Source organism: Mycobacterium gastri (assembly GCF_002102175.1).
GTDB classification, from domain to species: Bacteria; Actinomycetota; Actinomycetes; order Mycobacteriales; family Mycobacteriaceae; genus Mycobacterium; species Mycobacterium gastri.
Genome location: NZ_LQOX01000148.1, coordinates 1 through 57,671, shown reverse-complemented (window position 1 = coordinate 57,671; position 57,671 = coordinate 1). Strand labels below are relative to the sequence as shown.

The following is a 57,671-nucleotide window of genomic DNA, read 5'->3' as shown; positions in this document are numbered from 1 at the left end:
GTGGTGGTTCCGGTGTATGTGGCCGAATCCGCCCCGGCGGCGGTGCGCGGGTCATTGCTGACCGCTTATCAGGTGGCGATTCTCAGCGGCATCATCCTGGGCTACCTGGTGGGTTACCTGCTGGCCGGCTCGCACGGCTGGCGGTGGATCTTAGGGCTCGCGGCGGTGCCCGCCACGCTGCTGCTGCCATTACTGATGCGGCTGCCCGACACCGCTCGCTGGTATCTGCTCAAGGGCCGAGTCGACGAGGCACGAAGGGCGCTGCTGCGCATCGAATCCGAGGCCACCGTCGATACCCAGCTGGCCGACATGGCCGGTGCTCTCGGCGAAGGCAGCGGACGGGTTTCCGAGATGCTGCGACAGCCGTATCGGCGCGCCACTTTGTTCGTGGTCACCCTGGGCTTCCTGGTCCAGATCACCGGGATCAACGCGATCATCTACTACAGCCCGCGGATCTTTGCCGCCATGGGTTTCACCGGCGATTTCGCGTTGTTGGGGCTGCCGGCACTGGTGCAGCTGGCCGGATTGTCGGCGGTCTTCGTCTCGCTGTTTTCCGTCGACCGGTGGGGCCGGCGCCCCATCCTGCTGTCGGGCATCGCGATGATGATCGCCGCAGACGCCATCCTGGTCGTGACATTCGCCTACAGCGCCGGCAGCGGGCTGATCGGCGGATTCGGCGGGGTGCTGCTGTTCATCGTCGGCTTCAACTTCGGGTTCGGCTCGCTGGTCTGGGTGTACGCCGGGGAAAGCTTCCCCTCCCGGCTGCGGTCGATAGGGTCGAGCGCGATGCTCACCTCGACGCTGACGGCCAACGCGATCGTTGCCGGCTTCTTTCTCACCATGCTGCATTGGCTCGGCGGCGCAGGCATTTTCGCGCTCTTCGGGGCGCTCACCGTGATTGCCTTCGTGGTGGTGCTCGGGTATGCGCCGGAGACCAAGGGCCGCGAGCTCGAAGAGATCCAGCGTTACTGGGAGAACGGCGGCCGCTGGCCTACCGAACCTTCCCAGGCCCCGGAGACCCGATGAGCCTGATTTGTGCCGGCACCGCCGTCATCGACGGCCGAGTATGCCGGCCGGGCTGGGTGCGAACAGCGGGCCGGACTATTTCGGCCTGCGCAGCCGGCCGGCCACCGCAGCCGGCCGACGTCGATTTCCCCGATGCCGTGGTGGTGCCCGGTTTCGTCGACATGCACGTGCACGGCGGCGGCGGCGCGTCCTGCACCGACGGGCATATTGCCCGCGCGGCCGGCTTTCATCTGCGGCACGGCACGACGACCATGCTGGCCAGCCTGGTCACCGCCGGCCCCGCGGAGCTGATCGACGCCGTGGCTCGGGCCGCCGACGCTACCCGGTCGGGCGCTGTCGCCGGCATCCATCTGGAAGGGCCGTGGTTGAGTCCGGTGCGCTGCGGCGCGCATGACCCCACGCGGATGCGCGCCCCGGACCCGGCCGAGATCGACGCGGTGCTGGCCGCCGCCGACGGCACCATTCGGATGGTGACGCTGGCCCCCGAGCTGCCCGGCGCAGACCAGGCGATCCGCCGCTTTCTTGACGCGACTGTTGTTGTAGCAGTTGGGCATTCGGACGCGACGTACGAACAGGCCCGGCATGCCGTCGGGCTCGGGGCGACGGTGGGCACCCATCTGTTCAACGCGATGCCGCCGCTGGACCATCGCGCGCCCGGGCTGGTGCTGGCATTGCTGGAGGACCCACGGGTGACGGTCGAACTGATCGCCGACGGCGTCCACGTCCACCCCGCGGTAGTGCGGACGGTGATCGCGGCCATCGGACCCAACCGGGTGGCCCTGATCACCGACGCGATGGCCGCCGCCGGATGCGGCGACGGGGCATATCGACTGGGCTCGGTACCGATCGACGTCGAGGCCGGCGTGGCGCGGGTGCGCGGGACGTCGACGATCGCCGGCAGCACGGCCACCATGGATCAGTTGTTTCGCAGCGCGGCCGGAGCGGATCCCGACGACGACGCGCTGGCCGCCGCGGTGCAGCTGACCTCGGCCACTCCGGCCCGCGCGCTGGGGCTGGCGGGCATCGGCAGCCTGCGGGCCGGCTGTGACGCCGATCTTGTTGTCCTGGACCGCGGTCTGCGGGTGGTCGCGGTGATGCGCAGCGGCGTGTGGCTGACTTCCGACGACGAGCCGCGACGTTGCGCCGTTGCGTTCGGTGCCGAAGAGGCCACGCAACGGAGGGAACCTCGGGGGCCCTAGCCATGCCCTAGCCATGCCCTAGCCATGCCCTAGCCACGACCTAAGCAGACCTAAGCAACCGTAGCGATTTTCAATAATTGACAAGAGTTGTATCGGGTGAGTTTGATATTCCCGAACTCGTGAGCCAGGCCCCGGTGCAGTGGTCGACCACAGCCTTGCCGTGCAGGTAGGCAGAATGCAAGTAGAACGCCAGCAAAAGGAGTGCCGGTAGTGATGCTGCGCGTAGTACCTCACCGTTCCGGGGTCGGTGATGCCCCGGCCGAGACCGATGTGATCTCGGGCGCATCAGGCGGATCGGTATGACGGCGCCCTGGATCGCCTCCCCGCCGGAGGTGCATTCGGCATTGCTGAGTTGGGGCCCGGGGCCCGCTCCGCTACTGGCGGCCGCTGCGGCGTGGACCTCGCTGAGCGCCGAATACGCCTCTGTCGCAGAAGAACTCACTGCAGCGCTGGCCGCGGTGCAGGCCGCGGCGTGGCAAGGCCCGAGTGCCGAGAGCTATGTGGCCGCGCATGTGCCTTATGTGGCCTGGTTGACGCAGGCCAGTGCGGACAGCGCGGCGTTGGCCACCCAACACGAGGTTGCGGCGACGGCCTATGCCGGCGCGCTGGCGGCGATGCCGACGCTGGCGGAATTGGCCGCCAACCACCTCACCCACGGGGTGTTGGTGGCGACGAATTTCTTTGGGATCAATACCATCCCGATCGCGCTCAACGAGGCCGACTACGTGCGGATGTGGATCCAGGCGGCCACCACGATGGGCGTCTACGAGGCCGTTGCGGGTGCGGCGGTGGCGGCGGCGCCCCGGACCGCACCGGCGCCGGTACTGCTCAGCGCCGGAGTCGGCGCGGCCAGCGCCCTCCCCGCAGCCGCGGCGGTGGGAGAACTCCCGATCATCATCGTGATCTTGATACAGATCATTCTGATATTGCTCGAGATCCTGTTTGCCGTGGTCGCGTACACGATCGTGATCGCACTGATCACGCCGCTGCTGATCCTCACCTACGCGATCGTCTTCGCGATCTTGGGGCTCATCTTTGGCCCGCCGTTGCTGGTGATCGCAACGCCTTTCGTGCTGGCCGGCGCGTTGATCGCGGTGCCGACGTCGTTGTCGACCGCGTTGCCGATCGGCATTGGCGTGGGCAGCCAGCTGGCAGTGGACACCGAGCCGGTCGATGACGACCTCAAGACGGCGGACCCGGTGCTGGTTGCCGCGGTGGGGGGTGGGTCTGCTCCGGTGAGGCTGCCGGCAGGTGGTGCGCCGGCGCCGGCGGTCCGGCCCGTCGCGGGGGTGGCGCCGACGCCTGCGGCCACACCGGCGTCGGTGCTGGCTTCCGACCGGGGTGCCGGGACGTGGGGATTTGCCGGGACCGCCGGCAAGGAGACCGTCGCGCAGCCATCGGGGTTGGCAGTGCTGCATGGTGAGGGACTCGCCGCCGGTCCGCGGGTGCCGATGCTGCCGAGCAGCTGGTGCGCCGATGTGCTCGCCGCGATGAGCTAACGCGGCTACTACCGTTACCGTCGCCGGCGCACCAGTCGCGAAAACGTCAGCGCTCCAAGGGCTCCGGTGGCCACCGCGGCCAGGGTCTGCCGTGCCGACAGGCCCTCGTCGACCTGTATGCGCGGCCGGATGATCGCGGGGCCCGGCGGATCGACATGTCTGGCACGCGGGTCGTCCTCGGTTTCGGTGGCCGCCCACGCGGTGGCGAACAGCACCAGGTAGGCAGTGACATTGGCGAACACCATCAACCCCAGCACCGGCCCGAACGTGGCGCCCGCCGGGCTGCGCAGGACCATCCGCAGGTAGATCGACCCCACCTGCTTGAACAGCTCGAACCCGACGGCCGCCATCAAACCGGCTCGCATCGAGGTGACGAAGCGCCCCGACTGCCGCGGCAGCCGCGCGATCATCCAGGTGAACAGCAGCCACGACACCAGCACCGACAGCACTACCGAAATCGCCCTGAAGATCCAATCCAGCACCGAAAGCTCAGGTATTCCAAGCCATTTCAAAGCCGTCGCCATCGGCCGCAGGTAACTCAACGCGGTGAGCGCAATGGTCGCCATGGTCACCAGGAACGTCCCGACCATCGCCGCCAGGTCGGAAAGCTTGTTGCGCACGTAGTTCCCGGATTCGACGGGATGCGCCCACATCTCGCTCAGCGCCACCCGCAGATGTGACATCCACCCCAGCCCGGCCCACGCCGCGGTGGCCAGGCCGATGACGCCGACCGACGCCCGCGCATCGATCGCCGAGTTCATCAAGTCGATCAGCTGCTGACCGAAGGCGCCCGGAACCAGGGCCCGGATCCGGTCATAGGCCATGTTGAGCAGGTTCTGGTTGCGCTTCAACGTGAACCCGACCACGGCGAAACCGACCATCAGCAGCGGGAACAACGCGAAGATCGTGTAATACGTCAGGCCTGCCGCGTAGAAGCCGCCCCGGCGCTCGCTGAATCGCGTGTAGGCGCGCATCGCGTGGTCGAACCACCGGTTCCGGGACCGCAGCCGATCAAGGATTCCTGGTTCGGCCGGCTCAGTCGTGGTCAAGCGCTACCCCCGTTGCGGTAGAAAGCCCAGCCGATCGTAGACCCGTTGCACGGTTTTGCTGGCGACCTCGTGGGCGCGCTCGGCCCCGGCCTGCAGCACGGACTCGAGTTCGGCCACGTCGGCGATCAGCTCGTTGACCCGGGCCTTGATGGGGCTGACGTAGGCGACGACGGCCTCGGCGGTGTCCTTCTTCAGGTCGCCGTAGCCGCGTCCGGCATAGCCGTCGACGAGAGTCTCGATGCCGACCCCGGTGACCGCCGACTGGATGCTGAGCAGATTCGACACACCCGGTTTGGCGTCCGGGTCGTAGCGAATCTCACGTTCGCTGTCGGTCACCGCCGAACGAATCTTCTTGGCGGACAACGCCGGCTCGTCGAGCAGGCTGATCAGCCCGGCGTCGGTGCTGGCCGACTTGCTCATCTTCGACGTCGGATCCTGCAGGTCGTAGATCTTGGCGGTGACCTTGGGAATGAGCACATCGGGAACCACGAAGGTATCCGGGAAGCGGCTGTTGAACCGCTGCGCGACGTCGCGGGCCAGCTCCAGGTGCTGGCGCTGGTCCTCCCCCACCGGCACCAGGTCGCTGTCGTAGGCCAGCACGTCGGCGGCCTGCAAGACCGGGTAGGTGAACAGGCCGACGGTGGTGGACTCGGCGCCCTGGCGACTCGACTTGTCTTTGAACTGTGTCATCCGCGAGGCCTGACCGAAACCGGTGAAACACCCCAGCACCCAGGCCAACTGGCTGTGGGCGGGGACGTGACTCTGCACGAAGATGGTGGCGCGCGCGGCATCGATGCCCAGCGCCAGGTACTGCGCTGCGGTGATCAGGGTCCGGCGGCGCAGCGCTTCCGGATCCTGCGGCAGCGTGATCGCGTGCAGGTCGACCACGCAGAAGAACGCGTCGTGATCGTCCTGTAACGCAACCCACTGGGTGACGGCGCCCAGAGCGTTGCCCAGGTGAAGCGAATCGGAGGTTGGCTGCACGCCGGAGAAAATCCGGCGGGATCCGGTGGGGGTGCTCATGATGTCCCCGATCTTGTCACGCGGGCAGCCGGGTGATTCGAGGACGCTTGCGATACCGGCGGTACCACCTTGTAATGTCGGAAATATGACGACCCGTACACCGATCCACCTGGGTTCCGGCGAGCCGGTGCTGCTGCTGCACCCGTTTCTGCTGTCCCAGGCGGTATGGGAGAAGGTGGCCCGGCGGCTGGCCGACACCGGCCGTTACGAGGTTTTCGCCCCGACCATGGCCAGCCACAACGGCGGGCCCCGTGCCGGTACCTGGTTTCTGTCTTCGGCGGTGCTGGCCGATCACGTCGAGCACCAGATGGACGAACTGGGCTGGGATACCGCGCACATCGTCGGCAACTCGCTGGGCGGCTGGGTCGCCTTCGAGTTGGAGCGGCGCGGGCGGGCACGCAGCGTCACCGGCATCGCCCCCGCGGGCGGCTGGCACCGCTGGAGCCCAGCCAAGTTCGAGGTGATCGCCAAGTTCATCCTGGGTATCCCGCTGCTGGTGTCCGCCTGGATGTTCCGGCAGCGGGTGCTGCGGCTGCCGTTCAGCCGCCGGCTGGCCACCTACGCGATCAGCGCCTCACCGGATGGGGTCAGCGACGCCGAACTGCACGGCATCATCGACGACGTGGCTCACTGCCCGGCCTACTTCCAGCTACTGATCAAGGCGCTGCTCATGCACGGCTTGCGGGAATTGGCCGAGAACGCCGTCCCGGCGCATCTGGTGATCTGCGGTAAGGACCGGATCATCCCCTCACCCCGCTACACCCGGCACTTCACCACCCACCTGCCCGACGACCACCGCGTCACCGTGATCAAGAACGTGGGCCACGTTCCGATGTACGAGGCGCCAGACCGCATCACCGAGGTGATCAGCAGCTTCATCGAAGAGTGCTGCCCGCACATCCGGGCCATCGATCCGCCGGCGAGCTAACCAGCCAGGTTCCCGTCGAGTGTGCGGCTTCCACGGTGAGCGCACTAACCAACCAGCCTTTTCTCCAGGTTCTCGGCGATCGCGTCGAGAAACTCCTCGCTGTTGAGCCAGCCCTGCTCCGGGCCGATCAGAATGGCCAGATCCTTGGTCATCTTGCCGCTCTCTACCGTCTTGATGACCACGTCGTCCAGCGTCTGGGCGAATTCGACGACCGCGGGGGTGTTGTCCAGCTTGCCGCGATGCGCCAGCCCGCGGGTCCAAGCGAAGATCGAGGCGATCGGATTGGTCGAGGTGGGCTGTCCGGCCTGGTACTGGCGGTAATGGCGGGTGACCGTGCCGTGGGCGGCCTCGGCCTCGACCGTCTTGCCGTCAGCCGTCATGAGCACCGACGTCATCAGTCCCAGCGAGCCGTAACCCTGCGCGACGGTATCGGACTGGACGTCGCCGTCGTAGTTCTTGCACGCCCAGACGTAGCCGCCCTCCCACTTCAGGCACGCGGCAACCATGTCGTCGATCAGGCGGTGCTCGTAGGTCAGGCCTTCGGCTTCGAACTTGTCTTTGAATTCGGTTTCGTAGATCCGCTGGAACTCGTCTTTGAACATGCCGTCGTAGGCCTTGAGGATGGTGTTCTTGGTCGACAGATAGACCGGCCATTTGGCGTTCAGTCCATAGGAGAACGACGCGCGCGCGAAATCCTGGATGGATTTGCGGAAGTTGTACATTCCCATCACGACGCCGCCGTCTTCGGGAATGGACACGAGTTCATGGACGATCGGCTCACTGCCGTCGGCAGGAGTGAATGTCAGGGTGACGGTGCCGGGCTTTTCCACCTTGAAATTCGTTGCGCGGTATTGATCGCCAAAAGCGTGCCGGCCGATGACGATTGGTTTGGTCCAGCCCGGAACCAGCCGCGGCACATTCGAGATCACGATTGGCTCGCGGAAGATGGTGCCGCCCAGGATGTTTCGTATCGTGCCATTGGGTGACAGCCACATCTTCTTCAGGTTGAATTCCTGGACGCGCGCTTCGTCGGGGGTGATGGTTGCGCATTTGACGCCGACACCGTGGCGCTTGATGGCGTAGGCCGCATCGATGGTTACCTGGTCGTTCGTTTGGTCACGATGCTCGATGCCCAGGTCGTAATACTCCAAGTTGATGTCGAGGTGCGGCAGTATCAGCGTGTCCTTGATGAGCTTCCAGATGACGCGGGTCATCTCGTCACCGTCGAGCTCTACCAACGGGCCTTTGACCTTGATCTTGGGTTCACTGGACATGCGGGCCCGAATCCTCCAGCCTGGTGAGCTTTGGGCAAGCGGCTGCTCCTGCGGCCAGGTTACTAGCAGGGCTCACCCGCCCGATCGCGCCGGAGTTGGGTCACAGTTGGCATGAAGCTGCCGCCGTACGGTAGGCTTCGAATCGGTCATGAGCGCCAGCGTCAAGCCCCGGCTTGCTGGCCGGCAACCCTCCAACCGCGGTGGGGTGCCCCGGGTGATGACCCGGTTGAGTAGCCACAATCGGCTACACGGCAAGCGCGGGTCCGCCATGACGGGCCCCCTGAGCTGACAGGGAGTTATGTCTATGAGCGCCGAAAGCACCAGCACCGACGGCGATCCAGCCGCACACTGGTCGTTCGAAACCAAGCAGATTCACGCCGGCCAGCAGCCCGACTCCGCGACCAATGCGCGGGCCCTGCCGATCTACCAGACCACCTCGTACACCTTCGAAAACACCGCACATGCTGCGGCTTTATTCGGGCTCGAGGTGCCCGGCAACATCTACACGCGGATCGGCAACCCGACCACCGATGTGGTCGAGCAGCGCATCGCGGCCCTCGAGGGCGGGGTGGCCGCGTTGTTTTTGTCCTCCGGTCAGGCCGCAGAGACTTTCGCCATCCTGAACCTGGCCGGAGCGGGTGATCACATCGTGTCCAGCCCGCGGCTGTACGGGGGCACCTATAACCTGTTCCACTATTCGCTGGCGAAGCTGGGCATCGAGGTCAGCTTCGTCGAGGATCCCGACGATCTGGACTCCTGGCAGGCCGCGGTCCGGCCGAACACCAAGGCCTTTTTCGCCGAGACCATCTCCAACCCGCAGATCGACATCCTGGATACCCCGGGGGTCGCCGAGGTCGCCCACCGCAACGGCGTGCCGCTGATCGTCGACAACACCATCGCTACTCCGTACCTGATCCAGCCGTTCACCCAGGGCGCCGACATCGTGGTGCACTCGGCCACCAAGTATTTGGGCGGGCATGGGGCCGCGATCGCGGGTGTGATCGTCGACGGCGGAAGGTTCGACTGGACGCAGGGCCGCTTCCCCGGGTTCACCACCCCCGATCCCAGTTACCACGGCGTGGTGTTCGCCGAATTGGGTCCGCCGGCGTTCGCCCTCAAGGCCCGGGTGCAGCTGCTGCGGGATCTGGGTTCGGCGGCCTCGCCGTTCAACGCGTTTTTGGTGGCGCAGGGTCTGGAGACGCTGAGTCTGCGGATCGAGCGGCACGTCGCGAATGCCCAGCGCGTATCCGAGTTCCTGGACGCCCGCGGCGACGTGCTGTCGGTCAACTACGCCGGCCTGCCCGGTTCGCCGTGGCATGAGCGGGCAAAGAAGCTGGCGCCCAAGGGGACCGGCGCAGTCCTGTCCTTCGAGTTGGCCGGTGGCATCGAGGCCGGCAAGGCGTTCGTCAACGCGCTCAAACTGCACAGCCACGTCGCCAACATCGGCGACGTGCGCTCGCTGGTGATCCACCCGGCATCCACCACACACGCCCAACTGAGCCCGGCCGAGCAGCTGGCCACCGGCGTCAGCCCGGGATTGGTGCGGTTGGCCGTCGGGATCGAGGGTATCGACGACATCCTGGCCGACCTCGAGCTCGGCTTTGCCGCGGCCCGAAAATTCAGCGAGTTCAGCGGCGAGTCGCAGGCCGTGGCAGCCTTCTGAGGAGCTCTGACGTGACGATCTCCGAGGTGCCCACTCAGACGCTGCCCGCCGAAGGTGAAATCGGCTTGGTCGACATCGGCTCGCTGCGCCTGGAAAGCGGGGCGGTGCTCGACGATGTCTGCATCGCCGTGCAGCGTTGGGGCAAGCTGTCACCCACCCGCGACAACGTCGTGGTGGTGCTGCACGCGCTCACCGGTGATTCGCACATCACCGGGCCCGCCGGACCGGGGCACCCCACCCCCGGCTGGTGGGATGGGGTCGCCGGGCCGGGTGCGCCGATCGACACCGACCGCTGGTGCGCGGTGGCCACCAATGTGCTGGGCGGTTGCCGCGGCTCCACCGGGCCCAGTTCCCTCGCGCGCGACGGAACGCCTTGGGGCTCAAGGTTTCCGACGATCACCGTACGCGACCAGGTGCAGGCCGATATGGCCGCACTGGCCGCGATGGGCATCACTCAGGTAGCCGCCGTGGTCGGCGGGTCCATGGGCGGGGCCCGCGCGCTGGAATGGATTGTCGGCCACCCTAACCGGGTACGCTCGGCGCTGCTGCTGGCTGTCGGCGCGCGCGCCACCGCGGATCAGATCGGCACGCAGACAACCCAGATCGAGGCCATCAAGGCCGACCCGAATTGGCAGGGCGGGAACTACCACGACACGGACCGCAAGCCCGAGGCGGGGCTGAAGATCGCCCGCCGCTTTGCGCATCTGACCTACCGCGGCGAGATCGAACTCGACAATCGGTTCGCCAACCTCGGTCAGGACGGCGAGGATCCCGCTCACGGCGGGCGCTACGCGGTGCAGAGCTACCTGGAACACCAGGGGAGCAAGCTGTTGTCCCGATTCGACGCCGGCAGCTATGTGGTGTTGACCGAGTCCCTCAACAGCCACGATGTCGGCCGCGGGCGCGGCGGGGTCGCCGCGGCGCTGCGCGGCTGTCCGGTGCCCGTCGTGGTCGGTGGTATCACCTCCGACCGGCTCTATCCGTTGCGTTTGCAGCAGGAGCTGGCCGAGTTGCTGCCCGGCTGCGCCGGCCTACGAGTTGTCGACTCGGTCTGCGGGCACGACGGATTCCTGATCGAAATGGAAGCCGTTGGCGAATTGATCGGTCAGACACTGCGATTGGCCGACCATCAAGGTGTGCATCCATGGTGACCCCGTCCAGCCAGGATCCGTCGCTGTCATTCGGTTCAGCGGCAGCTGCCTACGAGCGGGGACGCCCCTCCTATCCACCCGAAGCAATCGACTGGCTGCTGCCGGCCGGTGCCCGCGATGTTCTTGACCTGGGTGCCGGTACCGGCAAGCTGACCACCCGGCTGGTCGAGCGCGGCCTCGACGTGGTGGCCGTCGACCCGATCCCCGAAATGCTTGAAGTGCTGCGCGCCTCCCTACCGGAAACGCTGGCGCTGTTGGGCACAGCCGAAGAGATTCCGTTGGCGGACAACAGCGTCGACGCGGTGCTGGTGGCTCAGGCCTGGCATTGGATTGATCCCGCGCGCGCCATCCCCGAGGTCGCGCGGGTGCTACGGCCCGGCGGGCGGCTGGGTTTGGTGTGGAACACCCGCGACGAGCGGCTCGGCTGGGTCCGCGAGCTGGGCCAGATCATCGGGCGCGACGGCGATCCCACGCGTGACAAGGCGACGCTGCCCGAACCCTTCATCGACGTGGAACGTTTCCAGGTCGAGTGGACGAATTACCTTACGCCGCAGGCGTTGATCGACCTGGTGGCGTCTCGCACCTACTGCATTACCTCACCGGCGAAGGTGCGCACCAAGACACTGGGCCAGGTCCGTCAGTTGTTGGCCACACATCCGGCGCTGGCGAATTCGGCCGGTTTGGCGCTGCCGTACGTCACGGTGTGCGTACGGGCGACGCTGTCCTGAGGATCGGGTAGCGTCGCGGCGCTTGTGAATAGCAAGGTCGGGTGGCCGAGTTAGCCGACGCCCGCTGGGAAAGCGCTGTTCTAGCCTCGAGCTGTAGGACACGACTGCGACTTTCCCATCAGCCACATCAGTCTCGACGGGTTTGGGATTTGGTTGTGCCCGACTGTCAGCGACAAGGCCAGCAGGTTTCTGGCGCGACGGATCAGGCAGCGCTGCCGCAACGCCGCGCCCGTGGTGCGCTCGACCGCGCCGATCAACCCGGGTGCACCGTCGCTGATCACCAGCAGCGGACACGCCAGGCCGCGCTGAAGGCGGGCTAATTGCACATCGTGTCGGCCGGAGACCGATGTGAAACTCGACTTGGCTCACGATCCGCGAGTTCGAGCTGTGGCACAAACTGCGCGTCTGCGCCGCGGCCAGTCGAAAGCGCGCACTAAGCGAAGGCCGAAAGCGCCACCGTCGACCGTCACGCACGCGCTGATCGCCGTCACCGGGATTTCGCCGAACGTGTTCTGAGAGTGAAAAATTGGCCGATTTTTCGCAGCCATGACACGCTCGGCGCACCAGGTTGCGCCCGGCGCAACAACCGACACTGCGCGCTGAGCACATTCACCCCAGCAGCCACACCCGCCACCGCCCAGACCACCACCCAGGCGCCCGCCTTGCAACGACTCCGCTGCGGTAGTGCACGCCGACGACGCGCACCAATTTGAGCCAAGTCGCGAACGCCCCGAGTTGTAGGACGCAACTGCGACTTTCCCATCAGCCACATCAGTCTCCACGGGTTTGAGATGTTGGTTGCGCCGGACTGTCAGCGACAAATTCGTTGCGCCCCTTGGCTTGTCGCCGAAAGGCCTAATTGCACATCGGGTCGGCCGGGGACCGATGTGCCAGACGTGATTGTCAGGCCGAAGACTCCTCCGAGTGAGTTGACCCGATCAGCAGCGGCCTAGCATTCCATCTCAGCATTCAGATCGAACTCGGCAAACGTACGCGAAACAATCTCCCGCAGTTCATCTTTGGTATTCGAGTGCCCGACAATATACGCAGAAATTAGGATACGCATCTGCCCGCGGCTCCGCCCCGAACCCAGAAGCAGTCGTCCACCCGTGCCCTCGAGTTCATTTTGCGTGACATCACGCTCAACCAGTCTCATGTGCGTCGCGTCGGCATCGGTTCCGTCGGGCCGGTTCGCGGCCGGGGGCAGGTCACCGACATTGGAGCAAGTGACCGGAAGGCTGGGACCACCCGCTGCCATCCCGACGAGTCTCCTGGCCACCCACTTTGGTGTCATCGCTGCCAGTGGGAGCGGTGCCAAGAACTCGCTCTCGGTATCGTCCATCGCTTCGAGGACTGCTCGGGTGATCTTGTCGTGCATTTCCCTGAGGTCCGTAGCCGCGTGCTCTGGGTCGACCGGGACGTCAACAGCCGTCAGCGCATTGCCACGGGTGTCACCTTCGCTCCGAAGTGACACCACAAAGCGTAGGGTGACTTTTCCGTCGTCCTGAACACGCCCAACCCGCACCGCAAGTCTGCAGGCAACCCCCGCCACAAGCGAGTTACTGTTCGCACCAAGTCTTTTGGCGCACAAATTCCATTCCGTCAGGTCTATGCATGCAGTTACGGCAGGTACCTCTACTAGCTGGTTGCCGCCAGTCGTCCGCGGGGAAGGCGGTGCCGCTTTGATCGATGACCGGAACTCCTCGCGATCGCGCCGGAGCCTTCGAACGACGCAACCCAAAGAGTGCACTACGTCGGGCAGTTCCTTGACGGTTTGCCGGAGATCCTCACGCAATGCCTGCCTGAGGGGCCGCGATCCCGCAGGCTGATAACCCAGATCATGCGTCCTGCCCTCGACCGCATCGACTACCGCCTGGCCGAAAGCGATCGCGTCGACGACCGCATGCGAAGCCACCAGACTTACCGCGGTCCCGCCGTCCTCGAGCGGAAGCACCCCGAGATGCCAGCCCGGGCCCCACTCCGGATCAACGGGTAGGCGCGCCCGCTCGTCGGCCCATGCGCCCACATCGGCGCGCCGCCGCGGCGTTGCTTCGAAATCAATCTCCGCCGACGTCGGAGCCAAGACCCAGTGATCACGCGCGAACGGTAATGGAGACCGTTCAATCCTGCGTCCTAACAAGCCACGTCCGAGATTGCGGTAAAAACGTCGCAACCCGTTGACATCGACGGCACGGTCGTAAATCCACGTCACCTGGATCAGCGAGACGTGGCCTGCTCGCGTCCCGAGAAACGCAGCTTGATCAAGATATGCGAGCCTATTGTCCACCGGCTCGGCGCCACGCGTGCTGACCGGAGCCGGCGCATCGGCACGCGCAGCGGTGACACCTAGCAGGTCGGCCAGGTGGGCGGCGAGCATGGCAGGGCTGGGGTGGTCGAATATGGTGGTGGCCGGCAACGCTAGTCCGGTTTGGGCCGACAGGGCGTTGCGCAGTTCTAGCGCACTGAGCGAGTCGATGCCGAGGTCTTTGAAGGACTGCTCAGGATCCATAGCTGCCGGGTCCGGGTGGGCCAATACAGCTGCGGTGGCGGTGATGACCACGTTGGCCAGGACGGTGCGTTGTTGCTCGGGGGCCATCCCGGCTAGCCGGGCACCGAGCGCCCGTGAGTCGGCTGCGGCGGCTTGACGCCGGGTGGTGATCAGCGCGGACAGGATCGGCGGCAGGCTGTTGTCACGGGCTAGAGCCGCCAGCGCCCGAGTGCTAAGCGGGGCCGGGATCAGGTTGGGGTGCTGCTGGGAAAGGGCGGCATCGAATAGCGCCATCCCCTGGCTGGTGGTGATCGGAACCATCCCGCTGCGGGTAAGGCGGGTTAGATCGCGCTTGTCGAGGTGGCCGGTCATCCCCGAGGACGTCTGCCAATACCCCCAGGCCAGACTGGTCGCCGCCGGCTGCTGACGGGCTAGGGCGTCTAGGACGGCGTTGGCGGCCGCATAGTTAGCCTGTCCCGGCGCGCCCAGGACACCGGCTGCCGAGGAGAACAACACAAACGCGGCCAGCTCGGTGTCGGCGGTTAGCTGGTGCAGATACCAGGCACTATCGGCTTTGGCTGCTAGCACGTTGTCGAGCTGTTGTGGGGTCAGTTCGCTGGTCACCGCGTCGTCAAGCACGCCGGCAGCGTGGATGACCGCGGTCAGCGGGTGCTCGGCGGGAATCGAGTTAATCAGGGCTGCCAGCTCGGTCGGGTTGGCACAGTCGCAGGCGCTGATCGTGACATGCGCACCCAAACTATTCAGACGCCCGGCAAGCTCGACCGCTTCGGGCGTACTGGAGCCGCGTCGGGAAGTCAACAACAATCGGCGCACACCGTAGCCGGTGACCATGTGTTCGGCGAACAGTCCGCCGAGCGTGCCGGTGCCCCCGGTGATCAACACAGTGCCCGCCGGATCGAGCACCGCGGGCGGGGTGAGCACGATTTTCCCGGTGTGGCGGCCCTGGCTCATGTCCCGGAATGCTTGGGGGGCGCGCAGCATCCCGTAGCGTGTCACCGGCAGGGGCTGGGTCACCCCGGCATCGATCGACTCGCTCACCACGGCCCAGGTGTGACGCAGCTGTTCGGGGGTGGCCACGCTCAGGTCATAGACGTGGTAGCTGACGTGGGGATGAGTCTGTGCGACGTCGGCGGCGACCCTGATGTCGGTTTTTCCGATCTCTACAAAGCGCCCGCCCGGGGCCAGTAGCTGCAGCGATGCGTCCACAAATTCGCCACGAAGACTATTCAGCACCACGTCCATCCCGCGCCCGCCACTGGCTGCAACAAAGGTGTCATGGAAATCCAGGGTGCGGGAGGAAGCGATGTGATCCTCGGGTATGCCCAGCCCACGCAGGATGTGGTGCTTGGCGGGATGGGCGGTGGCGAACACCTCAGCACCCAGGTGCTGCGCAACGCGGATGGCGGCCTGGCCGACCCCGCCGGCACCGGAGTGGATGAGCACCCGCTCTCCCGCCGAGAGATGCGCGACATCGATCAAAGAGTTGTAGGCGGTCACATACGCGGCCGGGACCGAAGCCGCTTGCGGGTAGGACCATCCCGGCGGGACGGCTATCACGCGGCGGTGATCTGTGGTGGCGGTGGAGGCGAACGCGTTGTTGGGGAACAGTCCCATCACTGCATCCCCCGGTGCAAAATCTGTGACGTCGTCTGCTGTGTCGATGACGATCCCGGCCGCTTCCACACCAAGGCCTTCATCTCTGATCGCCGCCAACGCGACCACCACGTCACGGAAATTCAAGCCTGCAGCGCGGATCTGCACCCGGATCTGTCCCGGCTCCAGTGCTGTCGGTGCGGGGGCGGGGGCCAGGGTCATGTCAGCCAAATCCCCGCTACCGGAGGTGACCAGCTGCCAGTGCGGTGTCGGGGGCGGGGTCAACGCCTGCGCCGGGGTCAGCCGGGGAATGTGAGCGATACCGTCACGTAAAACCAGCTGCGGCTCACCGCTGGTACTGGTGAAGGTAGCCAGCATGTGCAGCAAGGTGTCAGTGCTGGTGGCGGCGTGGTCGGTATCGACCAAACGGATGCGGCCGGGATACTCGTTTTGGGTGCTATGGATCAGCCCCCACACTGCGGCCTGCGCCAGATCCGGCGCCCGATCATAAGCGCTGATCGGCACCGCGCGACAGGTCAGAACCACCAACACCGAGGCGGACGTGTCGGGGCGGGCCAACCAGGCCTGCAGCCCGGCCAACACCTGTCGGGTCAGCACATGGATGCTCGACACGGCATCACCGTCATCGCCACGACGATCCGGCACGGGTAACGACCAAATCACCACCGGCGGGCATGGCCGCACGGCATCCAAATCGGGGCGCACGGAGCCGTTGCGCAGGCTAGTCGATAGAGCATCGAGATCTTCGGCAACTACCACCCACGCCGGCGGCTCGGCCACTGCGGGGGCACCGTGGTCGGTGGACAGGGGCGGCCAGGCCAGCTCCCACAAACCCGGACCGGACGGCGCCGCCGTCGTGGGTGGTGTGAGCGTCGCCGTGTCGGGCAGTGCCCGCACCACAACAGTGTCGATGCTGATTACCGGCGCGCCGGCAGGATCGCTGGCGTGCAGGGCGAAGGTGTCGGTGCCGGTGCGGGTCAGCCACACCTGCAGCCGGGTGGCCGCGGTCGCATACAGCGTGACCCCGCCCAACACGAACGGAAGGCGCACCACCGCCGGCTCAGGGTCCGCCCCGATGCAAAGGGCGGCGGCGATTGGTTGCAGCGCGGCATCCAGCAAAGCTGGGTGGATCCCGTAACCGGTGATATCAGTTCCGGCGGGCAGGGCCACTTCAGCGTAGATGTGGTCGGGGTCGGCCGGCTCGTAGCTGATCCCGCGTACCGAGCAAAACGGGGAATCATAGTGCAGACCGCATTCGGCCAGCTGCTGATAGAAACCCTCAACGTCGATAGCCGTCGCCGGCAACGCCGGGATGGGAGGTTCACTGGTGGGCGTTTGCTCGGGGCACAGGATTCCGCTGGCGTGCAACGCCCAACCCGCCGAAGCCCGACGGTCGGTGCTGGTGCGGGCATGGACGTTAAACGAGCGTCGCCCATTTCCATCGGCGCCGGCCACGCTGATCTGGATATCGGTCGGGGTGTTTTCGGCAAGCACGAGAGGGGTGTGCAACACCAACTCATCAATCACCGGACACCCGACGTAATCCCCGACGCCCAACACCACATCGACAAACCCGGTCGCGGGCAACACCACCGCCTCACCGACTCGATGGGCAGCAAACCAACTCTGCGAACCGAGAACCAACCGACCAGTGGCGATGAATTCATCTCGGTCCGCCAATGGGGTGATTGCCCCCAACAGCGGATGCTGGGGTTGATCCAGCCCAAGACCGGCAGCATCACCGCTCGATCGTGGGGTCAGCCAATACCGATGGTGTTGGAAGGGATACGTCGGTAGCTCGACCGGGCGGGCGTGGGGATACAGCATCGACCAGTCCGGGCTACGACCATGAACCTGCAGCCGGGCCAGGGTAATAGTCAAGGCGTCCAGGTCAGGACGCTCGCGATGCAGAGTGGGAATGACTGCCGAGCCAGAACGCCCATCAGTGCCGGCCAGGGTGTCGGCGATCGCCGGGGCCAGCACCGGGTGCGGTGACACTTCCACAAAGACCTGGTCAGCAGCAGCCAGCAGATGTTTGATGTTGTCGTAAAACCGGACCGGTTGACGCAAATTGGCATACCAGTAGTCGGCGGTCATGGTGGTGGTGTCCAGCGGCTGGTCCGACATGACGCCGTGCACGGTGGAATACAGGGCGATCCGCCCCGGTTTCGGGGTCAGCCCAGCCAGCTCGTCAAGTAGGCGCTCACGTGCTGGTTCGACCTGACTGCAGTGTGAGGCGTAATCGACGGGGATGGATCGGATCTGGATGTTGTCGCCCTCGCAAGCCGCGACGAAGCGCTCCATCGCGGCGGGGTCACCACTGACGATGGTGTGGGTGGGTCCGTTGACCGCAACAACCGTCAGCGCATCGCCATGAGGCCGCAGCCGCGCCGCCACTTCGTCAGCGGCCAGCAACACAGATGCCATCGCACCAGCCCCGGATAGATCCGCTAGGGCGCCGCTGCGCAGCGCTACGATTTTGGCGGCTTGCTCAAGGTTGAACACCCCGGCGACATAGGCGGCCGCAATCTCACCTTGGGAATGTCCGATCACCGTATCCGGTTCGATGCCGTAGCTGATCAGCGTGCGGGCCAACGACACCATGACCGCGAACAACACCGGCTGGACCACGTCTACCCGATCCAGGGAGGGGGCGCCGGGCTCACCACGAATCACGGCACGCACCGACCAGCCCGTCCAGGCGCCCAAGGCCCGATCACACTCATCAAGCGCGGAAGAAAAAGCGTGGTGCCGGCTATAGAGCTCCGCGGCCATACCGGGGTACTGGCCACCTTGGCCGGGGAACACGAACACGGTTTTTCCCGCAAACGTCGCGCGGTGGTGGTGCTGGATCAGTTGAGGGTGCGGTTGATCAGCGGCCAATGCTTCCAGTGCTGCCAGCAGCTCAGCCCGGGGATCGGGGCTGTCGGCCGGCACCGTCAGGACTGCCCGGTGCGGGTGGTGTGTTCGGGTGCAGGCCAGGCTGTAGGCCACATCGGTGAGATCAAGGTCGGGGTGGGCGACCAGGTGTTGGCGGAGCCGGTCGGCCTGCGCGGGCAACGCCGCGGGGGTGCGCGCCGAAACCGGCCACAGTCGCAATACGGGCAGCCCAAGCTCACCACCGTGACCGGTTGGCTCAGCCGGTTCGACCGCCGGGGCCGGGGCCTGCCGCAAAATCAAATGCGCGTTGGTGCCGCTGATCCCAAACGACGACACCGCCGCGGTGCGGGGATGATCGGTAACCGGCCAGGGCGCCGGCTCGGTCAGGAGGCAAACAGTGCCGGCCGACCAGTCGACGTGCGGACTGGGCCGATCGACATTCAGCGTCGGAGGCAAACTCTCATGGTTGAGAGCCTCGATCATCTTGATCATTCCGGCCACACCGGCAGCGGCCTGGGTGTGACCGATGTTGGACTTGATCGATCCCAACCACAGCGGATGGTCTGCCCCCCGCGCAGCACCGTAAGTGGCGATCAGGGCGCCGGCCTCGATCGGATCACCCAACGTGGTGCCGGTGCCATGAGCCTCGACCACATCAACCTCGTCAAGCCCGATACCGGCGTTGGCCACCGCGTGGGTGATGACACGCTGCTGAGCGGGCCCGTTGGGGGCCGTCAACCCATTAGAGGCACCATCCTGGTTGATCGCCGAGCCCGCGATGACCGCCAACACCGGATGGTTGTTGCGCTGGGCATCACTGAGCCGTTCCAGCACCAGCACCGCCGCCCCTTCGCCCCAGCCCGTCCCATCAGCAGCGGCCGCAAACGCCTTACACCGCCCATCGGCGGCCAGCCCACGCTGCCGGGCGAACTCGGTGAACACCGTCGGTGTGGTCATCACCGTCACACCACCGACCAGGGCCAAACCGCACTCGCCGTTGCGCAGCGACTGACACGCCAAATGCGCGGCCACCAACGACGACGAACACGCCGTGTCAACCGTGATAGCCGGACCCTGCAAACCCAACGCATACGCCACCCGCCCGGAGGCCACACTGGGCGACGTCCCGGTCATGGCGTATCCCTCCACGCCATCAGAACCGCTCCCGCCATACTGCTGAGACCACGCCCCAACGAACACCCCGGTCTCAGAACCCGCCAACCCGCCCGGATCAATTCGGCTGGTTTCCAACGCTTCCCAACACACCTCCAGCAGCAGCCGCTGCTGCGGATCCATGGTTTGAGCCTCCCGCGCCGAGATCCCGAAAAACTCGGCGTCAAACCCGCTCACGTCGGCCAGAAACGCCCCCGCACGCGTGTAGGTCTTACCCACCGCATCAGGATCAGGATCAAACAAATCCCCCAGATCCCAACCACGATCGACCGGAAACTCCCCCATCGCATCGGCGCCGCCAGCCACCAGATCCCACAACGCCGCCGCCGAATCCACCCCCCCAGGGAACCGACACGCCATCCCCACCACCGCAACCGGCTCATCGACACGCGCAATAAGAGCACGATTCTGTTGCTTCAGCCGCTCGATTTGTATTAATGAATCACGAAGTGCTTCGATTATTTCGCTGTTTTCAATAGTCATTTTAAAAATCTATTCGTGGTTTGTCTTGTTGCCTCGAGCAATGTCCATAAGTTCGCTCAGGCTCATGCTTGCGATGGCCTCTGCTTTGCTGTCCGGACCTGATGATTGCATATCGTTCGCAATGTCGCGAAGCATTGCTAGAATCCCTGCCTCCGTAAGCCGTTTTTCTGGAATTATCGAGATGAGACGCTGAATTTCGCTGTCTGGCACATTCTTAATTCGGGTCACGTCACCGTTTCCGGATAACTGTTGGCGAAGGTGTCTGGCCAGGGCCGCGGGGGTGGGGTGGTCGAAAATCAGGGTTGCCGGCAGGGTGAGTCCGGTGTGTTGGCCGAGGGCGTTGCGTAGTTCTAGGGCGGTCAGTGAGTCGATACCGAGGTCTTTGAAGGGACGGTCGGGATCGAGCGTGGCTGGGTCGGGATGAGCCAAGACGGTGGCGGCGGCGGTGGTCACCAGCGCGGTGAGAACGTCTAGTTGCCGTTCCGGAGTTTGAGTGGCCAGCCGAGCCTGAAGACTCTCGGCACTGGCCGCGCTGGCACGCGGGCGGCTGGTGGTAAGTGCCGACAGGATTGGCGGCAGGGCGTTCCGGTGCGCCAGGCGAGCCAGCGCATGCGCGGGGAAAGGGCTAACGACTACGGCGGGAAGCTGCTGGGGCAGCGTGGCATCGAACAGGGCCAAGCCTTGTTCGGTGCTGATGGGGGCGAAACTCGTGCGAGTGAGGCGGGCCTGGTCGACGGAGGTAAGGTGAGCCGTCATGCCGGTGGGGGTTTGCCAGTAGCCCCAGGCCAAACTGGTGGCATGGCGGTGATGCCGGTGACGCGACTGGGCCAGCGCGTCGAGGAAGGCGTTGGCAGCCGCGTAGTTGGCCTGCCCAGGACTGCCCAGTATTCCCGCGGCAGAGGAGAACAACACAAACGCCGCCAGGTCGCGGTCGCGGGTGAGTTGGTCTAGATACCAGGCGGCATCGGCCTTGGCGGTCAAGACCGCGTCTAGTTGATCGCCGGTCATTTCCGCCACAACAGCGTCTTCAAGAACGCCGGCGGCGTGGATGACGGCGGTCAACGGATGCTGAGCGGGAATGGCCTCTAACAGCGCGGCCAGGTCTGCGGCATTGGCGGTGTCACAGGCGGTGATGGTGACCTGGGCGCCCAGCCGGGTCAAGCTTTCCTCAAGTTCAGCTGCACCGGAAGCGGCCGGGCCGCTGCGAGACACCAGCAGCAGATGCTCGATGCCGTAGTGGCTGACCAGATGTCCGGCGAAGATCGCGCCCAGCATCCCGGTACCACCGGTAATCAGCACTGTGCCTGCGGGATCAAACTTCGCGGGGGGAATCAGCACGATCTTTCCGGTGTGCATTCCTTGGCTCATGTCGCGGAAGGCTTGGGGGGCGTTGAGAAGGCCGTAGCTGGTGGTGGGCAGGGGCTTCAGGATGCCTGCAGCGAGCAACTCAGGTAGGACGGTCCATGCCGGCTGGAGGGATTCCGGTGGTGCGCTGGCCAGGTCCAGGGCCTGATAGTCAACTCCGGGGTGGGCGGCGACGATGTCGCGTGCCAGGCGGATGTCGGTCTTGCCGAGTTCGATGAAACTACCCCCGCGCGGCAGCAGCTTCAGCGAAGCGTCGACGAATTCTCCGCTCAGGCTGTTGAGCACGACGTCCATGCCCCGCCCATCGGTGGCGTCGCGGAAGGCGTCGACGAAGTCCAGCGTGCGCGACGAGGCGATGTGCCCAGGGTCGACCCCCAGATCGGTGAGCACATGATGTTTGTTCGGGTGGGCGGTGGCGAAAATCTCGGCACCGAGGTGGCGGGCGATCCCGATGGCGGCCTGACCGACACCTCCAGCGCCGGCGTGGATGAGCACCCGCTGCCCAGCCGATAGCCCGGCAATCTCGACCAAGGCGATATAGGCGGTCAAATACGCCACCGGCGCGGACGCGGCCTGGGTGAACGACCATCCGGCCGGAATGCGTACCACCATGCGCTCATCGGTGATCGCGGTGGGCGCGAACGCGTTCTGGGGGAACAAGCCCATCACTGCATCACCCGGGCTCAGCGATGCCACATCGGGAGCGGTCTCGATGACCACCCCGGCGGCTTCCGCGCCGAGCCCTTCATCGCCGATGTCGCCGAAGGCGACGGCCACGTCGTGGAAATTGAGTCCAGCGGCCCGGACCTGAATGCGGATCTGTCCCGGGCCCAGCGTGGGAGGGCTGGTGGGGATCACGGTCAGGTGGGTTAGGTCATCCTTACCGGTGGTGGCCAACTGCCAGTCAGGGGCATCCGGCGGGATCAGGGCCGAGATGCGGACCAGGCGGGGGATGTGGGCAACACCGTCGCGCAGGGCCAGCTGCGGCTCGCTGGCCGGTCGCGTCGAGGCTATAGCCAGCAGGTTGTCTTCGGTGGCGGCGGTGGTGTCGGTGTCGATCACAGTGATGCGGTGGGGGTGCTCGTTTTGGGCGGTGTGTATCAGCGCCCAGACCGCGGCATGCGCCAGATCGGGGGCACGGTCATGAGCGCTGACACTGACTGCGTGGCGCGTGATGATCACCAGGTGGGCGCCGAGGACGTCGGGGCGGGCCAGCCAGTCCTGCAGTTGGGCCAAAACGTGGCGGGTCAGGGCGTGCACTCGCCGCAACGGATCAGCCTCTCCCGCCTTGTCGTCGGGTCGCGACAGCGGCCAGATCACCAGCTCCGGGCAAGGGGTCAAGGTGGCCAGGTCGGGGTGGATCGTGCCGTTGGACAGGCTGACCGGCAGGTGCTCGGGCGAATCGGCGCAGACCGCCCACGCTGGTGGTTGTGCCCCCAAGAGACCGGGCGGACGGGGCATCTCGGGCGCCAATGGCCAGGTCAGCTCGAACAAGCTGTCGGACAGCCCGGCTAGCGGGGTCGGCTGGCCGATCTGGTCGGAGATGGCGCGCAATGTCAACGAGCTGATCGTGATCACGGGTGCGCCGGTGGGGTCGGTGGCGCGCAGCTCAAACGTGCCGTCGCCAGTACGTGTCAGCTGGATAATCAGCCGGGTGGCCGCCGTGGCGTACAGGGCGATCCCGTTGAACGCATACGGAAGCCGCAGCGACGCCGAGTCGGCCGCACCGGTGCGGTCCAGCACGGCGGCCAGCGGGTGCAGGGCGGCGTCTAGCAGGGCGGGGTGGATTCCGTAGCCGGTGATGTCGGTGTCGGCGGGGAGTGCGACCTCGGCATAGACGACGTCGGGTCGGGCGGGGTCGGCGCTAATGCCCCGTAGCGACCGGAATGGGCCGCTGTAGCGGTAACCCTGCTGGGCCAGCCCATCGTAGAAGTCGTCCTGGTCGAGGGCCTGCACACCCGGCGCCGGCGTGAGGGGGGCGGCGGCGACGGGCTGATCGGCGCTTAGCGCGCCGCTGGCGTGCAACGTCCAAGAGGCGGCATGCTGGCCACCGGTGCGGGAGTGCACGCTGAACGGGCGCCGCCCTTGCTGATCGGGCGGATGCACGAGGATCTGCAGATCGGTCGGCGCCTGTTCCGACAGCGTCAGGGCGGTATGCAGGACCAGCTCATCGATCAGCGGGCAACCGGCCAACTCACCGGCGTGAAGGATCACCTCGATGAACCCCGTCGCAGGGAATACCACGGTGTCGTTGACCTGGTGACCGACCAGCCACCCCTGGCTGCCGGGTGATAGCCGCCCGCTGACCACGACCTCATCTTGGCCGGCAAGTTCAGCGACCGCTCCCAGCAAGGGATGCTCGGCACGGTCCAGGCCAAACCCGCAAGCGTCGCCGGTCGAAGTGGGGGTCAGCCAGTAGCGGCGGTGCTCGAAGGGATAGGTGGGCAGCTCGACGGTGCGCGCGTCGGGATACAGGGCCGACCACGACGGGCTATGGCCGCGATTGTGCAGCTGGGCCAGCGCGGTAGCCAGGCTGTCTTGGTCGGGCCGATCCCGGTGCAACGTGGTGATCACCGCCGACTGGGTTCGCCCCGCAGCCTGGGCCAAGGTGTCGGTAATCGCCGGCGCCAATACCGGATGCGGGGACAGCTCCACAAACGTGCACTCACTGGCGGCCAAACGCTCGACCACACGGTCATGGAACCGGACCGGCTCACGCAGGTTGCGATACCAGTAGTCGGCGTTCATGGTGGTGGTGTCAAGGGGATCGGCCGAAAGTGCCTGTCCCACTGTGGAATACAGCGGTATGCGCGCGGACGCCGGGGTCAGGCCGGCCAGCTCGGCCAGCAGGCGCTCACGTGCTGGTTCGACTTGCGCGGAGTGCGAGGCGTAATCAACCGCGATCTGCCGGATGTGGATCCCGTCACGATCGCAGGCTGCGGTGAACTGCTCCAGCGCGGCGGGATCGCCGCTGATGATGGTGTGTGACGGGCCGTTGACCGCCGCGATGCTTAACGCCTCACTCCAAGGCTGCAGGCGCGCGAGCAGTTGCTCGGCATCGAGCAGGACCGACGCCATACCACCGGCACCACGCAGAGCGCTCAGCGCTTGGCTGCGCAATGCCACAACTTTGGCGGCCTCAGACAAGGGAAGCACCCCGGCGATATACGCCGCGGCAATCTCTCCCTGGGAGTGACCGATCACCGCGTCGGGAACAACGCCATAACTCCCCAACACCTCGGCCAACGAAACCATCATTGTGAACAGCACCGGCTGGACGACATCGACTCGGTCCAGCGCCGGAGCCGCCGGGTCCTGCAGCAGGACATCGCGCACCGACCAGTCCGTAAATGGGCGCAGCGCGTCGTCGCAGTCATTGACAGTGTCGGCGAAGAGGCGGTGGTTTTCGTAGAGCTCGCGACCCATCCCCGGGTACTGGGCGCCTTGGCCGGGCAAGACGAACACGGTCTTGCCGCGAAGGTGGGCCAGGTAATGGTGTTGGCTCAGCTGCGGGTGGGGTTGGCCGGCGCTCAGGGCATGTAGAGCGTCCAGCAGGTCTTGGCGCGGATCGGCGGTGGCCACCGAACCGGTGATTACTGCCCGGTGCGGGTGGTGTGTTCGGGTGCAGGCCAGGCTGTAGGCCACATCGGTGAGATCAAGGTCGGGGTGGGCGACCAGGTGTTGGCGGAGCCGGTCGGCCTGCGCGGGCAACGCCGCGGGGGTGCGCGCCGAAACCGGCCACAGTCGCAATACGGGCAGCCCAAGCTCACCACCATGATCGGCTGGCTCAGCCGGTTCGACCGCCGGGGCCGGGGCCTGCCGCAAAATCAAATGCGCGTTGGTGCCGCTGATCCCAAACGACGACACCGCCGCGGTGCGGGGATGATCGGTAACCGGCCAGGGCGCCGGCTCGGTCAGGAGGCAAACAGTGCCGGCCGACCAGTCGACGTGCGGACTGGGCCGATCGACATTTAGCGTCGGAGGCAAACTCTCATGGTTGAGAGCCTCGATCATCTTGATCATTCCGGCCACACCGGCAGCGGCCTGGGTGTGACCGATGTTGGACTTGATCGATCCCAACCACAGCGGGTGCGCTGCCCCCCGCGCAGCACCGTAAGTGGCGATCAGGGCGCCGGCCTCGATCGGATCACCCAACGTGGTGCCGGTGCCATGAGCCTCGACCACATCAACCTCGTCAAGCCCGATACCGGCGTTGGCCACCGCGTGGGTGATGACACGCTGCTGAGCGGGCCCGTTGGGGGCCGTCAACCCATTAGAGGCACCATCCTGGTTGATCGCCGAGCCCGCGATGACCGCCAACACCGGATGGTTGTTGCGCTGGGCATCACTGAGCCGTTCCAGCACCAGCACCGCCGCCCCTTCGCCCCAGCCCGTCCCATCAGCAGCGGCCGCAAACGCCTTGCACCGCCCATCGGCGGCCAGCCCACGCTGCCGGGCGAACTCGGTGAACACCGTCGGTGTGGTCATCACCGTCACACCACCGACCAGGGCCAAACCGCACTCGCCGTTGCGCAGCGACTGACACGCCAAATGCGCGGCCACCAACGACGACGAACACGCCGTGTCAACCGTGATAGCCGGACCCTGCAAACCCAACGCATACGCCACCCGCCCGGAGGCCACACTGGGGGACGTCCCGGTCATGGCGTATCCCTCCACGCCATCAGAACCGCTCCCGCCATACTGCTGAGACCACGCCCCAACGAACACCCCGGTCTCAGAACCCGCCAACCCGCCCGGATCAATTCGGCTGGTTTCCAACGCTTCCCAACACACCTCCAGCAGCAGCCGCTGCTGCGGATCCATGGTTTGAGCCTCCCGCGCCGAGATCCCGAAAAACTCGGCGTCAAACCCGCTCACGTCGGCCAGAAACGCCCCCGCACGCGTGTAGGTCTTACCCACCGCATCAGGATCAGGATCGAACAAATCCCCCAGATCCCAACCACGATCAGCCGGAAACTCCCCCATCGCATCGGCGCCGCCAGCCACCAGATCCCACAACGCCGCCGCCGAATCCACCCCCCCAGGGAACCGACACGCCATCCCCACCACCGCAACCGGCTCATCTGTTTGCACCCGCGATCCCAGCTGCGGACCCGCCGCGACCGATCCGCTCAGCAGCTGGCCCAAGTGGGTGGCCAACTGATCCGGGGTGGGATAGTCGAAGGCCAGGGTGGATGCCAATGCCAGCTCGGTTTCGGCCTTGAGCCGGTCGAGCAACTCCGTAGCTTTCACCGAGTCAAACCCCAGGTCCTGAAACGGGCACTCGGGGTCGATGTCGTCCGGGCTGGGATGTCCCAACACCGTTGCTACCTGCGAGCACACCACCCCCACCAACAGGTCATGTTGCTGCTGGCGCAGCGTGCGCAGGCGCTGGGTCCACCCTGAGCCGGCCCCGGCGCCCGCACCGGTGTCCTCGACGGCGCGCCGCTTTGACCGGCGAAGCCGCGCGTCCAAGCGCCTGAACTCGTCCTGCTGATACAGCTTCAGACAATCCCGTCGCCTGACCTTGCCGCTTGTGGTGAGGGGAATCGAATGAGGAGGCACCAAAACGAGATCCGCCACACTCAGACCGTGCGTCCTCGCTATCGCTGCGGTGATTTCCCGCCTGATGGCGGTCAACCGCTGTATCTCCGCCTCGTTGGAGTCGCCGGGCTTGAGCTCGACGATGGCGACCAGCTTCTCAGGGCCGTCATCATCCGAAACCGCTATCGCCACGCAGCGGCCCCGGGTGATCTCCTGGATCGTCGCCTCGATGTCGTCGGGAGCGTAGTTGCGCCCGTAGACGATCAGGAGATCCTTGATCCGGCCGATGATGAACAGCTCGTCGTCGGAGAAAACGCCCAAATCTCCGGTTCTCAGCCAAGGCCCTTCGGGTGTGCCGGGCGACGGACCGACAAGCGTTGCGCCGAAGGTGCGTTCGGTCTCGTGAGGTTTCTGCCAATAGCCTGCGGCGACGTTGTCGCCATACACCCAGATCTCACCGACGGTATCCGCCCGACACTCGGTACTGGTCTCGGGATCGACGATCCGCACCGTCGGTGACTTCGGCATGCCGTAACTGACCAGCGGTATGCCGTCTGGGCTTCCGCACCGCTTCGCGTGTCCGGCGGTCAGTTCCTCGGATTCGAAACAGACGGTGAGCGGTGGTTGATCGGCTTCGCGGGTCGCGACGTACAGCGTGGCTTCCGCGAGCCCGTACGAAGGCCGTAACACCTCCGGGCGAAGATTGAAGCGGGCGAACCGCTCAGCGAAGCGCTGCAGCGTCGCGGGGTTTACGCGTTCGGCACCGTTGAGGATGTTACGCACGCCCCCGAGATCAAGCCCGGCCAGGTCGTCATCTGATGTTTTTCGTGTTGCCAATTCGAAAGCAATGTTCGGCCCGGCCGAAAATGCGTGACTGTTGGTAGCCAGCAATTGCATCCATCGCGCTGGTCGCTGCAAGAACGACGGCGGACTCGTCAGCACAGTTCGGAATCCCCCAAAAATCGGGAAGGCAATTCCTAAGATCAAACCCATGTCGTGAAAAAGCGGCACCCACGACACCACAGTGGTGTCCGGCGGAGCAATCCCCTCTTCGTAGTAGGCGGACATGAGTTGTTCGCAATTAACCTTAATGTTTCGGTGGGAGACCACGACTCCCGCTGGCGTGCGGGTGGACCCAGAGGTGTACTGCAAATGCGCAACGCTTGGCGGACTATCGATCTCGGGGGCGGGCGGTTGCCGAGAATCAGGGTCCAGCAAGTCAACCTCGATGAGCGATGGCGCGGACTCGCCAGGCTCCGGCTTGGCGTACTCCGCGATGTTGCCAGCGACAGCGGATGTCGTGAGAATCGCCGAAGGCGAGGCGTCGCGCAGGACGGCACTAACACGCTCATCGCTGGCTTCACCCAGCGGCATCGACAGCGGAACCGCTATCTGACCGGCCTGTAGTGCGCCCAGAAACGCAACGACGTACTCCAGTCCTTGCGGCGCCAAGATCACCGCGCGGTCACCGGTTGCCCCGCGGGCTTGGAGCTCCCGTGCGAGGTTCAGCGTCCGCCGATACAGCTGCGACCACGTCAGAGTTTCCGCAACGCCCGCCCAGTCCTGCTCGTAATCGACAAACGTGAACGCTGTCTCATCAGGCCGCAGACTGGCCAGCTCCTGCAGCACGGCGGGAATTGAGTACTCACGCACAGCTAGACGATAGGGGACGAGCAGACACTCCGTCAGGAGAACCATGGGGATCTGTATTCAAACCTCGCGACCAGCCAGCGCGGTCGGGCAAGTGCCCCACCGCCCCGAAGCGGGACATCGGTTAGAAGTTCAGACCCGAGTACATCAACCGGCCTGGGTCGTACCGCTGCCGGATCTCGGTGAGCCGCGAGAGGTTCGACCCGAAGTACCGCGACGGCGCGATGTTGGGCTCCAGGTAGTTGACGTAAGCCCCTACCGAAAACTGTTGCACCGCTTGATGTGCGGCGCTTAACCAGTTGTTGGCGGCGGCGGCTTGCGCGCTGTTGGGCGTCTCGACGTACCACTGCGCGACGGCGGACTGCCGGCGCCACGGAAAGGCCGAGCCGGCCGGATCGATGTCGCCGACCGCGCCACTGAGCGTGTCGACGATCACCGATGCCCGCCCCGAGGCCGGCGGCCACTTTCCCAGCGCCGCGACAATCGCCTGTGCCGCAGCCGAATTCACCGTACCGATGACGTCGGATCCGGCCACGAAGCCCCGTGGCGAACTCGTCGAGCTGCCGCCGGCCAGATACATCACCAGGTCCATATGACTCAGCGTCTTATGCTCGACCCCGGTGGACTGCACACCGACCGCGGATTTGATCGCATCGGCCACGCCCGGACCGGATCCCGCCGGGCAGGTCGCCAGCACATGGCAATTGGCCTGCGGCCCACCGACCGACATGTCGACCAGACCCCAGGTGTTGCGGTCGGCTGCCGCCAGCCAGGTCTGCCAGCCGGTCAGCACCCGGGCCGCCGACGACGGGGTGAAGTCGACGCGCACCACGTCGGAGTCGGCGGTCGGGAAGGTCGCAAACGTCATCGACGTCGTCACCCCGAAGTTGCCGCCTCCGCCGCCCCGCAGCGCCCAGAACAGGTCGGGGTGATCGTCGGCGGACGCGGTGACCGTTTGCCCGCTGGGCAACACCACCGTCGCTGACTTGAGCGCATCACAGGTCAGGCCGGCGTGGCGGGAATCGGCGCCCATTCCACCGCCGAGTGTCAGGCCGCCAACGCCGACGGTCGGGCAGCTGCCGGTGGGAACCGCGCGGCCGGCGCCGGCCAGCACCTGGTGCACCGCATACAGCTCGGTCCCGGCCGGCATCGTGACGTTTCCGGTGGCACTGTCGAAATTCACGCCGCCGGTCAGGCCGCGCAGATCGATCACCATGGCGCCGGCCGCGGCCGACGCGCCGATGTAGGAATGCCCACCGCCGCGCGCAGCGATCTTGAGCTTGTTGGCGGCCGCGAACGCGACGGCCTTCTCGACGTCGGCCTGCGAGGTGACCGTGACCACCGCCGCCGGGTTCGAGCCGTTGTAGAGCGAGTTGAATATCTGCTTGCCGGCGGCAAACGAGCCGCCGTCCGGCAGCAGCACCCGGCCACCGATCGAGGAAGCCAGACCTGCCCAACCGCTGCCGGGATCCGCGCCGGCACGCAGCGGCCCGAACAGTGCTGATGTCGCCAACGCTCCCACCGCGCCGCGAAGGAACGTTTGCCGAGAGATCATGGGCGGCATTGTCAGCCGCCGCGGCCGCGAACCCGGCCGCGGCGCGACGTGTCGCGCCACAGTGTGACGCGATCGTGTCGCTAAGCACGTGCCGACAGTCGACGGCAAACCTTTACGCGGCCGTGTTCGAAACGTGACCGCCATGCACCAAGGTTCGTTGAAGTCGCATGAGTGTGTCCGGATGGCCCGGTGCGCTCCGAAATGAATGGGGAGCAGACATGAAAGCCTGGCGCCATCAGCCACTCACCATCCGCCTGCTGGCGGGGTCCGCGGTGCTGTTCACCGCGGCCGCGGCAGTTGCGGCGCCGGCTCAGGCCGGGCCGATCGACGACGCCTTCATCGGCGCGCTAAGCCAGGCCGGCGTCAACTACGGCGACGCCGGAAACGCCGTGGCTTTGGGCCAGTCCGTGTGCCCGATACTGGCCCGGCCGGGCGGGTCGTTCAACGCGGCAGCGGCGACCGTCGTCGCCGGCGGCAGCGGCATGTCTCAGCAAATGGCAGAGACCTTCACCAGCATCGCAATTTCGATGTATTGCCCGTCGGTGATGTCCGACATCGCCAGCGGCAACCTGTCGGCTCTGCAGCGGATACCGGGGATGCCCGCGTTCTAGGGCTCAGCCCGTGCCCAGCGGGTCGATCGTTGACGCGATATAAACCATCGCGGCGCCCACCCCCGCCATGGTCGTGAAGTCTGTTCCCTTGCTGCGCACCACCAGCAGACCGGCCATCTCGTCGGACAGCACCAGCCGCAGCGCGGCCGCCACACCGACGCCGATCCCGATCAGTAACGCACCTCGGCGCCAGAAGTTGGCCCCCACCAGCACGAACGCCACCACGAAAATCAGCCCGACGAGCAGGATCGGCCACTGCGCGCGAAACGTGTGCGCCAGGATTGCCCGCGCCGTCATCGCTGCTCGGCCAGCTCGACGACGTTGGTCAACAGGAACGCCCGGGTCAGCGGCCCGACGCCGCCGGGGTTCGGCGACACGTGACCGGCGACCTCCCACACGTCGGGGTGTACGTCGCCGACCAGTCCGTCCGCGGTGCGGCTGACTCCGACGTCGACAACCGCGGCGCCGGGGCGCACCATGTCCCCGGTCAGCATGTGCGGCACCCCGACGGCCGCCACGATGATGTCGGCTTGCCTGGTCAAGGCCGGCAGGTCGCGGGTCCCGGTGTGGCACAACGTCACCGTGGCGTTCTCGGAGCGGCGGGTGAGCAACAGCCCCAGCGGGCGGCCCACCGTCACCCCGCGGCCGATGACGACCACGTGCGCCCCGGCGAGCTCGACGTCGTAGCGGCGCAGCAGGTGCACGATGCCGCGCGGCGTGCAGGGCAGTGGCGCCGGGGTGTTGAGGACCAGCCTGCCGAGGTTGGTCGGGTGCAGCCCGTCAGCGTCCTTGCCCGGGTCGACGCGCTCCAGCGCCGCGTTCTCATCCAGATGTTTGGGCAGCGGCAGCTGCACGATGTAGCCGGTGCAGTCGGGGTTGGCGTTCAGCTCGTCGATGGTCTCGTTGAGCGTGGCGGTGCTGATGTCGGCGGGCAGGTCGCGGCGGATCGACGTGATGCCGACCTTGGCGCAGTCGGCGTGCTTGCCCCGCACGTAGGCCTGCGATCCGGGGTCCTCACCGACCAGGATGGTGCCCAACCCCGGGGCGCGGCCCGGCCCGGAAACAGCCAGTGCCGCCACCCGCCGCTTCAAGTCCACGAAGATCTCGTCGCGGGTGGCCTTGCCGTCCAGCGTGATTGCGCCCACGGCAGACAGTCTGGCACGTCCGCCGCGTACGCTCCTGACATGGCCGATGCCCCCGACGTGTTCAGCCCGGCCAAGCTGGGTCCGCTGACGCTGCGCAACCGCGTCATCAAGGCCGCGACGTTCGAGGCCCGCACGCCCGATGCGCTGGTGACCGACGATCTTATCGAGTACCACCGGCTGCCGGCGGCGGGCGGGGTCGGCATGACGACCGTCGCGTATTGCGCGGTCTCCACCGGCGGCCGCACCGGTGGCGACGGGTTGTGGATGCGCCCGGAGGCGGTGCCGGGGCTGCGCCGGCTCGCCGAGGCCGTGCACGCCGAGGGCGCGGCGGTCAGTGCCCAGATCGGCCACGCCGGCCCGGTGGCCGACTCCCGGTCCAACAAGGCGACCGCGCTGGCTCCGGTGCGGTTCTTCAATCCGCTCGCGATGCGGTTTGCCAAGAAGGCGACCCGCGACGACATCGCCGAGGTGACGGCCGCGCACGCCAACGCCGCCCGTCTTGCCGTCGAGGCCGGCTTCGACGCCGTCGAAATCCACTTGGGCCACAACTATCTGGCGAGTTCGTTTCTGTCGCCACTGATCAACCGGCGCGACGACGAGTTCGGCGGGTCCCTGGAGAACCGGGCAAAGGTCGCCCGCGGATTGGTGCTGGCCATCCGCCGCGCCGTCGGACAACAGATCGCGGTGACCGCCAAGCTCAACATGGCCGACGGCATCCGCGGCGGCATCACGGTGGAAGAGGCGCTGACCACGGCGAAGTGGCTGCAAGACGACGGCGGGCTGGACGCGCTGGAACTCACCGCCGGCAGTTCGCTGGTCAACCCCATGTACTTGTTCCGCGGCGACGCACCGGTCAAGGAATTCGCCGGCGCCTTCAAGCCGCCGCTGCGCTGGGGCATCCGGATGACCGGCCACAAGTTTTTCCGCGAATACCCCTACCGCGATGCCTATCTGTTGCGCGATGCCCGGCTGTTTCGCGCCGAGTTGTCGATGCCTCTGATTTTGCTGGGCGGAATCACCAACCGGGAGACCATGGACCTGGCGATGGCCGAGGGATTCGAGTTCGTTGCGATGGCCCGGGCGCTGCTGGCCGAACCCGACTTGGTCAATCGGATCGCCGCCGACGGGCAGCGGGCCCGTTCGGCGTGCACGCATTGCAACCGGTGCATGGCCACGATCTACAGCCGCACCCGCTGCGTCGTGACCGGTGCGCCAGACACCCGCTGACGATGCACGCCGCGAATGCGGCATGCAAGGAGGCGGTGCGCCCGCAATTCTGCGGCTACGGGTAGGCGGGACCCAAGGCGCCGACTTCGAGGGACGGCAGCCGGTCATCGGCGGCGGCGACAGCAAACAGGGCGGCGGCGGTGTAGAAGGCCTCCTCGCTCATCAGGCCGCGTCGGGCGAGTTCGATGCGGTCCACCTCGGTGCGCCATCGTCTGGCGAAGAGGTTCTTGAGTTGTCTTGGGTCGGGTCGGTGCAGATTCAAATGCGGCTTGCGACGGGCTAATTCGTCGCGCCTGGCCAGCGCATGGGCCGCCGCAATGCGCCAGCGCGGCAGGCGCTCGTCCGCGCGCAAAAGGTCGAGAAAGTGCTCGATTGCCGGAAGGGCCCGGGTGACGAACAACGTGCGGGTGATCAGTCGCGCAGAGACGGCAATCGGGTCATCGCAAAGGATTTCGCTCTCGTCGGCGGTCAACCACTGCGACCTGACCGGCTCGGGGAAGCCGGACTCGTCGGCAAGTCCGACGGCTACGGCGTAGTGATGGGCGACGGTCTCCAATGCGCGTTGCCGGGTGTCGGCAGCAACCTGCTCGATTGCGCGGGATGCATCGTGGCGAACGTCACCGTTGTGCCCGGGATGCGTCAGGCGCCAGTGCCAGGAGGCGACCTGTTCGAGGGCGGGCAGGTAGGTCCAGCGGTCGGTGGCGCAGATGCTCAGCAGGGACAGGACGTCGGTGTCGCGGACCTCGATGGTGGTGTCGGCTCCGCTGTCGGTGCTGATGACCACCGGAACGGGTGGTGCCCAGCGTTGTTGCCAACGTTGGGACCAGATGGTTGGCGGTGGGCCGGGACGGGTCGCCGTGCCACGGTGTCCGTCGGTGATGTTGCGCAGTGCCAGTAGCGCGTCGGCGTGTTTGACGTCGACCCGCAGTTCCTGAAATTGCTTTGCCAAGCAACGTCTTTCGGGCACGTCGAGAGCGGCGAGGAGGCGGTCCCAGCTGCGCTCGGTGAAAGGCATGCGGCGGGCCGCTTCGACGATGTCTGCGGCTAGTTGCGCCGATAGCAAACCGGTCTCGACGGCGCGTCGCAGCGTTTGGCGGATGTTGACCAGTGCGTCGACGAAGACGGGATAGCCGTCTTCAGGCTCGCCGTGGACCATGCCGACTTCGTCGTCGGCTTCCAAATGACCGTTGCGGTAGCTGTCGAATACCCAGCCGTAGCCTTCCATGCCGAAGGGATGAAGTTCGGCGGCGCGCAGCGCCCCCATGCTTGACGAGCCGACGACACGGACACCGGCCTCCAACAAAGTCAGGAGTTCTTTGTGCCGCACCGGGGGGTGCTGAAAGAACAACCCGTCGACAATCAACAGCGTGTCGCCGGGCTCCAGCCCGTAGCCCAGCGCGTCGCCGAACGAAATCGGAGGCACCACTTCGGCATTGGGCACGACCGCGCGAATATCGTCAACGCCGATGGTGGGCCCTGCCGTCACCACGATCCGGCCGGCAGCCGTCATGCCAACTCCTGCAAAGGAGTACGCATCGGAGAACCGTGTGAGGCCGTCAGGCCGGGCGCGATGACCTTCACCACCGGAACGCAGCTGCCGGCCAGATCGCACACGACCGCCAGCGGCTCGGTGCCCGACCGGACGGCCACCGCCGTTGCCGCCGAGGTCAACAGGTCACTCAGCGAACCGGTGTCGGGAACCTGCCACGATGTGGTTTCGGCGGTGGGCAAGTGCCGCATGGTTGGCCGCAACGGGCCGTAGGCGTGCACGCGGGCGAAGCGGTGGTACAACGCCGGTGACAGATCCTCGCGAGCTCCGCTGATCGCCGTCAGCCGCGATTGCGCGGCTTCGGTGATCGCCCGGGACAAGGCCACGTTGGGATCGTGGTGCAAACCGAAGCCGCTGAACGGCACCCCCAGCATGGGCGAACAGATCTCGGCAGTGAAGCAAGGGAAACCGTCCCACGTGTCGGTCCGCGCTATCTTCAGTTCGCTCCCGGCCCGGCAAATCATGTCGACCAATTCGGCACAGTCGGAGTCGGCGACATCGTCGACAGGCACCTCGAACAGTGTGCTTCCCGGCTCGCCGGCGGCCATGGCGTGGCGTTCCATGACCTCGTAGAGGGCATGCAAGCCGGCCTCCCAGTAGCTGTTGCCCGAGGCCAACCCCGTGGTGTCCATCGAGAACATCGGCGGGTCCCAGCGGTTGTCGACCGCCGCGTTCACCAGCACCGCCTCCCACGGCACCCAGGTTTGGCGGCCGGTCAACAGCGTCGTCGCGGCCATCCAGTCGAGCTTGGCGCCCGGATGGTAGATACTTCGGGCCGACCGGAGCAGCTGGGCGGGATCGTAGGTCAGTGCGGCCGCGATGTCCCTCGTGGTCATGGAAAACAGGTCGGGCGTGACGTTTTCGGCGTGCCAGGTTTCCAGCGATTCCATGACCGCAGAAACTTGGGCGGCGCGGTAGGTGGCGGCCTTGCCCTGACTGACCGACAGTGTCAGCGAGGCGGGGCGCACCGCCTGAACGGTGGGAATGCCGAGATCATCGAGCCAGGTGAGGTCGGCGACGCGGGTGATGCCCGCCGATTCCAGCATCGGTTGCACTGCCTGCCACGTCTGCTCGGGAGAGATGATGCGATAGGTCCCCCTCCGATGGGCGATGGAGGTGGGATCGTTATGGCCCAGCACCCGGGTTGGCCACCGCGACCAATCCGGGCCCGCGAACACGGCGGTGGCCGCGGCGCAAGATTCAGACATGGACTCAGTCCTCACGTTGCGGGGATTGCACAGATTTGCGGTAGCTGTCGGCGGCCGATGCAGCTCTACCTGACACGGGAAACGTTGGAGACCGCTGGTGGGGGTTCATTGCCTGACAAACCCCCGCCAGCGCCGTCTCCACGGACTGCATGCCTCTTCAGTCGATAGTCTCCGCGTTGAACCAGTAGCAAACGTAGTGGAGCCGGTACGTTGCTTCGTCTTCGATGAACAGAAGTTCGTGGGCCATGTGATCACCTCCTTCCGTGGGGACGAGCGGTTACCCGCCGCGCTTCGTGGCCGTTACTTATCATATGCAATTGTAACGGCGGGCAATAGTAGCGGACGGCTATCGAATGCCTGCGCTCCGGCTGCGCTCCGTTCCTTGGCGGCGCTCGGTGGCACGGCGGTGTGGTTACTCTGGCAAGAAGGCAGCCGACTGGCCACCGGAGCACGCGCAACTCGCCGCGCGGCTGTTGCGCCGCGGAACAGCATTAACCTTGGCCTTAGATACAGTTGGATCGATGCCCCACCCTGCTCCGCCGCCAGCGCTGACCGTTCGCTACGACGGGTCAGCACGCACGTTCGCCGCCGGCCATGACGTGGTAATCGGCCGTGACTTGCGCGCCGACATGCGTATCACGCATCCGTTGATCTCCCGGGCACATCTGCTGCTGCGGTTTGATCAGGGCCGGTGGCTGGCGATCGACAACAATTCGCTGAACGGGACCTTCTGCAATGGCCGGCGGGTGCCGATGGTCGACATCCACGACGGCCAGAGCGTCAACATCGGAAATCCCGACGGGCCGTTGCTCACCTTTGAGGTCGGCCGGCACCTGGGGATGGCCGGCCGGCCGCCGCAAACCGAGTCGATGCGACTGGGCGCCCAGTCGTCGCCGTGGCCGCCGCCGGCTCAGGCTGCTGGCCACCCGGGGCCGTCCCTGCCCGGGCGCCAGTCGAATTGGACCGCGCCGCCGTCGGCGCGACCGCATCCCGGCCCGCCGCCGGCGAAATCGGCGCAACCGATGTACCCCAGCAGCTTGGCGTCCCGGCAGTCCGGGTTTGCCCCGGGGCCGCCGCGGCAGCCGTCGAACTATGCGCCGGCCGCGCCGCGCCCGGCGCCACCCACGCCGATGCAGCCCGGCGCCGCCAAGCCGCCGGAGGTGGCGAACCTGGCGACCAAGATGATCCATGCGCTGTTGCCGCGGACCGGATCCAACGAAATGCCTGCCGGCTCGGTCACTATCGGCCGTGCCACCGACAACGACGTCGTCATTCAGGACGTTCTGGCGTCGCGTCACCACGCATTCCTGACCATGACACCGCTGGGCACCGAAATCCGCGACGCCCACAGCGTCAACGGGACATTCGTCAACGGGGTCAGGGTCGGGTCCGCGATCTTGAGCGACGGCGACATCGTCACCATCGGCAACGTCGACCTGGTATTCACCGGGGGCACGCTGATGCGCCGCACGGAAGCGGCCACCCGCACCGGCGGCCTGGAGGTCAAGTCGGTCTGCTTCTCCATCGACGGCAAACAACTGCTCGACCAGATCTCGCTGACCGCGCGGCCCGGCACCCTGACGGCCATCATCGGCGGCTCCGGCGCCGGCAAGACCACGCTGTCGCGGCTGATCGCCGGGTACACCAGCCCCAGCTCGGGAACGGTGACCTTCGAGGGCCACAACATCCACACCGAGTACGCGTCCATGCGCAGCCGGATCGGGATGGTCCCCCAAGACGACGTGGTGCACCGGCAGCTGACCGTCAACCAGGCCCTCGGTTACGCCGCCGAACTGCGGCTGCCGCCCGACACCAGCAAAGCCGACCGCGACCAAGTGGTCGCCCAGGTCCTGGAGGAACTCGAGCTGACCAAACACGCCGACACGCGGGTGGACAAACTGTCCGGCGGACAGCGCAAGCGAGCCTCGGTGGCGCTGGAGCTGCTCACCGGGCCGTCGCTGCTGATTCTGGACGAGCCGACGACGGGTCTGGACCCGGCGTTGGACCGGCAGGTGATGATGATGCTGCGGCAACTCGCCGACGCCGGCCGCGTCGTGCTGGTGGTCACCCACTCCGTGTCCTACCTGGACGTTTGCGATCAGCTGCTGTTGGTGGCACCGGGCGGCAAGACGGCGTTCCTGGGCCCGCCCGACCAGATCGGCCACGCCATGGGAACCACCAACTGGGCCGACATTTTCGCCAAAGTCGGCGCCGACCCCGACGAGGCCAACCGCCGCTTCCTGGCCGCCAAGCAGGCCCAGCCGGCGTTTCCGTCGCAGGCCAGTCCCGCCGCCGACCTGGGCGAACCGGTGCACACCGACGTGCTTCGCCAGTTCTCCACCGTCGCCCGCCGCCAGGTGCGCTTGGTTGTTTCCGACCGCGGCTACACGGTGTTCCTGGCGTTGCTGCCGTTCCTTATCGGGGTGCTGAGCCTCACCGTTCGCGGCAAAACAGGATTCGGCATGTCGGATCCGATGGGCAACAATCCCGCCCAGCCGGACCAGATTCTGGTGATGCTCAACGTCGGCGCGGTGTTCATGGGCACCGCGTTGACGATCCGTGACCTCATCGGCGAGCGTGCCATCTTCCGTCGCGAGCAGGCGGTCGGCTTATCGACCGCGGCCTATCTGGCCGCCAAGATCGTGGTGTTCTGCGCGTTTGCGATCGGGCAGGGGGCGATTGCCACCACGATCGCGGTGGTCGGCTGGGGCAAGCCGCTTTCCGACGCGGTGCTGCTGGGAGACGTCAGATTCGAGCTGTTCGTCACCGTGGCCGCGACCTGTGTGGCTTCGGCGCTGCTGGGCATGGCATTGTCGGCGCTGGCTCAATCACAGGACCAGGTCATGCCGATGCTGGTGTTCTCCATCATGTCCCAGCTGGTGTTCTCCGGCGGCATGATCTGGGTGACCGACCGGATCCTGCTCGACCAGTTGTCTTGGGCCACGCCCGCCCGCTGGGGCTATGCGGCGTCGGCGTCGACGATCGACACCCACCGGCTGGTGCCAGGCCCGACCGATCCGAAAGACCAACACTGGGACCACAAGGCGAGCGCGTGGCTGTTCGACATGGCCATGCTCGCGGTGGTGTCCATTGCCTATACCACCATCGTGTGGTGGAAGATTCGGCTCCGGCGGCGCTGAATCGGGCGCAACTAGGGTGAAACAATGACCCGAGCTCAGCGGCCCGTGCTGACAGTTCGGTCGGACCGGTCGCAGCGCAGCTTCGCACCGGGCGCTGACGCGATCGTGGGCAGTGACCTGCGTGCCGACCTGCGCGTCGCGCACCCGCTGGTTGCCCAGGCGCACGTGGTGGTGCGCTTCGAGCAGGGCAACTGGATCGCCATCGACAATTCGCGGACCGGGATGTTCGTCGACGGACGCCGGGTGCCGCTGGTGGACATCCGAGACGGCCTGATCGTCCACCTCGGCAGGCCCGACGGGCCACGCATCAGCTTCGAGGTCGGGCATCACCGGGGCATCATCGGGCTGCTACCGCAGACCGGCTCCCCGCCGCCCGGGGGTGCGCCCGGCGGCACCGAGCAGCAGCGCCGGCCGCCCGCACAGCCCCCGGGAGCCGCGCCGCCGGCACCCGGGCGACCCGACTACCCCGGCTATCCCGGCTACCCCGGCTACCCGGAGGCCCGGCGCACCACCGTCATACCGGTGTCCCCGCCGCCCCCGGAGCCGGCCCACGACACCACGACGCGCAACTTGGGCGCCGGCTCCGGTCCCGCGCCGCCCGGCGCGGGCATCACCTGGATCGGCCGGGCGCTCGACAACGACATCGTCATCGCCGACGTGCTGGCATCACGCCACCACGCATTCTTGACCCCGACGCCGGTGGGCACCGAGATCAACGACGCGCACAGCATCAACGGGACGTTCGTCAACGGGATCCGGGTCGGCTCGGCGATCCTTCGCGAAGGCGACGTGGTCACCATCGGCAACGTCGACCTGGCGTTCACCGGGGGCACCCTGGTCCCTCGCACCGAAGCCGCGGCCTCCACCGGCGGCCTGGAGGTCAACGCGGTCGGCTACCGCTTCAACGGCAACGCGCTGCTCGACAACGTGTCGCTGACCGCGCGGCCCGGCACGCTGACCGCCGTCATCGGCGGCTCCGGCGCCGGCAAGACCACGCTGTCGCGGCTGATCGCCGGCTACGCCAGCCCCACCTCGGGCACGGTGACCTTCGAAGGCCACAACATCCACACCGAATACGCATCGTTGCGCAGCCGGATCGGGATGGTCCCCCAAGACGACGTGGTGCACCGGCAACTGACCATCAACCAGGCGCTCGGCTATGCCGCCGAGCTCCGGCTGCCACCCGACACCAGCAAGCAGGATCGCGCGCAGGTGGTCGCCGGCGTGCTCGAGGAGCTGCGGCTCACCGAGCACGCCGACACCCGCGTTGACAAGCTGTCCGGCGGCCAGCGCAAACGCGCCTCGGTGGCCCTGGAACTGCTCACCGGCCCGTCGCTGCTGATCCTGGACGAGCCGACCTCGGGCCTGGACCCGGCGCTAGACCTGCAGGTGATGACGATGCTGCGGCAACTCGCCGACGCCGGCCGGGTGGTGTTGGTGGTCACCCACTCGCTGACCTACCTCGATGTCTGTGATCAGGTGCTGCTGATGGCGCCCGGGGGTAAGACCGCGTTCCTGGGTCCGCCCGACCAGATCGGCCAGGCGATGGGCACCACCAACTGGGCCCAGATTTTCGCGAAGGTCGGCGCCGATCCCGACGAGGCCAACCGGCGCTTTCTGGCCCGCAACCAGCCCCCCGCACCGGCACAGCCCGAGACGCCCACGGACCTTGGCGCACCGGCGCACACCAGCGTGCGCCGCCAGTTCTCCACGATCGCGCGCCGACAGGTTCGGCTGGTCGTAGCCGACTGGGCCTACTTCACCTTCCTGGCGGCGTTGCCGTTCGTCCTGGGTGCGCTGTCGCTGACGGTCCCGGGCGACACCGGGTTCGGCATGGCCCAGCCGACCAGCCAGACTCCCGACGAGGCCGCACAAATTCTGACACTGCTGTCCATCGCCGCGGTCTTCATGGGTACCGCACTGACCATCCGCGATCTCATCGGCGAGCGCGCCATCTTCCGTCGCGAGCAGGCCGTGGGGTTGTCGACGAGGGCCTACCTGGGCGCCAAGGTCACGGTGTTCTCCATGTTCGCCATCACTCAAGCGGCGATCACGACCGGGGTCGTGCTCCTGGGCAAGGGCGTACCGACCCAGCAGGCGGTGCTGCTCGGCAACCCCAGCTTCGAGCTGTTCACCACGGTCGCTGCCACCTGTGTGGCCTGCGCGATTCTGGGCTTGCTGCTGTCGTCGCTCGCCCGGTCCAGTGAGCAGATCATGCCGTTGCTGGTGGTATCGCTGATGCTGCAGCTGGTACTCGCCGGCGGCCTGGTCCCGGTGACCAACCGGATCTTCCTGGACCAGTTGTCGTGGGCGGTCCCCGCGCGGTGGGGTTATGCGGCGTCGGCGGCAACGGTCAACCTGCGCGAGCTGGTGCCCGGCTCGTACAGTCCCGAGGACAGCCACTGGACGCACTCGCGCCCGGCGTGGCTGTTCGACATGGCGATGCTCGCGACGCTGTCGGCGGCCTATGCCGGCCTGGTGTGGTGGCGCATCCGGCTCAGACGCCATTGACCGGGCGGGCCCGGAGCATGGCCTTACGCTTCGGCGCCGCCGTCCAGCCGCAGCCCGTGTGCCAGCGCAAACGCGAGGGCCTGCGGAACGTCAATGCGGGCACCTGTCAGCGACGCCGTCGTCCACAATGACGGGTCCACGGTGGCCCCGCGCAGGTCGGCGGCGTCCAACCGGGCGCCGGTGGTGCGCGCGCCGCTCAGGTCGGCGCCGCGCAGCACGGCCTTGCGCAGATCGGCCTCCACCAGGCTGGCCTCGCGCAGCCGGCAGCCGCTCAAGTCGACCCCGCGCAGGTCATTGCCGGCGAGCACCGCCAGCGTGAAGTCGACCTCGTCGAACGTCAGCGGCCGCATCCGGCACTGCGCAAACACCGAGCCAAGCATGCTGCATTGTGCAAATGCGCTGTGCCACAAGATAGTTCGTTCAAATGTGCAATTGCGAAACGCCGATCCCCGATGTTCGGATTCGCTGAGGTTGACGCCGCTGAAGTCGCATCCACTGAACACCACGCGTTCGGTGCACAACCGGCTGAGGTCTTCGTCGCGGAAATCCCGGCCGTCGAATTCGCGGTCCACCCAATGCCGCAACGCGGTCAGCTGCCCGTCAGGCTGGCCAGGGCGTATTCGCTGACCGCGATCAGCGCATCGGTGGCCGACCTGCGGCTGCGGGCGTCGATGCTGATCACCGGGATGTGCACGGGCAGCGTCAGCGCCCTGCGCACCTCGGCGGCCGGATACCGTGGCGCGCCGTCGAATTCGTTGACCGCGACCAGGAACGGCAGGTTGCGGTGCTCGAAGAAGTCGACCGCGGCGAAGCTGTCCTCCAGGCGGCGGCAGTCGACCAGGACGATCGCGCCGATGGCGCCGCGCACCAGGTCGTCCCACATGAACCAGAACCGGCGCTGGCCCGGGGTGCCGAACAGGTAGAGCACCAGATCCTCGCCGAGAGTGATGCGGCCGAAGTCCATCGCCACCGTAGTGGTCCGCTTGTCGGGGGTGGCCTCGATCATGTCGACGCCGGCCGAGGCATCGGTGACCATCGCTTCGGTGCGCAACGGCATGATCTCCGACACCGCGCCGACGAACGTGGTCTTGCCGGCGCCGAATCCGCCCGCGATCACGATCTTCGTGGAGGCATGGGCCGCGGTACCCCGCCCCGGGTGCACCTCAGAGTGCTTGGAGGCCACGCAGCGTCCTTCCTATGAGTTCGCGGCGCTCATCGCTGGTCGAGCGGTCGGTCATGGTCCGATGCACCCGAAGGTAGTCGGAGCTGACCAGATCACCCACCAGGACGCGCGCGACGCCGACCGGCAAATCCAGCCGGGCAGCGATTTCGGCCACCGACGGGTTCGACGGGCCGTCGAGGCACAACCCGATGATCTTGCCTCTCGTGTCGTGCGGCGGCCACCGGTGAGCCGAGCCCGCCGGCAACGCTTGCACCGCAGCTTCCAGTGGCAGGTCGATGTCGGTGCCGGTGCGTCCGGCCGTCAGGGTGTACGGGCGGACCAGGTTCGCCCCCGGCCGGGCTAGCGGCGGCTCGCGTCTGTCCATTGCGGCTCGGGTTGGGCACGGCGGGAGGACTGCACGACGCTGCCGACCCGTTCGACCAGGATGGCCATCTCGTAGCCGATCTGCCCGATGTCGCATCCGGTGACCGCCAACGTCGCCAGGTGCGAGCCGTCGCCGACCCGCATGAGCAGCAAAAAGCCGTTCTGCATCTCGACCACCGACTGCAACACCTGACCACCCTCGAATAGCTGGGCGGCACCGGTGGCCAGGCTGGCCAGGCCCGAAGCCACGGCCGCCAGCTGGTCGGCGCGCTCCCGGGGAAGATACTCGCTGGCGGCCAGCGGCAGACCGTCGACGGACACCAGCAGGGCATGCGCGACGCCGGGCACCTCGCGGGCGAACTTCGACACCAGCCAGTCCAGCGGGCTGTCCAACGAACGGGCGTTCATTGCTGATCGGCTTCCTGACTGGTCGTGCGGGCGTGCGCCCGGCCGGTGTGCACGCCACCGAAGTGGCTGCCGATGGAGGCACGAACCGCATCGGGGTCGCGCACCGCGGCCGCAGCCTGCGGTTGCCGGTCGGGATGCGGTCCGCCGCCGGGCTCCGGTTCGGCGGCCCCGGGGACCAGCCGGGCGCCGGGGGTGCGCACCGGCAGGCCGTGGTCGGTGCGCGATTCCACCGGCTGGTCCTGGGCCTGGGCGGCGGCCGACCAGCCGCGGTCCCACACCGACCGCCAATCCAGATCCGGGCTTGCGGCCAGTTCGCGCGGGTCACCCAGCATTTCCGACAGCATCCGTTGGTAGATGACGTCGTCATCGCCGGGACCGGCTGGAACCGGCGGATCGGCGGGCCGGGCACCGGCGGCAGCCGAGCGTTGTGCGAAAAAAGCCGAGGTATCCGACGCGGTGGCCTGCTTCGTGGGCGGCGGCTGAGCCGGAGTCTGTCCGGCATCCTGGCGGGCTTCGTGTCCGGCTTCGTGGCGGGCTTCGTGGCGGGCTTCGTGGCGGGCTTCGTGCTGGGTCTCCCACCAGGGCGTTTTCAGTTCGCGCCGGGCCGGTGGCTGGCGCCCGGCGGGCTGGGCGGGAATGTCGGTGATGCCGCTGGAGCCCGGGTTGCGGCGCGGCAGCAAGGTCACCGGCGGCACCGGCTTGTCGGCACCGTTTTGGTACGACGCCGCCGAGGCGGCCGGATCCGGCGCCGGTTCGGGGGCGGGCGGCTTGATCACGAACGTCCGCGGCGTGGGCGCGGGCGCACCGACCTGGCCCGCCGGCGATACGCCGGCCAGCACAGCAACGGGCAGGTAGACCTCGGCGGTAGTGCCATTACCGGCTTCACCGGTCGACGGGCCGCGCAACCCCACCCGGATGCCATGGCGGGCCGCCAGCCGGCCGACCACGAAAAGACCCATGTGGCGCGCATTGTCGGGGGTCACCTCGCCGCCGGACTGCAGCCGCATGTTGGCGATGCGCCGATCGGAGTCGGTCATGCCCAAGCCGCAGTCGGCGATGCGCAGCAGCACCCCGCCGGCGCTGCCGCGCACCGCCGACACCCGAACGGTCGTGGTGGGCGGCGAATAGCTCAGCGCGTTGTCGATCAGCTCGGCGAGCAGGTGGATGACGCCGCCGGCGGCCGCCCCGATCACCATGCAGTCGGCCACGCCGCCGACGGAGACGCGGCGATAATCCTCGACTTCCGAGACGGCGGCGCTGACCACCGTCGGCAACGAAACCGGCTCACGTCGCTCCCGGGAAATCTCCGCGCCCGCCAGTACCAGCAGGTTGGCGCTGTTACGACGCAGCCGCGCGGCCAGGTGATCCAGCCGGAACAGGCTGTCGAGCCGGTCAGGATCCTGCTCGTTGCGCTCGAGCCGGTCGATCAGCGACAGCTGCTGGTCGACCAGGGAACGGCTGCGCCGCGACATCGTTTCGAACATGTCGTTGACCAGCAGCCGCAGCCGCGCCTCATCGCCGGCTAGCAGCAGGGCCTGGGTGTGCAGCTCGTCGACCGCATGGGCGACCTGGCCGATTTCCTCGGTGGTGTAGACCGCCAGCGGCTCCGGCTCCGGCTCGCCCCCGGCTCGCACCCGGGCGATTTCGCCCTCGAGGTCGGTGTGGGCGACTTTCAGCGCGCCGTCGCGCAGCACCCGCAGCGGCCGGATCAGCGCTCGCGCTACGAGCAGCACGATGACCAGTGCGATCGCGATGGCGGCCAGCACCACCACGGCGTCGCGGATGGCGGCGTCACGCCGCGCGGTGGCCTGGGCCTGGACCGAGTTCGTCACCGACGCGGTGGCGTCCTTGATGACCTGTTCGGCGATCCCGTCGGTGACCTTGATCGAACGCAGCAGTTCGGCGTTGCCGACGAGCTCGCTGGCCGGATCGGACATAATCGCCATCCGGGTGAGCAGCTGCTGCTGCAGATTCTTGGCGTCCGGCGAGCCGACGCCGAGCACTTCGCTCATCCCGAACAGCGTCGACGGTTCGGTACCCGCCAGGGTGATCATCGAGGTGCGCAATTGCGGCTCGGGAAGGTCGGCGCCGCGGGTCACCAGGATCTCCTGCATCGTCATCTGCCCGCGGGCTCCGACAGCGCGGCTCAGACCCTGAACCTGGGCCCGGATCTGCTCACTGTCGACCCGCACCGACGCGTTGATCGCATCCTCGGCCGTCAACAGCAACGACGCATAGGTGGTAATCCGGTCCCGCAGGCCGATGCTGTTCTCCAGCACCTTGTCCAGCAACGCCTGGCCGCCGTTCAGCAGGGTGTTCACCCCGGACCGGACGTCGGGGATCACGTCGGTGTCGGCCAGGCGGGTCTGCAGCTCGTACTTTCGGGCCGTGAAGTTCTTCTTGGCTCCCTCGACGTCGCGTCCGGTGGAACTCGCCAGCAACGCCACGTCCAGTGCCGACATGTACTTGGTGATCGCCGGTATTACGTTGGCGCGAGCGGCGGCCAGTCGCAGATTGCCGGAATTGGCCATCGCGGCGTCGACCCGCAACACCCCGAACACCGTCGCCAGCAGCAGCGGTACCACGGCGATCGCAACGACTTTCCAGCCCACCGGCCAGTTGCTCAGCGACCAGGCCGCGGGGCGGGGCCTCGCGGGCCGCGGTTGGGCGCCGGGCACCCCGGATGGAACCGCCGCGACCGGGGTGGTCGGGCGGGCGAACATGGTCACGTTATTGCGGCCGGGCAACCGGCCGCACCCCTGATTCGTCGCGCTCGCAGAGACCAGAGACTCATCAAAACTTCCTGCCTTGTTCCGCCCGCCCCGGCAGCTGAGAGCCAACGCAAACGCCTGGCAATCCGACGAGTATGACAGGCTCCCCTGTGAACAAAGCCGAGGCCTCCACAATTGTTACTGAGCAGATAACGTCCGCCGCAACACACCGGGCGCCGGCAGCAGTCCGAAATGCGAAGACTGCGTGGTCGGCGGCGATCCGGCATACGAAGCAGTTTTCCGCCTTGCTCACCAATTATGTTGTGCTGCAATGGATTAGCGTATGCCATGGGCACCACGCGCAGCGATGAGCACGTCGGCGGCGGCGTTTGTCGGCTTGGTCGGCGGATGGGATGGTCCTGCAGTCGGGGCTGCACGGGTGCCGATTGGGAACTGGGCAACAAGATCGTCGAACTGCCCGGCGTTGATCAGCCCATAGGCACGACGAATCTGCCAGGCCCACTGGAGAATGACACTGGAGAATGAGAAGTAGGTGACCATCTGCCACCATCGTCGAGTGTTCCGGCTCCTCTTTTATTCCCCACGTATTGCGCCCAATACCGGAAACGCCATCCGCACCGCCGCCGCAACCGGTTGCGAACTGCATCTGGTGGAACCACTGGGTTTCGACCTGTCCGAGCCCAAGCTCCGGCGGGCCGGTCTGGACTACCACGACCTGGCGTCGGTCACCGTCCATGCGTCGCTGACGGCAGCGTGGGACGCGCTGTTGCCGGCGCGGGTGTTCGCGTTCACCACCCAGGCCACGACACCGTTTTCCGACGTCCGCTACGGCGCGGGGGACGTGCTGATGTTCGGCCCGGAACCCACCGGGCTGGACGCGGCGACCCTGGCCGACGCGCCCATCACCAAGCGGGTGCGCATTCCCATGCTGGCGGGCCGACGTTCGCTGAACCTGTCCAACGCCGCGGCGGTGGCCGTGTATGAGGCCTGGCGCCAGCATGACTATTCCGGAGCAATCTAGGGACCCGGTTGCCTGTGAGCCAGATGCCCGTCTCCTGTGAATCGGCTGGGGTTGCCGGGCAAACGCCGGATCGGGCCTGTCAGGCCGCAATACGTTGAAGGATCGCGGATCTCGCAGTGATAGCCCGAAGGGACAGCGATGTCTTACGTGGTAGCGATCCCCGAAGCGGTGAACGCGGCGGCGGCGAAAGTGGCCGGCTTCGGCGCGGCCCTCAGTAAGGCGAATTCGTCGGCGGCGCTCGCCACCACCGGGTTGCTGGCCGCCGGTAGCGACGAGGTGTCGGCGGCCATAGCGTCGTTGTTTTCCGCCCACGGCCAGGGCTACCAACAGGTCGCCGCGCAGATGACGGCGTTTCACGACCGCTTCGTGCAGGCATTGACCGCCGGTGGGGGCGCTTATGCCCACGCCGAGGCGGCCAACGCCTCCCCATGCAGACCCTGGAGCAAGACGTGCTCGGCGCGATCAACGCCCCGACCCAGGCCTTGTTGGGGCGTCCGTTGATCGGCGACGGCGCGGCTGGCACCGCGACCCACCCCAACGGAGCAGACGGCGGACTGCTGTTCGGCAACGGCGGCATCGGCGGGGCCGGCGGCGGTGGTGGCGCCCACGGCACTGCCGGCAATGGCGGCGCGGGCGCTCTCGGTTCCGACGTCTCCGGCCACAATGGCAAAACCGGCCTCGGCGGCGACGCCTTCAACGGCAGTCCCGGCAACAACGGCAACCCGGGCTAGTTACCAGCTGTTCCAGTGCGTCAGGCTCTCGGCGGGTAGCCGCTTTGCCGGTCACCCCGGTTCCTACGGCCTCGGCGGACCCACCTTCAACGGCGGCAACGGCAATAACGACAACCCGGGCTGAGCTGTCACCGCCGCAGCGAGCGGGTTGGTGTCGGTGAATTTGCCGCAAACCCGAGATCCGTTGGTCCGCATTGCGATACCGTCCGAGGGCTGGGATCCTCAAGGTCATGTGATCGGGGGCGTTGTGATGTCGTTTGTGGTGGCGGTCCCCGAGGCGGTAGTGGCGGCGGCGTCGGATGCGGCGAACATCGGTTCTGCGCTTAGTGCTGCGAACGCGACGGCGGCCGCCAGCACGACGGGGCTGCTGGCCGCCGCGGGCGATGAGGTCTCGGCGGCCGTGGCGTCGCTGTTCTCCGCGCACGCCTTGAGCTATCAGCAGGTCGCCGGGCAGGCGGCGGCGTTTCACGATCAGTTTGCCCAGGCCTTGACCGGCGCCGGCGGCTCGTATGCCCTCACCGAAGCCGCCAACGTCCAGCAGAATCTGCTCAACGCGGTCAACGCGCCCGCCCGGGCGCTGTTCGGGCGACCGTTGATCGGCGACGGTGCGGCCGGCACCGCGACCAACCCCAACGGGCAAGATGGCGGCCTGCTGTATGGCAACGGGGGCGCCGGGTACAACAGCAGCGCCACCCCCGGAATGGAGGGCGGCAACGGCGGCAACACCGGGCTGATCGGCAACGGCGGCGCCGGTGGAGCCGGCGGCGCCGGCGCCGCCGGTGGCGCCGGCGGTAACGGCGGCTGGCTATACGGCAGCGGCGGCAACGGCGGCATCGGCGGGAATGCGGTCATCGCCGGCGGCGCGGGCGGCAACGGCGGCGCCGGCGGCGCCGCCGGGATGTGGGGCACCGGAGGCAGCGGCGGCCACGGCGGCAACGGCCTGGCCGGCAACGATGGCGTCAACCCCACCCCCGTCACAAACCCCGCGCTCAACGGCGCCGCCGGCGACAGCAATATCGAACAAAACACCCTCTGGAGCGGCAAGCGAGGCGGTGACGGCACGCCCGGGGGTGCCGGCGTCAACGGCGGCAACGGCGGCGCGGGCGGAGACGCCAATGCCAACGTCCAAAATTCCTCGGGTGGCTTCGCGGGCAGCGGCGGAAACGGTGCCACCGGTGGCGATGGCGGCGCCAACGGTGGCGCGGGCGGTGCCGGCGGGCAGGCCGCGTCCTCCGGCTACAGCTCGGGCGGTGACGGCGGCGCCGGCGGCGCTGGCGGTACCGGCACGAACGGCCAGGCCGGCGGTGCTGGCGGCACCGGCGGTGCCGGTGGTCGCGGCGGCTGGCTGGTCGGCAGCGGCGGCAACGGCGGCAACGGCGGCAACGGCGCCACCGGCGGCGACGGCGCCATTGGCGGTATGGGTGGCGCCGGCGGCAGCCCCGCCAACCAGGGTGGTAACAGCGCCCTGGGCACCCAGGCGTACGGGGGCGACGGCGGCACCGGCGGCAGCGGCGGTACCGGCGGAACCGGCGGGCACGGCGGCGCCGCGGGATCCGGCGGTGATGGCGGCGCCGGCGGCTGGCTGATCGGCAACGGCGGCAACGGCGGCAACGGTGGCACTGGAGGCTTGGGCGGTGCCGGCGGCGACGGTGGCATCGGCGGGGACGGCGCCGTCGGCGGCAACGCCAAGAGCACTTCCTTCACCCCCTTCGACGCCCACGGCGGTAACGGTGGCTCTGGTGGTGACGCTGGCCATGGCGGAACCGGCGGCGACGGCGGTGACGGGGGGCATGCCGGCACCGGCGGACGTGGCGGGTTGCTGGCCGGCCAGCAGGGCAACTCCGGCAACGGCAGCGGCGGCGGCACCGGCGGCCACGGCGGCATCCATGGCACCCCCGGCAGCGGAAAAGCAGGCGGCATCGGCACCGGTAACGCTGCCAGCACAAACGGCGCCCCCGGCGCCACCGGCCTCGGCGGCGATGCCTTCAACGGCGCTCACGGCAGCGACGGCAACCCAGGCTGATCCGCGGCTGGACTACCAGCCGTTCCAGTGCGTCAGGCGTTCAGCGGGCAGCCGCTTGGCCGGCCGGAAGTCGGTGCCCTCGGTGTAGGCGATCGGGAACAGCCCGCCCTGGCTGTACTGGTCGTAGGGAATGCCGAGCACGTCGGCCACTTGCTGCTCACCGTTGCCCAGCAGGTGCAACGTCGTCCAGCAGGAACCAAGGCCGCGGGAACGCAGCGCCAGGCAGAAGCTCCAGACCGCCGGGAACAGCGAGGCCCAGAACGACACGCCGCCCAGCGGCGTCTGGTCTTCCCGGCCCTGGATGCACGGGATCATCAGCACCGGCGCCTCGTGCATGTGCTCGGCGAGATAGGTCGCGGAATCTCTGACCTTACCCATCCGCTCACCGCGGGTGTCGCCCTCGGGGTACTCGGGCGCGGGTGCGCTGAGGTATGCCCGGGCATTGGTCAGGTAGACGTCGGCGATCGCTTTCTTGGTGGCGTCGTCCTCGACGAACACCCACTGCCAGCCCTGGGAATTGGAACCGGTGGGCGCCTGCAGCGCCAGATCGAGGCATTCCATCAGCACCTCGCGCGGCACCGGCTTGTCGAAGTCGAGACGTTTACGAACCGAGCGGGTGGTGGTCAGGACTTCGTCGACGGTCAGATTCGGGGTCATGTGTGGAGGCTACCGTTGTGCCCATGAGCGTCGAACTGACACAAGCGGTTTCCAGCAGGCTCACGTCGGACCACTATGGGTGGCTGACCACGGTCACGAAGGCGGGACAGCCGGTTCCGCGGCTAGTGTGGTTCTACTTCGACGGCACTGAGCTAACGGTGTACACCATGCCAGGGGCAGCCAAAGTCGCCCACATCAAAGCGCATCCCGAGGTCAGCCTGAACTTGGACTCGGACGGCAATGGCGGAGGGATCATCGTCGTCGGCGGGACCGCCGCCGTGGTGGCCACCGATGTCGACTGCCGCGACGATGAGCCGTACTGGGCCAAGTATCGCGAGGACGCCGCGCAATTCGGTTTGACCGAGGCCATGGCCGAATACAGCACCCGGCTGAAGATCACTCCGACCCGGGTGTGGACAACGCCGACTGGCTAGCGAGCGGGCGCGCCGAAAGTGAACTGCACGACGCAATGTCGGCGGGTCGCGTCGTCGATTTCACAGTCGGCGCCACGGCTCTAGCGGAAGTCGCGGGACCTGGAGCCGACCGCCAGGCTGATGCGGCCCAGCCGCTCGGCCACGACGGTGATTGCGCCGCTGGCGTTTTGGACCTGGCCGCGGATCAGCAGCGCCGGCGCCGTGTTCGCCAGTCTGCGGTGCCGTGCCCACACCCCCGGTGTGCAGAGCACGTTGACCATCCCGGTCTCGTCTTCGAGGTTGATGAAGGTCACCCCATGGGCCGTCCCGGGCCGCTGCCGATGGGTCACCGCACCGGCGATCAGCACCCGGTCGCCGTCGGGCACCGATCCCAGCGCGTCGGCGGGGAGCACCCCCATCGCGTCCAGGTCGGCGCGCAGGAACTGCGTGGGATAGCTGTCCGGGGAGATGCCGGTGGCCCACACGTCGGCGGCGGCCAGCTCCAGCTCGCTCATTCCCGGCAGCGTCGGGATGTGCGACCCATCAGCACCGTGGGCACCCACCCCGGGCAGCCGGTCCGGCCGCTGAGTGGCGGCGGCCCCGGCCGCCCACAGCGCCTCTCGCCGCGACATCCCGAAGCAGCCCAGCGCCCCGGCCGTCGCCAGCGCTTCGGCCTGCGGCACGGAAAGCTGCACCCGGGATGTCAGGTCCAGCAGCGAGGCGAACGGGCCGTTGGCTTTTCGCTCCTCGACCAGCTTCTCGGCGAGGTCGTCACCGATACGGCGGACGGCGCCCAGCCCGAGGCGGACCTCCATACCCGCGTTTTCCAGAGTCGCATGCGCCAGGCCGGCGTTGACGTCGGGACCGTGCACCACCACACCGTGCCGGCGCGCGTCGGCCACCAGCGACTGGGGTGAATAGAAACCCATCGGCTGGGCGCGCAGCAGCGCCGCGCAGAACGCCGCCGGGTGGTGCAGCTTGAACCACGACGAGTAGAACACCAGCGACGCGAAGCTCAGCGCGTGGCTTTCCGGGAAGCCGAAATTGGCGAACGCCTCCAGCTTTTCGTAGATCCGGTCGATCACCTCGTCGGGGGTGCCGTGCAGCGCACGCATGCCGTCGTAGAACCGCCCGCGCAGCCGCCGCATGCGTTCGGTGGAGCGCTTGGATCCCATGGCACGGCGCAGCTGGTCGGCCTCGGCGGCGGTGAAGCCGGCGCAGTCGACCGCAAGCTGCATCAACTGCTCTTGAAAAAGCGGTACTCCCAGCGTCTTCCGCAATGCCGGCGCCATCGACGGATGTTCGTAGACGACCGGGTCGATGCCGTTGCGCCGCCGGATGTAGGGGTGCACCGACCCGCCCTGGATGGGTCCGGGACGGATCAGCGCGACCTCGACCACCAGGTCGTAGAACACCCGCGGCCGCAGTCTGGGCAAGGTGGCCATCTGCGCACGCGACTCCACCTGGAACACCCCGACGGAATCGGCGCGGGCCAGCATTTCGTACACCGCCGGTTCGGAGAGGTCGAGCTTGGCCAGGTCCACCTCGAGGCCCTTATGTTCGGCCACCAGGTCGATGGCGTAGTGCAGTGCCGAGAGCATGCCCAGCCCGAGCAGGTCGAACTTCACCAAACCGATTGCCGCACAGTCGTCTTTGTCCCATTGCAGGACGCTGCGGTTTTCCATGCGCGCCCACTCCACCGGGCACACGTCGGCGATCGGGCGATCGCAGATCACCATGCCGCCGGAGTGAATGCCCATATGTCGCGGGAGATTCCGGATCTGGATGGCCAGGTCGATCACCTGCTCCGGAATGCCCTCTAGATCCGCCGCAGACCCGTTCCAGTGGCCGATCTGCTTGCTCCATGCATCCTGCTGCCCCTGCGAGAAGCCCAGCGCGCGGGCCATGTCGCGCACCGCACTGCGTCCCCGGTAGGTGATGACATTGGCGACCTGGGCGGCGTAGTCGCGGCCGTATTTGTCGTAGACGTACTGGATCACCTTTTCCCGCTGATCCGACTCGATGTCGATGTCGATGTCGGGTGGGCCGTCGCGGGCCGGCGATAAGAAGCGCTCGAACAACAACTCGTTGGCCACCGGGTCGACGGCCGTGACGCCGAGGGCATAACAGACCGCGGAGTTGGCCGCCGACCCCCTGCCCTGGCACAGGATGTTGTTCCTTCGGCAAAACTGGGTGATGTCGTGCACCACTAGGAAATAGCCCGGAAACCTCAGCTGGGCAATGACTTTCAGCTCATGCTCGATTTGGGCGTAAGCCCGTGGCGCACCGTCGGGCGGTCCGTAGCGGTGGTCGGCGCCCACCATGACCAACTGCCGCAGCCAGCTGTCCTCGGTGTGCCCGTCGGGTACGTCGAACGGCGGCAGCTGCGGCGCGATGAGCGCCAACTCGAACGCGCACTGCTCGCCCAGCTCGGCGGCGGCGGTCACCGCCTCGCGGCGCCAAGCGAACAGCCGGGCCATCTCCTCGCCGGACCGCAGATGCGAGCCACCCAGCGGCGCCAGCCACCCGGCGGCGGAATCCAGGGACTGCCGGGCGCGGATCGCACCCATCGCCATGGCCAGCCGGCTGCGTGACGGGTAGGCGAAGTGCGCTCCGGTGGTGGCGACGACGCCGACGCCGAAGCGTGGCGCCAGCCCGGCCAGCGTCGCGTTGCGTTCGTCGTCGAGCGGGTGGCCATGGTGGGTCAACTCGATGCTGACCCGGTACGCACCGAACCGATCCACCAGATCGGTCAGCGCCCGCTGCGCCACGTCCGGGCCGCCTTGGCAAAGCGCCTGGCGCACATGGCCTTTCCGGCATCCCGTCAAAATGTGCCAGTGCCCGCCGGCGGCCTCGGTCAACGCGTCGAAGTCGTAGCGCGGCTTGCCCTTCTCGCCGCCGGCCAGATGGGCTGCGGCCAGTTGCCGGGACAGCCGCCGGTAACCCTCGGGACCGCAGGCCAGGACCAGCAGATGCGGGCCGGGCGGGTCCGGCTGCTCGGTGCGGGCCTCCGATCCCAGCGACAGCTCGGCGCCGAACACGGTACGCATATCGAGTTCGGCAGCCGCTTCGGCGAAGCGCACCGCCCCGTACATGCCGTTGTGGTCGGTGAGCGCCAGTGCGCGCAGATCCAGCCGGGCGGCCTCTTCGACCAGCTCCTCCGGCGTGCTGGCCCCGTCGAGGAAGCTGTACGCCGAATGCGCATGCAGCTCTGCATACGCCACGGACGAACGGACCCGAGCATTCTCTGGCGGCTGGTATGCCCCGCGCTGGCGCGACCAGGGGCCCTCCAAGCCGGCATCGTCGGCCGGCTCGGCCGCAACCGGCGCCCCGGCATGGCGTGACCTGCCGTCCAGCACCCGCTCCATTTCCGCCCAGCTCGGCGGCCCGTTGCCCCAGCCCATACCGTGCAGTGTATCGAACATTTGTTCGATTGTCGAGCCATCCGGTCGGCTCGATCGCCGCTGTTAAACCCTTTGTTAACTTCAAAACGCGTTCTTAACCTGGCAGGCCTATCGCCCCTGGGCGCTCGCGACGGATACTGGATGGATTCACAAAAGGCGGTGGGGAACCCGGCATGGCACAACTGACCACATTGGACACCGGTTTGCTCAAGGCCGGGGATTCGCAATGGCACACGAGCCTGGCGACCGGTGCGGTGGCGGTCGTCAACGGCGTCGTGCCTGACTTTGATCTACTCAAAGGCGTTCTGGCCCAGCGGCTTCGATCAATGCCCAGATACGCACAGGTGCGACGGGCCGAGTGGGTCGACCATCCGCAATTCGATCCGGCCCAGCACATGCAACGGATGGCGCTGCCCAGCCCGGGCGACGACACTGAACTGTTCCGGGCCATCGCTCACGCCTTGACCCGCCCCCTCGAGGTGGACCGCCCGCTGTGGGAATGCTGGATCATCGAAGGCCTCAACGACAATCGCTGGGCGATCCTACTCAAAATCCATCCGTGCATGGCGGACGGCATTTCGGCTGCACAACTGCTCGCCGGCCTCTGCGACGATGCCGACAACCACACCTTCGCCAATCGCGGTGCCGTCACACCGCTTCCGGCACCGCACACCGGCACCCGCAGCCGCACCGATGCGCTGTGGCGAACTGCCGCCGCCGTCACCACAACCGTGTTCCAGGCGGCCGCCCGCGCTGTGACCTGGCCGGTGGCGCGCGCGTCGTTGACCGGACCGCTGATCACCATGCGGCGTTATCACACGGTGCGCGTTCCGCTCGCCGACGTCGACAGGGTGTGCCGTAAGTTCGGGGTCACCGCCGACGACGTTGCGCTCACGGCCATCAGCGAGGGCGTTCGGACCCTGCTACTGAACCGCGGCAACCAACCGCGTCCGGCCTCACTGCGGGTTCTCGACAAGACCGGCCGCCACATCGCAACCCAGCTGCCGCATCTGCCCGTCGAGCAGGAAGACCTGATCAAGCGACTGCGCACCGTACACGCCCAATGGCACCCGGGCCGCCAGAGCGGCCGCCACAACCCCGCAGGGCTTTCGTACTACCCACCATTTGCACTGTGCGCGAAGGCGATTCAAGCGTTGACCCGGCTCGCACCGCGCAGCGTGATGACCCTGGCGACCGACATGACCGGGCCGCGCCACCGGCTACGACTGATGAGTCAAACGTTGGACCGGCTGCTGCCGATCCCACCGACCGCCCAGGAGTTGAGCACCGGGGTCGCGGTGCTGAGCTACGGCGACGAGCTGGTATTCGGCATCACCGCCGACTACGACGCCGAGCCCGACATGGCGCGACTTGCCGCCGGCATCGAGCTGGGGATGGCGCGTCTGGTGGCACTCAGCCAAGACTCCGTTCTGCTGTTCTCCAGGGACCGCCGCAAGCGTGTGACCGGCGCCCGGACCGGCGGCGCGCGCGGCCGCATGTCCGCGTCCCCGGTGCGCCGCTGAGCCCGATCCATCGGCATTGACCACCGTGAGAAGGTGGGATGATGTCGGTCACCATCGACCCGCGCCGCCACGATGCGGTGCTGCTCGACTCTTCTTTCGACTCGTCAGCTGACTCCGCCGAGCCGCTGATCGGTCAGCTACGCGAAGCCCGCGTCAGTACCGGGGATTTCTCGTCCAGCGGTGATTGCCGAGATGCCCTGAACGACGCGGCCGATCGGCTGGCGGTGCGGCCGGGCAGGTGCGTCGTCATCGCCGTCGAGCCGGCCGGCGCCACGGCCGCGCGCGAGAGCGGGTTCGCACTGGTGATCGGGGTCGACCGAAACGGACACGGTGACGCGCTGCGTCGCTGCGGCGCCGACGCCGTCGTCACCGGCCTCGGGGACGTGCTGGTGCGCACCGGCGACCGCCGCATGTCCGAACTTCCGGACGCACTGGACGCACCTGGCCTCACCGCCCACCGGCCCGCGGTGTTCTTCGACTTCGACGGCACCCTGTCCGACATCGTCAACGATCCCGACGCGGCCCGGCCCGTCGCCGGTGCGGCCGAGGCGCTCATCCAGCTGGCCGCGCAGTGTCCCGTCGCGGTGCTCAGCGGCCGCGACCTCGCCGATGTGACAGCGCGGCTGGGCGTCCCCGGGATCTGGTATGCCGGCAGCCATGGTTTCGAGCTGACCGCACCCGACGGAACACACCACCAGAACGAGGCAGCCGCGGCGGCCATACCGGTGCTGGAGCAGGCCGCCGCCCAGCTGCGCGAGCGCCTGGGGTCGATTCCCGGTGTTGTGGTGGAGCACAAGAGGTTTGGCGTAGCCGTGCATTACCGCAACGCGGCACGGGACCGCGTCGGCGACGTCGCCGCGGCGGTGCGCACCGCGGGCCAACGCGACGCGCTTCGGGTGACGACCGGCCGCGAGGTGATCGAGTTGCGCCCGGATATCGACTGGGACAAGGGGAAAACACTGCGCTGGGTGATCGACCACCTGCGTTCGGGCAATGCTCCCCTGGTGCCGATCTACCTGGGTGACGACATCACCGACGAGGACGCGTTCGACGCCGTCCGACCGGACGGCGTGCCGATTCTGGTGCGCCACACCGAAGATGGCGACCGCGCCACGGCGGCGCTGTTCGCCCTGGACAGTCCGGCGCGGGTCGCCGAGTTCACCGCGTGGTTGGCCCGTCAGCTTACTGACGCTCGCGTGGATTAGCCGGCGGCGCGTGGGTTCGCATCAATCAACTGGGAACAAAGTCGAACGTAGAACGTGTCTCCTGATTCGGCGGTGGTCTTCCTCGGTTTCCTCGGTCAACAGGAGGGTCAACGACACCTGGCCACCTGGTGCATAACAGCACGGGGCCATCGCGGCCATCCCAGCGCCTAGCGGCTGCGCCGTCACACGCTCGTCGCATCAATAAATCGCGGCCCGCGCCAATCTGTCGACCGCCACCGTGATGGGACCGGTTTGAGCAGGGTTTAGCCACGGTCATGGGACCACCCGTTTGCCAGTGATG

Annotated in this window: 33 protein-coding genes, 3 pseudogenes and 1 riboswitch (1 of these 37 running past the window's edge); of the genes and pseudogenes, 17 read left to right on the top strand and 19 right to left on the bottom strand. The window is 67.1% G+C overall.

Features of this window, described 5'->3' with window-relative positions:
- The 3 genes and pseudogenes from AWC07_RS24720 to AWC07_RS24710 form a co-directional block, all read left to right on the top strand.
- Positions 1 to 1,026, top strand: partial view of a sugar porter family MFS transporter gene (locus AWC07_RS24720; protein WP_036414392.1) — the 3' portion only. The gene continues 336 nt to the left of window position 1, outside the view; the window shows 1,026 of its 1,362 coding nt (coding positions 337-1,362); the start codon falls outside the window, past its left edge; its stop codon occupies positions 1,024 to 1,026.
- Positions 1,023 to 2,138: pseudogene (gene nagA, locus AWC07_RS24715) on the top strand (N-acetylglucosamine-6-phosphate deacetylase); the annotation flags it as partial. The gene AWC07_RS24720 and the pseudogene nagA, both read left to right, overlap by 4 nt.
- 386 nt (positions 2,139 to 2,524) lie before the next feature.
- Positions 2,525 to 3,724: a PPE family protein gene (locus AWC07_RS24710; protein ID WP_036414395.1), complete on the top strand. Its 1,200-nt coding sequence runs from the start codon at positions 2,525 to 2,527 to the stop codon at positions 3,722 to 3,724.
- A 14-nt stretch (positions 3,725 to 3,738) separates the two neighbouring features.
- Here AWC07_RS24710 and yhjD read toward each other — a convergent pair whose 3' ends face one another.
- On the bottom strand, positions 3,739 to 4,773 hold the full coding sequence (gene yhjD / locus AWC07_RS24705; protein ID WP_036414398.1) for an inner membrane protein YhjD: 1,035 nt from the start codon (positions 4,771 to 4,773) through the stop codon (positions 3,739 to 3,741).
- A 3-nt stretch (positions 4,774 to 4,776) separates the two neighbouring features.
- Complete coding sequence (gene trpS, locus AWC07_RS24700) at positions 4,777 to 5,796, bottom strand: tryptophan--tRNA ligase (RefSeq protein WP_036414401.1); 1,020 nt, start codon at positions 5,794 to 5,796, stop codon at positions 4,777 to 4,779.
- 85 nt (positions 5,797 to 5,881) lie between these two features.
- Here trpS and AWC07_RS24695 point away from each other — a divergent pair, with 85 nt between their 5' ends.
- Positions 5,882 to 6,724, top strand: coding sequence for an alpha/beta fold hydrolase (locus tag AWC07_RS24695; protein ID WP_208622466.1), 843 nt, complete (start codon positions 5,882 to 5,884; stop codon positions 6,722 to 6,724).
- A 44-nt stretch (positions 6,725 to 6,768) separates the two neighbouring features.
- Here the strand turns inward: AWC07_RS24695 and AWC07_RS24690 are convergent, their stop codons facing one another.
- Positions 6,769 to 7,998 (bottom strand): NADP-dependent isocitrate dehydrogenase, encoded by a 1,230-nt coding sequence (locus AWC07_RS24690; RefSeq protein WP_036414404.1) that lies wholly within the window; start codon positions 7,996 to 7,998, stop codon positions 6,769 to 6,771.
- 144 nt (positions 7,999 to 8,142) lie between these two features.
- Positions 8,143 to 8,262: riboswitch (SAM riboswitch) on the top strand.
- A gap of 40 nt (positions 8,263 to 8,302) precedes the next feature.
- Between AWC07_RS24690 and AWC07_RS24685 the strand changes: the two genes are divergently transcribed.
- The 3 genes from AWC07_RS24685 to AWC07_RS24675 are packed head-to-tail and all read left to right on the top strand — an operon-like array spanning position 8,303 to position 11,540.
- Positions 8,303 to 9,661 (top strand): bifunctional o-acetylhomoserine/o-acetylserine sulfhydrylase, encoded by a 1,359-nt coding sequence (locus AWC07_RS24685; RefSeq protein ID WP_051508031.1) that lies wholly within the window; start codon positions 8,303 to 8,305, stop codon positions 9,659 to 9,661.
- Between the two features lie 11 nt (positions 9,662 to 9,672).
- Positions 9,673 to 10,812 carry a homoserine O-acetyltransferase MetX gene (gene metX / locus AWC07_RS24680; protein ID WP_036414407.1) on the top strand — a complete coding sequence of 380 codons (1,140 nt, stop codon included), beginning with the start codon at positions 9,673 to 9,675 and terminating at the stop codon, positions 10,810 to 10,812.
- Entirely contained in the window at positions 10,809 to 11,540 is a 732-nt protein-coding gene (locus AWC07_RS24675) for a class I SAM-dependent methyltransferase (protein WP_036414449.1), read from the top strand. Before metX ends, AWC07_RS24675 begins: the two co-directional genes overlap by 4 nt.
- A 176-nt stretch (positions 11,541 to 11,716) precedes the next feature.
- On the opposite strand, the pseudogene AWC07_RS29930 reads toward AWC07_RS24675, so the two are convergent.
- The 4 genes and pseudogenes from AWC07_RS29930 to AWC07_RS24655 form a co-directional block, all read right to left on the bottom strand.
- Positions 11,717 to 11,848: pseudogene (locus AWC07_RS29930) on the bottom strand (transposase); the annotation flags it as partial.
- Between the two features lie 641 nt (positions 11,849 to 12,489).
- Positions 12,490 to 20,199, bottom strand: coding sequence for a type I polyketide synthase (locus AWC07_RS24665; protein ID WP_167380133.1), 7,710 nt, complete (start codon positions 20,197 to 20,199; stop codon positions 12,490 to 12,492).
- 9 nt (positions 20,200 to 20,208) lie between these two features.
- Positions 20,209 to 28,764: a type I polyketide synthase gene (locus AWC07_RS24660; RefSeq protein WP_085105272.1), complete on the bottom strand. Its 8,556-nt coding sequence runs from the start codon at positions 28,762 to 28,764 to the stop codon at positions 20,209 to 20,211.
- 121 nt (positions 28,765 to 28,885) lie between these two features.
- On the bottom strand, positions 28,886 to 30,325 hold the full coding sequence (locus AWC07_RS24655) for an FAD-dependent oxidoreductase (RefSeq protein ID WP_036414451.1): 1,440 nt from the start codon (positions 30,323 to 30,325) through the stop codon (positions 28,886 to 28,888).
- Positions 30,326 to 30,534: 209 nt separating this feature from the next.
- Here AWC07_RS24655 and AWC07_RS24650 point away from each other — a divergent pair, with 209 nt between their 5' ends.
- Positions 30,535 to 30,927: a DUF732 domain-containing protein gene (locus AWC07_RS24650; RefSeq protein ID WP_036414416.1), complete on the top strand. Its 393-nt coding sequence runs from the start codon at positions 30,535 to 30,537 to the stop codon at positions 30,925 to 30,927.
- Between the two features lie 3 nt (positions 30,928 to 30,930).
- Here the strand turns inward: AWC07_RS24650 and AWC07_RS24645 are convergent, their stop codons facing one another.
- On the bottom strand, positions 30,931 to 31,224 hold the full coding sequence (locus tag AWC07_RS24645) for a DUF3017 domain-containing protein (RefSeq protein ID WP_036414418.1): 294 nt from the start codon (positions 31,222 to 31,224) through the stop codon (positions 30,931 to 30,933).
- The gene (locus AWC07_RS24640; RefSeq protein WP_036414420.1) at positions 31,221 to 32,072 is read right to left on the bottom strand and encodes a bifunctional methylenetetrahydrofolate dehydrogenase/methenyltetrahydrofolate cyclohydrolase; all 852 of its coding nucleotides are present in this window, start codon (positions 32,070 to 32,072) and stop codon (positions 31,221 to 31,223) included. The genes AWC07_RS24645 and AWC07_RS24640 overlap by 4 nt, the downstream gene beginning before the upstream one ends.
- A gap of 39 nt (positions 32,073 to 32,111) precedes the next feature.
- Here AWC07_RS24640 and AWC07_RS24635 point away from each other — a divergent pair, with 39 nt between their 5' ends.
- Complete coding sequence (locus AWC07_RS24635; protein ID WP_036414423.1) at positions 32,112 to 33,299, top strand: NADH:flavin oxidoreductase; 1,188 nt, start codon at positions 32,112 to 32,114, stop codon at positions 33,297 to 33,299.
- A 55-nt stretch (positions 33,300 to 33,354) separates the two neighbouring features.
- Here AWC07_RS24635 and AWC07_RS24630 read toward each other — a convergent pair whose 3' ends face one another.
- The gene (locus AWC07_RS24630) at positions 33,355 to 34,809 is read right to left on the bottom strand and encodes a TfuA-like protein (protein ID WP_036414425.1); all 1,455 of its coding nucleotides are present in this window, start codon (positions 34,807 to 34,809) and stop codon (positions 33,355 to 33,357) included.
- Positions 34,806 to 36,056, bottom strand: a complete 1,251-nt coding sequence (locus AWC07_RS24625) for a YcaO-like family protein (protein ID WP_085105271.1) — start codon at positions 36,054 to 36,056, stop codon at positions 34,806 to 34,808. The genes AWC07_RS24630 and AWC07_RS24625 overlap by 4 nt, the downstream gene beginning before the upstream one ends.
- Positions 36,057 to 36,577: 521 nt before the next feature.
- Here AWC07_RS24625 and AWC07_RS24620 point away from each other — a divergent pair.
- Complete coding sequence (locus AWC07_RS24620; protein WP_036418190.1) at positions 36,578 to 39,196, top strand: ATP-binding cassette domain-containing protein; 2,619 nt, start codon at positions 36,578 to 36,580, stop codon at positions 39,194 to 39,196.
- A gap of 24 nt (positions 39,197 to 39,220) precedes the next feature.
- Positions 39,221 to 41,707 carry an ATP-binding cassette domain-containing protein gene (locus AWC07_RS24615; protein WP_036418191.1) on the top strand — a complete coding sequence of 829 codons (2,487 nt, stop codon included), beginning with the start codon at positions 39,221 to 39,223 and terminating at the stop codon, positions 41,705 to 41,707.
- Between the two features lie 23 nt (positions 41,708 to 41,730).
- Here AWC07_RS24615 and AWC07_RS24610 read toward each other — a convergent pair whose 3' ends face one another.
- The 6 genes from AWC07_RS24610 to AWC07_RS24585 form a co-directional block, all read right to left on the bottom strand.
- A complete protein-coding gene (locus tag AWC07_RS24610) occupies positions 41,731 to 42,291 on the bottom strand; it encodes a pentapeptide repeat-containing protein (protein WP_036418192.1) in 561 nt (186 codons plus the stop codon).
- Positions 42,292 to 42,296: 5 nt separating this feature from the next.
- Complete coding sequence (locus AWC07_RS24605) at positions 42,297 to 42,890, bottom strand: GTP-binding protein (protein WP_036418193.1); 594 nt, start codon at positions 42,888 to 42,890, stop codon at positions 42,297 to 42,299.
- Entirely contained in the window at positions 42,871 to 43,254 is a 384-nt protein-coding gene (locus AWC07_RS24600; protein WP_036418194.1) for a DUF742 domain-containing protein, read from the bottom strand. The genes AWC07_RS24605 and AWC07_RS24600 overlap by 20 nt, the downstream gene beginning before the upstream one ends.
- The gene (locus tag AWC07_RS24595; protein ID WP_036418195.1) at positions 43,230 to 43,661 is read right to left on the bottom strand and encodes a serine protease inhibitor; all 432 of its coding nucleotides are present in this window, start codon (positions 43,659 to 43,661) and stop codon (positions 43,230 to 43,232) included. The genes AWC07_RS24600 and AWC07_RS24595 overlap by 25 nt, the downstream gene beginning before the upstream one ends.
- Positions 43,658 to 46,390, bottom strand: a complete 2,733-nt coding sequence (locus AWC07_RS24590) for a sensor histidine kinase (protein ID WP_139829866.1) — start codon at positions 46,388 to 46,390, stop codon at positions 43,658 to 43,660. Before AWC07_RS24590 ends, AWC07_RS24595 begins: the two co-directional genes overlap by 4 nt.
- Positions 46,391 to 46,708: 318 nt before the next feature.
- Positions 46,709 to 46,933 carry a hypothetical protein gene (locus AWC07_RS24585; RefSeq protein ID WP_036418196.1) on the bottom strand — a complete coding sequence of 75 codons (225 nt, stop codon included), beginning with the start codon at positions 46,931 to 46,933 and terminating at the stop codon, positions 46,709 to 46,711.
- A gap of 16 nt (positions 46,934 to 46,949) precedes the next feature.
- Here AWC07_RS24585 and AWC07_RS24580 point away from each other — a divergent pair, with 16 nt between their 5' ends.
- The 3 genes and pseudogenes from AWC07_RS24580 (at position 46,950) to AWC07_RS24570 (ending at position 50,168) form a co-directional block, all read left to right on the top strand.
- Complete coding sequence (locus tag AWC07_RS24580; protein WP_036418197.1) at positions 46,950 to 47,414, top strand: tRNA (cytidine(34)-2'-O)-methyltransferase; 465 nt, start codon at positions 46,950 to 46,952, stop codon at positions 47,412 to 47,414.
- 138 nt (positions 47,415 to 47,552) lie between these two features.
- A pseudogene (locus tag AWC07_RS29440) lies at positions 47,553 to 48,142 on the top strand (PE family protein); the annotation flags it as partial.
- Between the two features lie 253 nt (positions 48,143 to 48,395).
- A complete protein-coding gene (locus AWC07_RS24570; RefSeq protein ID WP_085105273.1) occupies positions 48,396 to 50,168 on the top strand; it encodes a PE family protein in 1,773 nt (590 codons plus the stop codon).
- 12 nt (positions 50,169 to 50,180) lie between these two features.
- On the opposite strand, the gene AWC07_RS24565 is transcribed toward AWC07_RS24570, so the two are convergent.
- Positions 50,181 to 50,825, bottom strand: coding sequence for a nitroreductase family protein (locus AWC07_RS24565; protein ID WP_036412360.1), 645 nt, complete (start codon positions 50,823 to 50,825; stop codon positions 50,181 to 50,183).
- 23 nt (positions 50,826 to 50,848) lie between these two features.
- On the opposite strand from AWC07_RS24565, the gene AWC07_RS24560 reads away from it, so the two are divergent.
- Positions 50,849 to 51,259 (top strand): TIGR03667 family PPOX class F420-dependent oxidoreductase, encoded by a 411-nt coding sequence (locus tag AWC07_RS24560; RefSeq protein ID WP_036412363.1) that lies wholly within the window; start codon positions 50,849 to 50,851, stop codon positions 51,257 to 51,259.
- Positions 51,260 to 51,339: 80 nt separating this feature from the next.
- Here AWC07_RS24560 and AWC07_RS24555 read toward each other — a convergent pair whose 3' ends face one another.
- A complete protein-coding gene (locus tag AWC07_RS24555) occupies positions 51,340 to 54,642 on the bottom strand; it encodes an error-prone DNA polymerase (RefSeq protein ID WP_036412365.1) in 3,303 nt (1,100 codons plus the stop codon).
- Positions 54,643 to 54,815: 173 nt separating this feature from the next.
- Here AWC07_RS24555 and AWC07_RS24550 point away from each other — a divergent pair, with 173 nt between their 5' ends.
- Together AWC07_RS24550 and otsB are read left to right on the top strand one after the other, a co-directional pair.
- Positions 54,816 to 56,165: a wax ester/triacylglycerol synthase domain-containing protein gene (locus tag AWC07_RS24550; RefSeq protein ID WP_036412361.1), complete on the top strand. Its 1,350-nt coding sequence runs from the start codon at positions 54,816 to 54,818 to the stop codon at positions 56,163 to 56,165.
- Positions 56,166 to 56,206: 41 nt separating this feature from the next.
- Complete coding sequence (gene otsB, locus AWC07_RS24545; protein WP_036412367.1) at positions 56,207 to 57,370, top strand: trehalose-phosphatase; 1,164 nt, start codon at positions 56,207 to 56,209, stop codon at positions 57,368 to 57,370.
- Positions 57,371 to 57,671: the final 301 nt, after the last annotated feature.

Excerpts from the sequence above, each read along its gene's own strand:
- AWC07_RS24710 (WP_036414395.1), top strand. The coding sequence starts at position 2,525 with ATGACGGCGCCCTGGATCGCCTCCCCGCCGGAGGTGCATTCGGCATTG.
- trpS (WP_036414401.1), bottom strand. The coding sequence starts at position 5,796 with ATGAGCACCCCCACCGGATCCCGCCGGATTTTCTCCGGCGTGCAGCCA.
- AWC07_RS24695 (WP_208622466.1), top strand. The coding sequence starts at position 5,882 with ATGACGACCCGTACACCGATCCACCTGGGTTCCGGCGAGCCGGTGCTG.
- AWC07_RS24690 (WP_036414404.1), bottom strand. The coding sequence starts at position 7,998 with ATGTCCAGTGAACCCAAGATCAAGGTCAAAGGCCCGTTGGTAGAGCTC.
- AWC07_RS24685 (WP_051508031.1), top strand. The coding sequence starts at position 8,303 with ATGAGCGCCGAAAGCACCAGCACCGACGGCGATCCAGCCGCACACTGG.
- AWC07_RS24665 (WP_167380133.1), bottom strand. The coding sequence starts at position 20,199 with ATGACTATTGAAAACAGCGAAATAATCGAAGCACTTCGTGATTCATTA.
- AWC07_RS24655 (WP_036414451.1), bottom strand. The coding sequence starts at position 30,325 with ATGCCGCCCATGATCTCTCGGCAAACGTTCCTTCGCGGCGCGGTGGGA.
- AWC07_RS24650 (WP_036414416.1), top strand. The coding sequence starts at position 30,535 with ATGAAAGCCTGGCGCCATCAGCCACTCACCATCCGCCTGCTGGCGGGG.
- AWC07_RS24645 (WP_036414418.1), bottom strand. The coding sequence starts at position 31,224 with ATGACGGCGCGGGCAATCCTGGCGCACACGTTTCGCGCGCAGTGGCCG.
- AWC07_RS24635 (WP_036414423.1), top strand. The coding sequence starts at position 32,112 with ATGGCCGATGCCCCCGACGTGTTCAGCCCGGCCAAGCTGGGTCCGCTG.
- AWC07_RS24630 (WP_036414425.1), bottom strand. The coding sequence starts at position 34,809 with ATGACGGCTGCCGGCCGGATCGTGGTGACGGCAGGGCCCACCATCGGC.
- AWC07_RS24625 (WP_085105271.1), bottom strand. The coding sequence starts at position 36,056 with ATGTCTGAATCTTGCGCCGCGGCCACCGCCGTGTTCGCGGGCCCGGAT.
- AWC07_RS24620 (WP_036418190.1), top strand. The coding sequence starts at position 36,578 with ATGCCCCACCCTGCTCCGCCGCCAGCGCTGACCGTTCGCTACGACGGG.
- AWC07_RS24615 (WP_036418191.1), top strand. The coding sequence starts at position 39,221 with ATGACCCGAGCTCAGCGGCCCGTGCTGACAGTTCGGTCGGACCGGTCG.
- AWC07_RS24600 (WP_036418194.1), bottom strand. The coding sequence starts at position 43,254 with ATGGACAGACGCGAGCCGCCGCTAGCCCGGCCGGGGGCGAACCTGGTC.
- AWC07_RS24595 (WP_036418195.1), bottom strand. The coding sequence starts at position 43,661 with ATGAACGCCCGTTCGTTGGACAGCCCGCTGGACTGGCTGGTGTCGAAG.
- AWC07_RS24585 (WP_036418196.1), bottom strand. The coding sequence starts at position 46,933 with ATGGTCACCTACTTCTCATTCTCCAGTGTCATTCTCCAGTGGGCCTGG.
- AWC07_RS24570 (WP_085105273.1), top strand. The coding sequence starts at position 48,396 with ATGTCGTTTGTGGTGGCGGTCCCCGAGGCGGTAGTGGCGGCGGCGTCG.
- AWC07_RS24565 (WP_036412360.1), bottom strand. The coding sequence starts at position 50,825 with ATGACCCCGAATCTGACCGTCGACGAAGTCCTGACCACCACCCGCTCG.
- AWC07_RS24560 (WP_036412363.1), top strand. The coding sequence starts at position 50,849 with ATGAGCGTCGAACTGACACAAGCGGTTTCCAGCAGGCTCACGTCGGAC.
- AWC07_RS24555 (WP_036412365.1), bottom strand. The coding sequence starts at position 54,642 with ATGGGCTGGGGCAACGGGCCGCCGAGCTGGGCGGAAATGGAGCGGGTG.
- AWC07_RS24550 (WP_036412361.1), top strand. The coding sequence starts at position 54,816 with ATGGCACAACTGACCACATTGGACACCGGTTTGCTCAAGGCCGGGGAT.
- otsB (WP_036412367.1), top strand. The coding sequence starts at position 56,207 with ATGTCGGTCACCATCGACCCGCGCCGCCACGATGCGGTGCTGCTCGAC.